Source organism: Streptomyces sp. URMC 124, assembly GCF_051386455.1.
Classification (GTDB): Bacteria; Actinomycetota; Actinomycetes; order Streptomycetales; family Streptomycetaceae; genus Streptomyces.
In genome coordinates this window covers 1-56,270 of the sequence record NZ_JBPQTS010000001.1, presented here as the reverse complement: position 1 = coordinate 56,270, position 56,270 = coordinate 1, and the positions used below count along the sequence as shown (strand labels likewise).

At 74.9% G+C, this 56,270-nt stretch carries 45 protein-coding genes, 1 tRNA gene and 1 pseudogene (1 of these 47 running past the window's edge); 28 read left to right on the top strand and 19 right to left on the bottom strand.

Annotation, left to right across the window (positions count from 1 at the left end; genetic code table 11):
* Together ACSNOG_RS00235 and ACSNOG_RS00230 are read right to left on the bottom strand one after the other, a co-directional pair.
* Positions 1 to 1,520, bottom strand: partial view of a helix-turn-helix transcriptional regulator gene (locus tag ACSNOG_RS00235; protein WP_436750416.1) — the 5' portion only. 1,333 nt of this gene lie to the left of the window's left edge; the window shows 1,520 of its 2,853 coding nt (coding positions 1-1,520); the start codon lies at positions 1,518 to 1,520; its stop codon lies off the left edge, out of view.
* Between the two features lie 64 nt (positions 1,521 to 1,584).
* Positions 1,585 to 2,259 carry a TetR/AcrR family transcriptional regulator gene (locus ACSNOG_RS00230; RefSeq protein WP_436750415.1) on the bottom strand — a complete coding sequence of 225 codons (675 nt, stop codon included), beginning with the start codon at positions 2,257 to 2,259 and terminating at the stop codon, positions 1,585 to 1,587.
* 70 nt (positions 2,260 to 2,329) lie between these two features.
* On the opposite strand from ACSNOG_RS00230, the gene ACSNOG_RS00225 reads away from it, so the two are divergent.
* Both ACSNOG_RS00225 and ACSNOG_RS00220 read left to right on the top strand, forming a co-directional pair.
* Positions 2,330 to 3,805, top strand: coding sequence for an MFS transporter (locus ACSNOG_RS00225; protein WP_436750414.1), 1,476 nt, complete (start codon positions 2,330 to 2,332; stop codon positions 3,803 to 3,805).
* Positions 3,806 to 3,917: 112 nt separating this feature from the next.
* The gene (locus ACSNOG_RS00220; RefSeq protein WP_436750413.1) at positions 3,918 to 4,520 is read left to right on the top strand and encodes an NAD(P)H-dependent oxidoreductase; all 603 of its coding nucleotides are present in this window, start codon (positions 3,918 to 3,920) and stop codon (positions 4,518 to 4,520) included.
* A 76-nt stretch (positions 4,521 to 4,596) separates the two neighbouring features.
* On the opposite strand, the gene ACSNOG_RS00215 is transcribed toward ACSNOG_RS00220, so the two are convergent.
* The 7 genes from ACSNOG_RS00215 to ACSNOG_RS00185 form a co-directional block, all read right to left on the bottom strand.
* A complete protein-coding gene (locus tag ACSNOG_RS00215) occupies positions 4,597 to 5,337 on the bottom strand; it encodes a class I SAM-dependent methyltransferase (protein WP_436750412.1) in 741 nt (246 codons plus the stop codon).
* Positions 5,334 to 6,596, bottom strand: coding sequence for a flavodoxin family protein (locus ACSNOG_RS00210; RefSeq protein WP_436750411.1), 1,263 nt, complete (start codon positions 6,594 to 6,596; stop codon positions 5,334 to 5,336). The genes ACSNOG_RS00215 and ACSNOG_RS00210 overlap by 4 nt, the downstream gene beginning before the upstream one ends.
* Complete coding sequence (ribD, locus tag ACSNOG_RS00205) at positions 6,593 to 7,681, bottom strand: bifunctional diaminohydroxyphosphoribosylaminopyrimidine deaminase/5-amino-6-(5-phosphoribosylamino)uracil reductase RibD (protein ID WP_436750480.1); 1,089 nt, start codon at positions 7,679 to 7,681, stop codon at positions 6,593 to 6,595. The genes ACSNOG_RS00210 and ribD overlap by 4 nt, the downstream gene beginning before the upstream one ends.
* Before the next feature lie 38 nt (positions 7,682 to 7,719).
* Positions 7,720 to 8,712 (bottom strand): formylglycine-generating enzyme family protein, encoded by a 993-nt coding sequence (locus tag ACSNOG_RS00200; protein ID WP_436750410.1) that lies wholly within the window; start codon positions 8,710 to 8,712, stop codon positions 7,720 to 7,722.
* The gene (locus ACSNOG_RS00195; protein WP_436750409.1) at positions 8,709 to 9,464 is read right to left on the bottom strand and encodes an SAM-dependent methyltransferase; all 756 of its coding nucleotides are present in this window, start codon (positions 9,462 to 9,464) and stop codon (positions 8,709 to 8,711) included. Before ACSNOG_RS00195 ends, ACSNOG_RS00200 begins: the two co-directional genes overlap by 4 nt.
* Before the next feature lie 179 nt (positions 9,465 to 9,643).
* On the bottom strand, positions 9,644 to 11,356 hold the full coding sequence (locus tag ACSNOG_RS00190) for a WD40 repeat domain-containing protein (protein WP_436750408.1): 1,713 nt from the start codon (positions 11,354 to 11,356) through the stop codon (positions 9,644 to 9,646).
* Positions 11,353 to 12,024: a GTP cyclohydrolase II gene (locus ACSNOG_RS00185; RefSeq protein WP_436750407.1), complete on the bottom strand. Its 672-nt coding sequence runs from the start codon at positions 12,022 to 12,024 to the stop codon at positions 11,353 to 11,355. Before ACSNOG_RS00185 ends, ACSNOG_RS00190 begins: the two co-directional genes overlap by 4 nt.
* A 465-nt stretch (positions 12,025 to 12,489) precedes the next feature.
* On the opposite strand from ACSNOG_RS00185, the gene ACSNOG_RS00180 reads away from it, so the two are divergent.
* The gene (locus ACSNOG_RS00180; RefSeq protein WP_436750406.1) at positions 12,490 to 12,882 is read left to right on the top strand and encodes a DUF6233 domain-containing protein; all 393 of its coding nucleotides are present in this window, start codon (positions 12,490 to 12,492) and stop codon (positions 12,880 to 12,882) included.
* 102 nt (positions 12,883 to 12,984) lie between these two features.
* Here ACSNOG_RS00180 and ACSNOG_RS00175 read toward each other — a convergent pair whose 3' ends face one another.
* Positions 12,985 to 16,884, bottom strand: a complete 3,900-nt coding sequence (locus tag ACSNOG_RS00175; protein WP_436750405.1) for a type I polyketide synthase — start codon at positions 16,882 to 16,884, stop codon at positions 12,985 to 12,987.
* A 659-nt stretch (positions 16,885 to 17,543) separates the two neighbouring features.
* Between ACSNOG_RS00175 and ACSNOG_RS00170 the strand changes: the two genes are divergently transcribed.
* From ACSNOG_RS00170 to ACSNOG_RS00150, 5 genes are read left to right on the top strand one after another with little or no spacing between them, the layout of a single operon-like run.
* On the top strand, positions 17,544 to 18,824 hold the full coding sequence (locus tag ACSNOG_RS00170) for a phenylacetate--CoA ligase family protein (protein ID WP_436750404.1): 1,281 nt from the start codon (positions 17,544 to 17,546) through the stop codon (positions 18,822 to 18,824).
* Entirely contained in the window at positions 18,821 to 20,125 is a 1,305-nt protein-coding gene (locus ACSNOG_RS00165) for an MFS transporter (protein WP_436750403.1), read from the top strand. The genes ACSNOG_RS00170 and ACSNOG_RS00165 overlap by 4 nt, the downstream gene beginning before the upstream one ends.
* Entirely contained in the window at positions 20,122 to 21,267 is a 1,146-nt protein-coding gene (locus ACSNOG_RS00160) for a GNAT family N-acetyltransferase (protein WP_436750402.1), read from the top strand. The genes ACSNOG_RS00165 and ACSNOG_RS00160 overlap by 4 nt, the downstream gene beginning before the upstream one ends.
* Positions 21,264 to 22,439, top strand: a complete 1,176-nt coding sequence (locus ACSNOG_RS00155; RefSeq protein ID WP_436750401.1) for an acyl-protein synthase — start codon at positions 21,264 to 21,266, stop codon at positions 22,437 to 22,439. The genes ACSNOG_RS00160 and ACSNOG_RS00155 overlap by 4 nt, the downstream gene beginning before the upstream one ends.
* Entirely contained in the window at positions 22,436 to 24,967 is a 2,532-nt protein-coding gene (locus tag ACSNOG_RS00150) for an acyl-CoA reductase (protein WP_436750400.1), read from the top strand. Before ACSNOG_RS00155 ends, ACSNOG_RS00150 begins: the two co-directional genes overlap by 4 nt.
* Before the next feature lie 22 nt (positions 24,968 to 24,989).
* Here the strand turns inward: ACSNOG_RS00150 and ACSNOG_RS00145 are convergent, their stop codons facing one another.
* Together ACSNOG_RS00145 and ACSNOG_RS00140 are read right to left on the bottom strand one after the other, a co-directional pair.
* Positions 24,990 to 25,313: a DUF6191 domain-containing protein gene (locus ACSNOG_RS00145; RefSeq protein WP_436750399.1), complete on the bottom strand. Its 324-nt coding sequence runs from the start codon at positions 25,311 to 25,313 to the stop codon at positions 24,990 to 24,992.
* A gap of 39 nt (positions 25,314 to 25,352) precedes the next feature.
* Entirely contained in the window at positions 25,353 to 26,264 is a 912-nt protein-coding gene (locus ACSNOG_RS00140; protein WP_436750398.1) for a phosphotriesterase family protein, read from the bottom strand.
* Between the two features lie 88 nt (positions 26,265 to 26,352).
* On the opposite strand from ACSNOG_RS00140, the gene ACSNOG_RS00135 reads away from it, so the two are divergent.
* Entirely contained in the window at positions 26,353 to 26,919 is a 567-nt protein-coding gene (locus ACSNOG_RS00135; protein WP_436750397.1) for a CGNR zinc finger domain-containing protein, read from the top strand.
* A 32-nt stretch (positions 26,920 to 26,951) separates the two neighbouring features.
* Here ACSNOG_RS00135 and ACSNOG_RS00130 read toward each other — a convergent pair whose 3' ends face one another.
* The gene (locus ACSNOG_RS00130; RefSeq protein ID WP_436750396.1) at positions 26,952 to 29,222 is read right to left on the bottom strand and encodes a terpene synthase family protein; all 2,271 of its coding nucleotides are present in this window, start codon (positions 29,220 to 29,222) and stop codon (positions 26,952 to 26,954) included.
* A gap of 215 nt (positions 29,223 to 29,437) precedes the next feature.
* Between ACSNOG_RS00130 and ACSNOG_RS00125 the strand changes: the two genes are divergently transcribed.
* From ACSNOG_RS00125 to ACSNOG_RS00115, 3 genes are all read left to right on the top strand, one after another.
* Positions 29,438 to 29,809 carry a DUF937 domain-containing protein gene (locus tag ACSNOG_RS00125; RefSeq protein ID WP_436750395.1) on the top strand — a complete coding sequence of 124 codons (372 nt, stop codon included), beginning with the start codon at positions 29,438 to 29,440 and terminating at the stop codon, positions 29,807 to 29,809.
* Positions 29,810 to 29,982: 173 nt separating this feature from the next.
* Positions 29,983 to 30,750 carry a hypothetical protein gene (locus ACSNOG_RS00120; protein ID WP_436750394.1) on the top strand — a complete coding sequence of 256 codons (768 nt, stop codon included), beginning with the start codon at positions 29,983 to 29,985 and terminating at the stop codon, positions 30,748 to 30,750.
* On the top strand, positions 30,747 to 32,063 hold the full coding sequence (locus ACSNOG_RS00115; RefSeq protein WP_436750393.1) for a sensor histidine kinase: 1,317 nt from the start codon (positions 30,747 to 30,749) through the stop codon (positions 32,061 to 32,063). Before ACSNOG_RS00120 ends, ACSNOG_RS00115 begins: the two co-directional genes overlap by 4 nt.
* A gap of 28 nt (positions 32,064 to 32,091) precedes the next feature.
* Here the strand turns inward: ACSNOG_RS00115 and ACSNOG_RS00110 are convergent, their stop codons facing one another.
* Positions 32,092 to 33,675 carry an FAD-dependent oxidoreductase gene (locus ACSNOG_RS00110; RefSeq protein WP_436750392.1) on the bottom strand — a complete coding sequence of 528 codons (1,584 nt, stop codon included), beginning with the start codon at positions 33,673 to 33,675 and terminating at the stop codon, positions 32,092 to 32,094.
* Between the two features lie 48 nt (positions 33,676 to 33,723).
* Here ACSNOG_RS00110 and ACSNOG_RS00105 point away from each other — a divergent pair, with 48 nt between their 5' ends.
* From ACSNOG_RS00105 to ACSNOG_RS00050, 12 genes are all read left to right on the top strand, one after another.
* Positions 33,724 to 34,407 (top strand): TetR/AcrR family transcriptional regulator, encoded by a 684-nt coding sequence (locus tag ACSNOG_RS00105; protein ID WP_436750391.1) that lies wholly within the window; start codon positions 33,724 to 33,726, stop codon positions 34,405 to 34,407.
* A 38-nt stretch (positions 34,408 to 34,445) separates the two neighbouring features.
* Positions 34,446 to 35,897, top strand: coding sequence for an MFS transporter (locus ACSNOG_RS00100; RefSeq protein WP_436750390.1), 1,452 nt, complete (start codon positions 34,446 to 34,448; stop codon positions 35,895 to 35,897).
* 22 nt (positions 35,898 to 35,919) lie between these two features.
* On the top strand, positions 35,920 to 37,503 hold the full coding sequence (locus ACSNOG_RS00095; protein WP_436750389.1) for an alpha/beta hydrolase: 1,584 nt from the start codon (positions 35,920 to 35,922) through the stop codon (positions 37,501 to 37,503).
* 174 nt (positions 37,504 to 37,677) lie between these two features.
* The gene (locus ACSNOG_RS00090) at positions 37,678 to 38,202 is read left to right on the top strand and encodes a DUF4142 domain-containing protein (RefSeq protein ID WP_436750388.1); all 525 of its coding nucleotides are present in this window, start codon (positions 37,678 to 37,680) and stop codon (positions 38,200 to 38,202) included.
* A 317-nt stretch (positions 38,203 to 38,519) separates the two neighbouring features.
* Positions 38,520 to 39,431: an ATP-grasp domain-containing protein gene (locus tag ACSNOG_RS00085; protein ID WP_436750387.1), complete on the top strand. Its 912-nt coding sequence runs from the start codon at positions 38,520 to 38,522 to the stop codon at positions 39,429 to 39,431.
* Positions 39,428 to 40,279 (top strand): ATP-grasp domain-containing protein, encoded by an 852-nt coding sequence (locus ACSNOG_RS00080; protein WP_436750386.1) that lies wholly within the window; start codon positions 39,428 to 39,430, stop codon positions 40,277 to 40,279. Before ACSNOG_RS00085 ends, ACSNOG_RS00080 begins: the two co-directional genes overlap by 4 nt.
* Positions 40,280 to 40,881: 602 nt before the next feature.
* The gene (locus ACSNOG_RS00075; protein WP_436750385.1) at positions 40,882 to 41,364 is read left to right on the top strand and encodes an NADH-quinone oxidoreductase subunit B family protein; all 483 of its coding nucleotides are present in this window, start codon (positions 40,882 to 40,884) and stop codon (positions 41,362 to 41,364) included.
* An 85-nt stretch (positions 41,365 to 41,449) separates the two neighbouring features.
* On the top strand, positions 41,450 to 43,483 hold the full coding sequence (locus ACSNOG_RS00070; protein WP_436750384.1) for a proton-conducting transporter transmembrane domain-containing protein: 2,034 nt from the start codon (positions 41,450 to 41,452) through the stop codon (positions 43,481 to 43,483).
* Positions 43,484 to 43,508: 25 nt separating this feature from the next.
* Complete coding sequence (locus ACSNOG_RS00065) at positions 43,509 to 44,474, top strand: respiratory chain complex I subunit 1 family protein (RefSeq protein WP_436750383.1); 966 nt, start codon at positions 43,509 to 43,511, stop codon at positions 44,472 to 44,474.
* A gap of 7 nt (positions 44,475 to 44,481) precedes the next feature.
* Complete coding sequence (locus ACSNOG_RS00060; RefSeq protein WP_436750382.1) at positions 44,482 to 45,180, top strand: hypothetical protein; 699 nt, start codon at positions 44,482 to 44,484, stop codon at positions 45,178 to 45,180.
* Complete coding sequence (locus tag ACSNOG_RS00055) at positions 45,180 to 47,324, top strand: proton-conducting transporter transmembrane domain-containing protein (protein ID WP_436750381.1); 2,145 nt, start codon at positions 45,180 to 45,182, stop codon at positions 47,322 to 47,324. Before ACSNOG_RS00060 ends, ACSNOG_RS00055 begins: the two co-directional genes overlap by 1 nt.
* A 2-nt stretch (positions 47,325 to 47,326) precedes the next feature.
* On the top strand, positions 47,327 to 48,856 hold the full coding sequence (locus ACSNOG_RS00050; protein ID WP_436750380.1) for an NADH-quinone oxidoreductase subunit C: 1,530 nt from the start codon (positions 47,327 to 47,329) through the stop codon (positions 48,854 to 48,856).
* 58 nt (positions 48,857 to 48,914) lie between these two features.
* Here the strand turns inward: ACSNOG_RS00050 and ACSNOG_RS00045 are convergent, their stop codons facing one another.
* Complete coding sequence (locus ACSNOG_RS00045; RefSeq protein ID WP_436750379.1) at positions 48,915 to 49,100, bottom strand: hypothetical protein; 186 nt, start codon at positions 49,098 to 49,100, stop codon at positions 48,915 to 48,917.
* A 195-nt stretch (positions 49,101 to 49,295) separates the two neighbouring features.
* On the opposite strand from ACSNOG_RS00045, the gene ACSNOG_RS00040 reads away from it, so the two are divergent.
* The 3 genes from ACSNOG_RS00040 to ACSNOG_RS00030 all read left to right on the top strand — a co-directional run bounded on the left by ACSNOG_RS00040 (position 49,296) and on the right by ACSNOG_RS00030 (position 51,546).
* Entirely contained in the window at positions 49,296 to 49,943 is a 648-nt protein-coding gene (locus tag ACSNOG_RS00040; RefSeq protein ID WP_436750378.1) for a DUF4937 domain-containing protein, read from the top strand.
* Positions 49,944 to 50,001: 58 nt separating this feature from the next.
* Positions 50,002 to 50,075, top strand: a tRNA-Ala gene (locus tag ACSNOG_RS00035).
* A 100-nt stretch (positions 50,076 to 50,175) separates the two neighbouring features.
* Entirely contained in the window at positions 50,176 to 51,546 is a 1,371-nt protein-coding gene (locus ACSNOG_RS00030) for an SDR family NAD(P)-dependent oxidoreductase (protein WP_436750479.1), read from the top strand.
* Positions 51,547 to 51,653: 107 nt separating this feature from the next.
* On the opposite strand, the gene ACSNOG_RS00025 is transcribed toward ACSNOG_RS00030, so the two are convergent.
* The 4 genes from ACSNOG_RS00025 to ACSNOG_RS00010 form a co-directional block, all read right to left on the bottom strand.
* Complete coding sequence (locus ACSNOG_RS00025) at positions 51,654 to 52,103, bottom strand: winged helix-turn-helix transcriptional regulator (RefSeq protein ID WP_436750377.1); 450 nt, start codon at positions 52,101 to 52,103, stop codon at positions 51,654 to 51,656.
* Positions 52,104 to 52,214: 111 nt separating this feature from the next.
* Positions 52,215 to 53,231 carry an SMP-30/gluconolactonase/LRE family protein gene (locus ACSNOG_RS00020; protein ID WP_436750376.1) on the bottom strand — a complete coding sequence of 339 codons (1,017 nt, stop codon included), beginning with the start codon at positions 53,229 to 53,231 and terminating at the stop codon, positions 52,215 to 52,217.
* Positions 53,228 to 53,872, bottom strand: a complete 645-nt coding sequence (locus tag ACSNOG_RS00015; protein WP_436750375.1) for a diguanylate cyclase — start codon at positions 53,870 to 53,872, stop codon at positions 53,228 to 53,230. Before ACSNOG_RS00015 ends, ACSNOG_RS00020 begins: the two co-directional genes overlap by 4 nt.
* 166 nt (positions 53,873 to 54,038) lie before the next feature.
* A complete protein-coding gene (locus ACSNOG_RS00010) occupies positions 54,039 to 55,805 on the bottom strand; it encodes an ABC transporter ATP-binding protein (protein WP_436750374.1) in 1,767 nt (588 codons plus the stop codon).
* Between the two features lie 175 nt (positions 55,806 to 55,980).
* Here ACSNOG_RS00010 and ACSNOG_RS00005 point away from each other — a divergent pair.
* Positions 55,981 to 56,270, top strand: a pseudogene (locus tag ACSNOG_RS00005) (TolB family protein); the annotation flags it as partial.

Genomic DNA, 56,270 nt, shown 5'->3' with positions numbered 1-56,270 from the left:
CCTTCGAGGAGCTCGAGCAGGCCGCGCACGGCCCGGAAGCCCGCCCGCAGCTCCTTGGGGGCGCCCGCGCGGTCCAGCTCGGCCGCCTCCTGTTCCACGATCCGCAGCGCCTCGGCCACGTCGCCGGTCATGGCGGCGGCCTGGGCCAGGTCGAGCAGGGCCATGGCGCGGTGCCCGGTGTCGCCCCGGATCAGGTCCACCGTGCGGCGCAGGCGGGCGACCGCGGGCTCGGGGCCGTCGGCCAGCTCGATGTGGCCGAGCCGGCGCAGCAGCCCCGGCTCCTCCTCCGGCCCGCACTCGGCGAGGCCGCGCTCCAGGCAGACCCGGGCCTCGGCGAGCGCGCCGCCCGCGAGGGCCGCGTCGGCCGCGTCCACGAGCAGCCGCAGCGCCCAGCGCTCGCCCACGGGGGCGCCGGGCAGCAGGTGCGCGGTGATGCGCTCGCGCGGAGCGCTGCCCGCGTAGAGGGCCTTGGCGGCCTCGGCGTGCAGGCGCGCCCGCTCGCTGGGCGGCATCCGGGCCCGGAAGGAGGCCATGACCAGCGGCTGGGCGAAGCCGATGCCGTCCCGGCCCTCCGTCAGGATGCCCCGGCGCACCAGCCGGTAGAGCGCGTCGGCCGCCTCGGCGGAGCCGATGCCGACGAGCCGGGAGACCAGCGGGCCGCTCGCCCCGGGCGCGACGATCGACACCGCGTCGAGCACGGCGCCGACCTCGGGGGAGCAGCCGCCGACCCGGGTCAGCAGGGTCTCGGCGACCTCCACCGGCCCCAGCCCGGCCACGCGGTCGGCGGTGAGCTCCGCGGGCGCGAGGCCCGTGCGGCGCAGTTCGCGCAGCAGTGCCTGGAGCAGCAGCGGATTGCCGCCGGTGGCCGTGCGGCAGGCGCGGGTGAGGTCCTCGCCCGCGGGCTCGCCCAGGAAGGAGGACAGCAGATAGCCGACGCTGTCGGCGTTGAGGCCCTGCAGCACCACACGGCGGTGGAAGAAGGAGGCGACGCCGGCCGCGGACTCCGCGCCCCGGTGGCCCGCCGCTTCCTCCGTCAGGTCGGGGCGGTCCGTGCCGAGCGTGGCCAGCAGGACGACGGGCAGGCCCTCCAGACGGGCCGTCAGGTAGCCGAGCCAGCGCAGCGACGGGGCGTCCGTCCACTGCAGGTCGTCGAGCGCGACGAGCAAGGGGGCTTCGGCCGCGGCGGCCGTGATCCGCCGGTGCACGGCGGCGGCCTCCTCGGCCCCGCCGGCGCCGGCCGTCCCGCGCGCCTCCCCGGCTTCCCCGGCTGCGCCCGGCGGGCCGGGAAGCTGGTCGAGGATCTGGTGCAGGACGCCGTGGGCGCGGTCGCGCTCACCGGGTCTGGCGCGCGCCGAGACCGTGCCGAAGCCCCTGCTCCGGGCGGTCCTCAGCGCGGTGCGCACCAGGTGCGACTTGCCGGCGCCGATACCGCCCTCCAGCAGCAGGCTGGCCCCCATGCCGGCCTCCGCGGCGGACAAGGCCCCGTCCAGGGCCGTCATTTCGCTGTCGCGGCTGAGCAACAGTCTCTCCCTCCCCTCGTACCTGCCGGGCCGTCACGGCGCCCGGCCTCCGCTGCCCCGCGCGTCAGAAGCCGTCGAACACCCCGTGGTTGTGGCGCCCGCGCCAGGCCTCGGTGGCGACGCCCTTGAGCACGACCTCGACCACGTCCTCCGCGAGTGTCGCGGTGACCGGCAGGTGCCCGAAGAGCACCCGGTAGTAGGTGGTGGAGGCCAGCATGTCGAGCAGCAGGTCGATGTCGGCGTCGGGGCGGAGGTCCCCGCGCCGGATGCCGCGGCGCAGCGCCTCGGCGGTGGAGGCCCGTCGCGTGTGGAAGAAGCGCTCCAGGAACAGGCTCTCCAGCTCGGGGTGGTCGGCCAGGTCGGCCACGAGGGCGGGCAGCACGCGCCGCCCCAGCGTGGTGCCGAAGGCCTGGCTGAGCGTGCCGATGCCGGCGATCAGGTCGCAGTGGGTGCAGCCGGTGTCGGGGGTCGGGGTGGCACCCACCGTGGTGACCAGCGCGTCCACGACGAGGTGCTGGCGGGACTGCCAGCGCCGGCGCAGGGCCGGCTTGCTCGTCCCCGCCCGGGCGGCCACCGCTTCGAGCGTCAGGTTCCCGTAGCCCGACTCGTTGAGGATCTCCATCACCGCGGCGGGCACGGCTGCGTCGATACGGCCGTCCCGTGGCCTGCCTGTGCGCTGCTGACCGCCTTCGCGCGACTCGCGCGCTTCGGCCACCGCGCCGTTCGGGGTGTTCACCATGCGGCCAGTATAGGTAAGCTGCAATTGGTTCCGTCCCGGAACGTAACGAAACGTTGTGCTGGAGGTCGTCGTGTCGCAGGAGGTGAACCAGGTGGTGGAGGGGTCCGGCGACCCGCTCGCGCCGCCCGGCGCGGACGGCCCCCCGCCGCCGGCGAAGGCGGGCGCGGGTCCCGCGGAGAGCGTGTTCTTTGGAGCCCGCCGGGCGCTGACCCTCGGCGTCGTCCTGTCCGTGAGCATGGTCGCGTTCGAATCCCTGGGCGTGGCCACGGTCCTGCCCGGCATCGCGGACGACCTGCACGGGCTCGGCGCCTACGGCTGGGGGCTGTCGGCCCTGATGCTCGCCAACATCGTCGGCACGGTGGTCGCCGGACGCGCGGCCGACCGGAGCGGTCCCGCGCGCTCCATGGCCGTCGGCGTGCTGGTCTTCGCCCTGGGCTGCGCGGTGGCGGGCGCGGCGGTCTCCTGGCCGCTGTTCCTGCTCGGCCGCGCGCTCCAGGGCCTGGGCGTCGGGGCTGTCATGAGCATGGTCTACACGGTGATCGGGCTCGCCTACCCCGAACACCTCAGGGCCCGCATGTTCGCCCTGCTCTCCTCCGCCTGGACCGTCCCCTCGCTCATCGGCCCCGTCGTCGCGGGCACCCTCGCCGGCCTCACCGGCTGGCGCGGCGTCTTCCTGCTCATGCTGCCGCTGATCGCCGTCGCCGCCGCCCTCACCCTGCCCCGCCTGCGCCGCCTCGACCGCCCCGCCGCGGCCCCCGCCGCCGGCTCCGCCGGACCCTGGTGGCGCGGCCCCCTCGCCGCGAGCGTCCTCCTCACCGCGGGCACCGCGCTCTTCCTCCAGGCGCTGCTCCTGAAGAACCTGCTCCTGCTGATCCCGCTCGCCCTCGTGGGCCTGGCCGTCGCCGTGCCCGCCCTGCGCCGGGTGACGCCCGCCGGCACCCTCGGCCTGCGCGCCGGGCTCGGCGCCGGCATCGGCATCCGCTTCCTGCTGTGCGGCGTCTACTTCGGCAGCGAGGCCTTCCTCCCGCTGGGCCTGCAGGAACTGCGCGGCGTGAACGCCTCCCTGGCCGGCCTCGGCCTGTCCGCCGGCGCCATCACCTGGGTGGCCGGCTCCGCCTGGCAGGCCCGCCGCGACGGCCGGGCGCAGGGCCGCACCGGCAGCGTCACCCTCGGCTTCGCCGTCCTGCTCGCCGGCCTCGCCGTCATGGCCTGCGCCGTCCTCGCCGAGGCCGTGCCCCCACTGCTCGCCGTCGCGGGCTGGGCCCTCGGCGGCGTCGGCATGGGCATCGCCTTCAACGCCGCCACCACCGACACCCTCGAACAGGCCCCCGCCGCACGGCAAGGGCTCGTCAGCGGCTCCCTGCAGCTCGCCCAGACCCTCGCCACGGCCCTCGTCTCCGGCATCGGCGGCGCCGCCGTCGCCATGGCCCACCGGCACGGCGCGACCACCCGGGCCGGGCTCGCCCTCACCTTCGCCCTCACCGCGGCGCTCGCCCTGGCGGGCGTCCTGCTCTCCCGGCGCCTGCGCCCCGCCCCGGCCGCCTGACGGCCGGCCCCCGCACCTCACCCCGCACTTCCGGGGGCCCTTCCGCCGGGGCGCCCGCTCCCGAGGCCTGCACACCCCAAGGCCCCCAGACATCAAGGTAAGGAGTCCGACCGTGGAGAACGTACTGCTGCTGGGGCTGAGCGCCCCGGCCGACGACGACCCCTACGGCGACCCGCTGCTGCGCGCACTCTCGGCCCCCGGTGCCTCCGGCACCCGGCTCGTCGTCAGCACGGCGCCGTCCGTACTGGCCCGGGCGGGCAGCGAGATCATCGCCCCCTCGCACCCCGTCGCCGACGCCCTGCGCCAGATGGCCTCGCTCGCCGACGGCATCGTCATCACCACCCCCGAGACGGACGACGCCCCGCCCACCTCCCTGCGCACGCTCCTCAACTGGCTGACGTGGCCCGTCGAAGGCTCCCCGCTCATCGGCAAGCCCGTCGCGGTCATCACCACCTCCACCGCCCCCGCGGCCGAGCCCGAGCCGTACTGCGAGACCGAGCGCATGCTCTTCTCCGCGGGCGCCACGATCATCGGCCCGCGCACCGTCGTCCCCCGCGTCGACCGCGCCCTGCGCGAGGAGGCCGACGGACAGGTCTCCTTCGGCGACCCCGGCGCGGCCGTGCGGCTGCTGTTCCACATCCACCGCACCGCCGCGGCGGCGCGTGAGCACTCCGGGCTGCCGCCCGCGGACGACTTCCGGCCGTGGCTGCTCTGACCGCGCACGCGCGAAGGCCCCGGCGGCGGGTGATCGCCGTCGGGGCCGTCGCAGGAGCGGTCGTCGCAGCCGGCCGTCAGCCGGCCGTGCAGCGCAGCATCGCCAGCGGCGGGTTGGCGAGGAAGTCCTCCCAGAACTCCGCGCCGTACTTCGCGACGCCGTCCTCGGGAACCTCCAGCGGCACCCACGTCACGTCCCGGAAGCCGGCCGCCCACAGCGCGCCCTCGCACACCTCGCGCCGCGGGTAGTTGGTCACGAACTCGACGGGGGAGTCCAGGAGCGCCGTGATCCGCACCCGCGGCCCCACCTCGCCCTCGCCCACCGGCTGGTAGCGGAAGCCGTACTTCTCCGTCGGCGGCCCGTCGAAGCGGAAGTCCGGCGCCTGGGTGAGGACGAAGAACTCCCCGCCCGGCCGCAGGCTGCGGTGCACGCCCCGGCACATCCACTCCATCGTGGCCGCGTCGTCGGCGTAGTTGAGGAGGTAGACGGCGGTCGCCACGTCGAAGCGCTGGTCGAACAGGGGCAGGTCGGCGCCGTCACCCACCAGGTACCGCACCCCCAGGGGGTTGCGCCGCTCGATGCCCCACGCGGCGGCCACCATCGTGTCGGAGACGTCGACGCCGAGGACCTCCGCGGCACCCAGCCGCTTGGCCTGCCGGCTGTAGAAGCCCGTGCCGCACGCCAGGTCCAGGACCGACTTGCCGCTCAGGTCCCCGAGCATCCGCAGGAAGCTGTCCGACTCCGGATAGCGGGCCATGGGCAGCGACTTGAAGCCTTCGTAGGTCTCTCCGATGTCGTCGTACTGCTGCACGGTCATGTGAGTTCCTTCTCCAGGGGGGTCTCGGAGGCGGCGCCGGCGCCGGGTGCGGGCCGGCGGCGCAGCCGGTCGCCCGCCAGGGCCATGCGCCGGCCCTGGTGCCGGGCGGCCGCCAGCGCCTGATCGGTCGGCAGGACCCCCGCCGACCGGGCGTGCGACGTGCCGTACGGATTGCCACCGGCCTCGAACACCACGGGATCGGTGTAGCCCGGCGGCACCACGACCGCACCGCAGTGGTGCAGCACGTGGTGGAGGGAGAGGAGCGCCGACTCGCTGCCCGCGTGCGGGCGGGCGGTGCAGACGAACCCGCTGGCCGGCTTGCCCGCGAGCGGCCCCGGCCCGGCCGGGGGCTCCAGCGTCTGAAGGAATCCGAGCAGCGGCGCGGCGACGGCGCCCGCACGCACCGGCGCGCCGAAGACCACCGAGTCCGCCCAGGCCACGTCGGCGGGGTCGACGGCGGCCGCCGCCGGGGCGCCGCCCGCACGCGCGGGCAGGCACGACTCCCGCCGCACGCCCGGCCCCGTCAGCCGGCGCAACCGCACCTCGGCACCCAGCTCCCGGGCCCCGGCCGCGCACTCCTGCGCCAGCAGCCGGACCGTCTCGTCCTCGGCGCAGTGGACGACCGTCACCCGGCTGCGGACCGCGCCGGCCGGGACGAGGGGGCCGCCGGAGCGCGCCCGGGCGGCCGCCTCGGCCAGCCGCCGGCCCAGCTCCCAGGCCGCGGCCCGGTCCTCCTGCGCGACGCCGCCGTCGCGCAGGGCGGTGACCGCCAGCCCGTACGGGTTGCCGCCCACGCCCTGCCGGGACGGACCGGCGGGATCAGCCGGGTGGTCCGGATCGCCCGGGAGGCCCGGACAGGCGCCGAGGGTCCAGGCCCCCCAGTGGTGCGCCGACTGATAAAGCGTCAGCAATGTGGCCTCGCGGCCGCCGTGCTCGCAGGTCGAGGCCGTCATCCCCGTCACCACCCGGTCGGTCAGCAGCCCGTCCCACCACAGCTTCGTCGTGCCGTCCAGGAACCGCTTGAACGGCGCGGAGACGTTGCCGAAGTACGTGGGCGAGGCCAGCACCAGGCCGTCGGCCCACAGCACGTCCTCCGCCCCCGCCTCCTCGTGGGGCGACGCGGGACCGGCGCCGTCGTCGGCGACGCGCAGCAGCCGCACCTCGGCGCCGTACGCCCGCGCCCCGGCGGCCGCCGCCTCGGCCAGCGACCGCATGGTGCCGCGCCTGCTGTGGTAGACGACCGCGACCCGCGGGGTCACGACACCCCCTCCGGCTCCGGCCCGCCGGGCAGGGGCCGGGTGCGCAGCACCATGCGGACGTCGTCGCCGAGCCGCGTCACCTCGTCCAGCCGCAGGCGCAGCGCCTCGCTCAGGGTGCCCGCGCCGAACCCGTCGAGCACCGCGCGCCCGTCCCCGCCGAGCAGCACGGGGGCGACGTAGGCCACGACGCGGTCGAGCATGCCCCGCGCCGCGAACTCCGCGGCCAGCCGGGCGCCGCCCTCCAGCAGCACCGAGCGCAGCCCCTGCTCGTACAGCGCCTTCGTCAGCGCCGTGAGGTCCAGCCGTCCGCCGGGCTCGGGCAGGGCCAGCACCGTGTGGCCGTGGGGGAGTACGGGAGCCGCCGCCGACTCGCCGACGACCACGAGGGTGGGCGCCGCGTCGTCCAGGACGCGCGCGTCCGGCCGGATGGCGCCGGTGCGGTCCAGCACCACCCGCAGCGGCGGCTCGCCCGCCACGCCGTGCCGCAGCCCGAGGTGCGGGTCGTCCGCCCGCAGCGTCCCCGAGCCGACGAGCACCGCGTCGTGCGTGGCCCGCAGCGTGTGCGCGTCGGCGCGCGCCTCGTGGCCGGTGATCCAGCGCGAGGTGCCGTCGGGCGCCGCCGAGCGGCCGTCGAGGCTCCCGCCGAACTTCCAGGTCACGCACGGCCGGCCGAGCCGGGTGGCGGTCAGCCACAGCTCGTTGGCCCGCTCCGCCTCCTCGCGCAGGACGCCGCCGACGACCTCGACCCCGGCGGCGCGCAGCCGCTCGGCGCCGCCCGCGTGGCCGGGCACGGGGTCCGGCACCGCGTACACCACGCGGGTGACCCCGGCCGCGAGCAGCGCGTCCGCGCAGGGCCCCGTGCGGCCCTGGTGCGCGCAGGGCTCCAGGGTGACCACGGCCGTCGCGCCCCGCGCCCGGTGCCCGGCCGCGGCCAGGGCCTCGACCTCGGCGTGCATGTGCCCCGCGCCGCGGTGGTAGCCCTCGGCCACGGCGGCGCCGGACGCGTCCAGCAGGACGCAGCCGACCACGGGGTTGGGGCTGGTGCGGCCCAGCGCGGTCACCGCGAGCGCCAGGGCCCGCCGCATCGCCTCCCGTTCGGCGGGCGAGGCGCCGTCCGCGGCCGTCACGGCGTCTCCGCGAGACGGAAGCCCATGGCGTAGATCTCGCGCTTGTACCAGCCGTGCCGGCGCCGGACGCGGGCGAGGTCGCCGAAGCGGGTGAAGCTGCCGCCGCGGGCGATCCGGTAGGCGCCCTGGGTGACGGCGAGGTCGTCGGCGATCTCCTGCCCGCCGGGGTAGGCGGCGTAGTCGTCGGCCACGTACTCCTCGACGTTGCCCGCGAGGTCGTGCACGCCGAACGGCGAGCGCCCGGCCGGGAAGATGCCGATCGGGGTGGTCGACAGGGGGCCCTCCTCGACGGTGTTGGCGGCCCCGGGCCGGAAGTCGTCGCCCCAGGGGAAGTCGCGGCCGTCCCCGCCGGAGGCGGCGTACTCCCACTCCGCCTCCGTCGGCAGCCGGAAGGCGCGCCCGGTGCGGGCCGCGAGCCAGGCCGCGTACGCGTCGGCGTCCTCGGGCGTCACGGTCCACACGGGGTGGTTGGCGAGCTGCTCCGGGTAGACGCCGAAGCGCCAGGTGGTCGGCAGCCCGGTGCGGCCGGTGTCCTCCAGGAACAGGCGGTACTCGGCGTTGGTGACGGGGTACAGGGCGATGCGGAAGGCCGCGAGGTCCGCCTCGTAGACGGGGCACTCCTTGGCGATCCACTCCTCCTCGACCCCGGCGTGGCGCCAGCGGTCCAGGACCGTTGCCACCTCGCCGGGTTCCAGGCCGAGGCGGACCCGGGCGGCCGGCACGTCGGCCATCGGCGGGTCCTCGGGGCGGATCCGCGGATCGCCGGTCAGCCCGAGGACGGTGCCGGCGGCGTGGCGGCGGGCGAACGGCTCGGCGGGGTCCTCCGCGATCGCGACGAGGGTGTCCGGCTCGGCGGCGAGCAGGTCGCGGTGGCCGGCCAGGAGGTACTGCGGGCCGCGCGGCACGAAGGCGTCGGGCAGGCCCATCGCGGCCCGGTCACTGAGGGTGTTGGGGTTGGCGAGGACCACCGGTGGCGTGCTGCTGGTCATGAATGGTCTCCCGTGGACGGTCGGAGGGGGCTGCCGGTCGGCCGCCCGCCGTCTCCGGCGCGGCGGAACGTGCTCACCAGGTAGGCGAGGCCCCCGATGGCGCGGGGCACCCGGTGGGTCGCCACGGGGGCGAACCCGTGGCCGGCGACCAGGGCGGTCAGCTCGTCCTCGGTGAACTCGCGGTAGAGGCGGCTGCCCTCGTTGGCGTAGAGGCCGCCCCTGCCGTCCGCCGCGTGGAAGACGGAGAGCGTGAGGAGGCCGCCGGGGCGGAGCAGTGCGTGGACGCGGCGCAGGTACGGGCCGTACGTGGCGGGGTGCTGGTGGTGGAAGCACCCGTTGTCCAGCACCGCGTCGTACAGCGCGGTGCCCGGCAGGTCGAGGGCGGCGGTGGCGAAGAACCGGACGCGGCCGGGGTGGAGGCGGGTGAGGGTCTCCCACTGGGGGGAGACGACGAGGTCGATGCCGGTCACGCGGTGTCCTGCGGCGAGCAGGAGGCCGGCGTCGCGGCCGTGGCCGGTGCCGATGTCGAGCACGTCGGCAGGGGCGCCGGTGCCGGCGCGGGTGCGGAGGGCGTCCATGAGCAGGCGCGGCGCCCGGCGCATCGCCTCCTCGCCGGTCCAGACGTCGCGGCCGCCCGCGTAGTGGTCGCGGAAGTCGCTGTGCAGGACGGCGGCGTAGAGGGCTTCGTCGAGCGGTACGGCGTCGGTGCGTTCGACCGTATACCGGTCGGCTATGGAGTGGCTTGCGCCCATCGGTGCACGGTCCTGTCGTGGTTCTGGTGCTTGGTGCTTGGTGCTTGGTGCTTGGTGCTTGCTGCTCGTGTGCTCGGGGGTCTGCTGTGCGTCCTTCGAGCGGGGCCGGGCATGGGGCGGTCGCGGGGAAGGCGGGCGAGCAGTCCTCGCCTTCCCCGCGACCGGTGCGGATGCCCGTCCTAGACGACGGGCGTGAAGTACACCTGGCCGTCGTAGGAGGACGCGGCGAAGGCCTTGCGCTCGGCGTCCCAGGTGAGGGACGAGATGCCCGCGGTGGTGGGGCGCACGACGGCGGTCCACTCGCCGGCGGTGCGGTCGTAGAGCGCGATGCGGCCGTTGTAGCTGCCGGAGGCGACCACGCGGCCGTCGCCGGAGGCGGCGACGCACTTGATGGAGTGGGTGTGCGGGGTGTCGAGGACCTCCGCGCGCTGCTGCGGGTCCCAGATGCGCAGCTTCAGGTCGCGGCTGACGCTGGCGAACCAGCCGTCGCCCAGGCCCGCGCAGCCGTTGGCGATGCGGTCGTGCGCGTCCTCGATCGTGGCGACCTTCGTGAGGTCGGAGATGCGGTACCAGGTCGCGGAGGCGTCGGCGGCCACGGAGAAGATGAGGTCGCCGGAGACCGCGACGCCCTTGACGGCGTTGGTGTGCAGCGGCAGGTCCTCGACGTGCTCGGCCTCGCCGGCGGCGGTCAGGCGCAGCAGCAGGCCCTCGCCGGTGTAGGCGCCGACGACCGCGTAGGAGGCGCCGTCGCGCTCGAAGGCCGCGCCGCAGTTGAGCGGGGAGCGGTGCTGGTGCAGCTCACGGCCGGTCAGGGCGTCGAAGACCTTGCCGAGCTGGCCGCCGGAGAGCACCAGGCCGCCCAGCGGGGTGAGGAAGTTGCACAGGCTGCCGGTGCGGGCCACGACCTCGCCCTCGTGGTGCACGACGCCGGTGTCGCCGCGGTGCACGATGCCCGCGTCGCCGATGGTCAGCGTGCCGGAGGCGGTGGGCAGCACGGCGTTGACGCCCTGGGTGGGCGCCACCTCGGCGGCGTCCCAGGCCTTGGCCTCGTAGTCGTAGCCGCGGTAGCCGGCGCCGAAGGTCGCGAAGACCAGGCGGGAGCCGCCGGCGAAGGCGCAGGAGCGGGGCCAGACGTCGTCGGGCAGGGCGGTGGTGTCGCGCCGCTCGGGCATGCCCGAGGCGACGTCCCACAGCTGCATGGTGCGGTCGTAGCTGAGGCTGACCAGCAGGTTGCGGGCGTCGTCGAGGACCAGGCGCTTGATGCCCGCCTCGTGGGCCGGCAGGACGGTGCGCTCGGTGGGGCCGACGACGATGATCTGCCCCTCGTCGTTGCCCGCGAAGATCGTGCCGCCGGAGGAGATGGCGATGGTGTCGGTCTCGATGCCGTCCATGTCGAGGTCGGCGATCAGCCCGCCGGTCTCCAGGGACCAGCGCTTGATGGTGCCGTCGTCGCTGGAGGAGATGAGCTCGTCGCTGTCGCGGGCCCACTCCACCGAGATGACGTCGGCGGTGTGGCCGGTGAAGCGGGCGACGAGCTTGCCCGTGAAGTCGTAGACCCGCACCCGGTGGTCGCGGGAGGCGGTGGCTATGAGCTCCTTGGACGGGTGGAAGACGGACATCTCCACGTCGTCCTCCTGGTCGGCCAGGACCGCGACCAGGCGCAGGTCCGGGACCGTCCACAGGCGGGCGGTGTAGTCGCTGGAGGAGGTCACCAGGTGGCGCCCGTCCGGCGAGAACGAGCACTGGTTGGCCAGGTGGTCGTGGAAGGAGCGGGAGATGGCCGTTCCGGTCCGCTGGTCCCAGCAGATGACCTGGTTGTCGTAGCCGGCGGTGGCGACGTAGGCGTCCTGCCATGCCGCGATGCCGCTGATGGGTCCCCGGTGCTGGATCACGCTGTTCCTTCCACGAGTTCGATCGAGTGGCCGCCGTACTCGGCCTTGGCGCGCAGGTAGTGGTCGTTGTTCTCGTTACGGAAGATTCCGGTACGGACCTGTTCGACGACCTCGATGCCGTACGAGGCGAGCTGGGCCGCCTTGTCGGGGTTGTTGGTGTGCAGTCTGATCCGCGTCACCCCGAGGGCCTGCAGCATCTGGGCCGCCGAGCGGTAGTCCCGCAGGTCGTCGGAGAAGTTCAGCTCGCGGTTGGCGGCGAACGTGTCCAGGCCCTGGTCCTGCAGGCGGTAGGCGTCGAGCTTGTTGTACAGCCCGATGCCCCGGCCCTCCTGGCGCAGGTAGAGCAGGACGCCGCCCGAGGCGGCGAGCAGCTGCATCGACTCGGTCAGCTGAGGGCCGCAGTCGCACCGCGCGGAGCCGAAGACGTCGCCGGTCAGGCACTCGGAGTGCAGCCGGACCAGCGGGACGTCCGCGATCGGTCCGAACTGCACGGCCACGTGCTCGAGGCCGTCGCCGAGCCCGGTGAACGTCACCATCTGGCCGGGCGTCCAGGCCCCGTCGGCCCGCTGCACCGGGATCTCGACGCGGGCCCTGATGCCCACGGCGCCCTCCGGTTCCACCGACGCCCCGTGCAACGGGGTGTCCTCCCCATTGAGTGTTTTGGGCACTGCTTCCTCCCGTAGAACGAGCACGCCCCGAACCCCAGGGCGCAGTCACAGCATGAGTGCGGAGGGCAGCGCGGACAGCACGGTCCGTACCGGTACGGGTACCGAGATCATTTGACAGCGGTACCGAACCATCCGGTCTGTTCGTTGGGAAGTCCGAAGCTTTTGGAACGTCAGTCCTCCCGTGCGATCCGGACTGTTCGGGATCTTCGGTCAGGCTTCCTTGATCGGAAACCGCTCATCCGGTTCTGTCTTGGTCCTATCGGAACCGGAGCCTAGGGGCCGTGGAGCCCGTCGGATACGCCGCGTCGCCTGCCGGTCGAGCCGCTGCCCGGCCTCACCCCTTCGGGCTAATCTCCGCGTCGTCGGGAACCGCTGCGGGGCACCGGGCGGGTACTCCGCGCACCGGTACTGCGACCTGCGCAACCACCCCCCGCCGGGGTCCCCGCGCTGCTACCGTCGCGCGGCATGGAGCAGCTCTTCAGCGACGACGAACTCGCCCTCATCGCGGCGGCCGCGCAGGAATCGGGGATGGACCCGCGCGACTGGGTCCGCGCCGTGGTCCTGCAACTCCTCACCGACGACGAGTACATGGAGGACGAACCGCCCGCCTCCGGCGGCCACCGGGCGGGGGACGGCCGCCCGCCGTACCGGGCCGACATGGAGCACGCCGTGTGGCCGGTCACCACGCACCGCGGGTCCGGCAGGAACATGCACGAGCTGCATCACGCCGGATGCTGGGTACCGAAGGGGGGCGAGAGGACCATGTCCACCGCGCAGGCCCGCGAAGAGCTCCTCACGCGCAACGCCCACCCCTGCGAGGCCTGTCAGCCGGAACGGTTCCTTACCCCGCTGGTCTAGCCGTCCGCCGCAAGTGCTGCCGACCCGCGCGGCGGCCCGCGCACGAGCCCTGGCGGGGCTCCGCGCACGGGCCGCCCGTGCGGTCCGTCCCTCCGCCGGCCGTTACGCGGCGGAGCCCTCCGCCGTCCCGTCCTGCGGGGTGAGGACGGAGGCGACGTAGCCCGCCAGCCCCTTGGCCGTCGGGTAGTTCCACAGCACCGTCACCGGCAGCCGCACACCGAGCAGCTTCTCCAGCTGGGCGCAGACCCGCATCGACATCACCGAGTCGAGCCCGAGGTCGGTCAGCGGCCGCTCCGGGTCCAGCTCACCGGCCGGCATCTTCATCTCCCGCGCGAGCCGGCCGACGATCTCCTCGCCGACGCGGGCGGCGAGCACGTCCGCCGGCAGCTCCCGCCACCGCGCCGGGTCCTCCCCGGCGGACGCCGGTGCGCCGTCCGCGCTCAGCGGCTCCTGGCCGGTCGCGGCCGTGTCGTCGCCCGCCGTCCCGTTCTCGTGCAGCGCCCCGAAGCGGGTGCCCGGCAGCCACGCGCGCAGCTGCCCGTGCTCGTCGCTGATGACGATGTCGACGGTGTCGGTCGCCGGGTCCACGAGCCGGATGTCGACCCAGCCGGTCTCGGGGGCTTCGCCCACCACCCGTACCTCACGGATGTGGGCAGGCATGCGCACCATGGGCGGGCCGCCGTAGATGACCGGGACGATGCCGAGGGCCGCGTCCAGCAGCGGCGCCCACGTGACCTGGTCGCCGGGCACGGCGGGCGCGTGCACCCGGGCGCGGATGACGCCCTCGCCGGTCAGCAGCTCCTCGACCGTCCACGGCCAGGCGATGCCCTCCACGCCGATCGCGTCCAGGCGCCCGATGACGACCGAGGGATCCGCCTCCTCCAGACCCCGGGGCACCGTCACGGAGACCATGCCGGCGGGGAACGGCGGGGCGTCCTCGGCCATCGTCGACGAGGTGGTGTGGGTCAGCCAGTTGCCCGGGCCGGAGGTACCGGAGGGGCCCGCCGGGCGGGTGCTCAGCCGCAGCGTCAGCCCCTCCTGCACGACCTGCACCTCGCGCGGGGTCGCGAGCGCGACCGGGAACTTCAGGGAGACGTCGAAGAGCGCCTTGCTGCCGCCCTGTCCGGGCGCGGCCTCCAGGAAGGTGTGGATGATCGAGGAGGCCGGGACGATCGAGGTGCCGTGCAGCGCGTGCCCGCCGGGGAACGGCCGCACGGCGTCGTCCAGATAGGTGTTCCAGATGCGCAGCGGCGTCGAGGCCGCCACGTCGACCGGCGGGCCGAGCAGCGTGTGCCCGGTGACGTCGTGCCCGTGGGCGACGACGGCGGCCGCGGGCAGCACGGCGTCGGTCCAGTAGCGGCGGTGCTGCCAGGCGATCGGGGGCAGCTCCGCGATCCGGCCCGCCGGGTACTGCGCGCTCCAGTCGACCTCGGCGCCGTGGCCGTGCAGCGAGGCGAGGTTCAGCAGCAGCGTGCGCAGCTCGGGCTTGTCGCGGCGCAGGGTGTGGGCGACGTGGCCGCCCGTGACGTCCATGTGGGCCAGGGTCTCGCCGATCGAGTGGGAGACGACCGGGTGGGGGGAGACCTCCAGGAAGCGGCGGTGGCCGTCCTCGACGGCGGCGGTGACGGCCTGGGCGAGGCGGACGGGGTTGCGCAGGTTGGCCACCCAGTAGCCCGCGTCGTGGGGCACCTGCGCCCGCGGGTCGTCGAGCGCGGTGCTGTAGAGGGGCACCTGCGGCGTACGGGGCCGGAGGTCCGCGAGGGCCTCGCGCAGGCCCTCCGTCAGCGGGTCCATGTGGGCGCTGTGGAAGGCGACGTCGGAGTTGACGGAGCGGACGGGCACGCCCTCGGCCCCCCAGTCCCGCACGAGCGCGGCGACGGCCTCCGCGTCGCCCGAGAGCACGGCCGAGCCGGGGGAGGAGGCGATGGCGGCGCAGACGGCGGTGTTCCCGGCGAGCTTGGCGGCCACCTCCTCGAAGGGCAGGCCGGCCATGGCCATCGCGCCCTTGCCGGCGACCCGGCGCAGCAGCGTGGACCTGCGCCCGCTGAGCCGGGCGCCGTCCTCCAAGGTCAGCGCCCCGGCGACGACGGCCGCGGCGATCTCGCCCACGGAGTGGCCGATGACGGCGGCGGGCCGGTGCCCGTACGAGCGCCACACCTCGGCGAGCGCGACCTGCACCGCGAAGATCATCGACTGGGCGCGGTCGACGGCCTCGAAGTCCCCGGAGACGATGGCCTGCCGCGGCGAGAAGCCCAGCTCGGTGCGGAAGACGGGCTCCAGGCGGTCGATGACGTCCGCGAACACGGCGTTGCCCGCGAGCAGTTCGCGGGCCATGCCGGACCAGTGCGAGCCGTGACCCGAGAAGACCCACACCGTTCCGTCGCCCGAGCCCGGGCGGACGGTGCCCTCGGCGACGTTCTCCAGGTCCCCTTCCCCGGCCTCCTCGGCCTCCTGGGCGGCGACGGCCCGCAGGGCGGCCACCAGTTCCGCGCGGCCGTCCGCCACCACGGTGACCCGGTGGCCGAGGTGGGAGCGCCGGGTGGCCAGGGTGTGGCCGACCGAGCTCAGCGGGGTGTCGGGGTGCCGCTCCAGCCAGTCGGCGAGGCGGCAGGCGTACTCGGCGACGCCCGCGCGGGAGCGGTAGGACAGCGGGAAGAGCTGCGGCAGCCCCGTCAGCGGCTCCTCCCCGCCCTCCTCGGCCGGTTCGGGCGCCTCCTCCAGGACGACGTGGCCGATCGTGCCGCCGTAGCCGTACCCCGAGACGCCCGCGCGCCGCGGGGTGTCGCCCTTGGGCCAGACCTGGTGCTCGGTCACCAGCCGCAGCCCCCACTCCTCCCACGGGATGTCCGGGCTGGGCTCGCTGGTGAGGACCGTCGCCGCCATCTCGGCGCGCTGCAGCATCAGCGTCGCCTTGATGATGCCCGCGACGCCCGAGGCGGGTTCGGCGTGCCCGATGTTGGACTTCACCGAGCCGATCCAGCACGGCTTGTCGGCGGGGCGGCCCGCGCCGAAGACCGCGTGCAGGCCCGAGGCCTCGACCGGGTCGCCGAGCCGGGTGCCGGTGCCGTGCGCCTCGATGTAGCCCGCCGTCGCCGGGTCCAGGCCCGCGGCCTTCTCCCAGGCCAGCCGGAGCAGATCGCGCTGCGCGTCGGGGTTGGGGGCCATGATGCCGCTGGTGCGGCCGTCCTGCGCCACGGCCGTCCCCTTGATCACGGCCAGCACGCGGTCGCCGTCGCGCGTCGCGTCCGACAGCCGCTTGAGGACCAGCACCCCGCAGCCCTCGGCCCGGCCGTAGCCGTCGCCCTCCGCGTCGAAGGGCTTGCTGCGCCCGTCGGGGGAGAGCGCGCCGGCCGCTTCGAGAGTGAGGGTGTAGGCGGGGGAGAGGATGATGTTCACGCCGCCCGCCAGCGCGAGCGAGGTCTCGCCCGCCAGCAGGGACTGGCAGGCCAGGTGCACGGCCACCAGCGAGGCGGAGCAGGCCGAGTCGAGGACGAAGCTCGGCCCGTGCAGGTCCAGCACGTGCGAGACCCGGTTGGCTATGCCGGTCAGCTGGGCGCCGATGCCGGTCCAGGGCTCGATCCGCGGCAGGTCCTCCAGCAGCCGGCGCCCGTAGTCGTCCGAGCAGGTGCCGATGTAGACGCCGGCGTCGGAGCCGGCCACCGAGCGGGGCGCCATGCCGGCGTGCTCCAGGGCTTCCCAGGCGACTTCGAGCACCAGCCGCTGCTGGGGGTCCATCAGCTCGACCTCGCGCGGTGCGATGCCGAAGAACTCGGCGTCGAAACCGTCGACGTCACCGATGAAGTTGCCCGGTCGTTCCGCCCTGCGCAACGCCTCGGTGAACTCCGGGCTAATCCTTGTGTAGGCCCGCCACCGGTCCTCCGGAGTGGATTCCACGGATACCTTGCCACCGGCCAGGAAGTCCCAGAAGGATTCCGGGGAGTCGATACCGCCGGGGAAGCGGCAGCCGATGCCGACCAGGGCTACTGATTCTTGAATACTCATGCGTTTCAATTCCGTTCGTCCGGGCGAGTGCGGATGCATGACGGAGCGGTGGAAGTCCGGGATCCGGGGCGCTTGCTTGCACAGAAGGCCGGGCACGGGGTGCGCGGCGTTCGTGGAGCTGCTGACTCTCCACGGAAAAAGGCTCGTTGACGAGTTCCTGCGGCTTCCTGATGAGATCCGCTGTCCTTGTGCAACGTTCACACAGCATGCGTGGTCGGTCCAAGCACCGCGGCGGAGGTTGTCAACTTGGTAAGGGGCGCACGCTCTTCGTGACGGCTCGGGCACGGCTCGGAGCTGGCCTGCACGCCGCTGTTACCTGCGGTCACCATGTGGGGTGCTCCGGCCAATCTCCTTCCGGCCGTTTGCCGAGCCGTCGCTCGGAGCGCAGCTGTTCGCGGTGGCGAACGGTGCCCGGGTGTGAGCCGCAACACCGTTATATCACCGCGCTTTCCAGCCATCCGAACCCGTCGGAAGGCGGTCGATTTTGCAGTACGTTCGGCCGTGACCCATCATTGTGACCGCGCGTCAGGCGGACAGCCGGCGCTTCACGAGTGCGTGGTGCACGCGTTCTCGTTGAACAGTCAACCGGAGGCGGCGAGCAAACCGGCCCCGCCCGGCCGGAACCCCGTCCCTCATTCCCTGAGCTAGGCAAAGGCAGCATGCCCGTCCATCAGCTATCGGACCTCATACGTTATGTCCGTCACCACTCCCCGTTCTATGCGGATCTCTACGCGGACCTGCCGCCGGATGTGGACTGCCTCACCGATCTGCCGGTGGTGGACCAGAGCGCTTTCTGGGCCGCCAACACCCTCGACGGCAATCGCGTCCTGACCGCCCCGCTCGACGAGGCCTCGGTCTTCAAGACCGGCGGCACGACCGGCGCACCCAAATTCTCCTGCTACACCCGAGAGGAATGGCGGGAGTTCGTCACCGCCTTCGGCCACGGCCTCGTCGACGCCGGGCTGCGCCCCGGCCACCGGGTCGCCGACCTCTTCTACGCGGGCGAGCTCTACGCGAGCTTCCTCTTCATCCTCGACTCCCTCTCCCACGCCCCCGTGAGCAGCGTGCGCCTGCCCATCGGCGGCGGCGCCCCGCTGGAGACGACCGTCCCCACGCTGCGCGACTTCGCCGCCCAGGTCGTGGCCGGCACGCCGACCACCCTGTGCCGCCTCGCCGAGCACCTGATCGCCGCGGGCGAGCAGCTCCCCTCCGTCGAACTGCTGTTCTTCGGCGGCGAGGCGCTCTTCGACGACCAGCGCCGCCTCCTCGCCGGCGCCTTCCCCAACGCCGAGCCCCGCTCCCTCGGCTACGCCAGCGTCGACGCCGGCCTGCTCGGCCGGCCCGTGCCCGGCCCCGACGCCCGCACCCACCGCACCTTCGCCCCGCACACCGTCGTCGAGATCCTCGACGACGCCACGGACGAGCCGATCCGCGAGGCGGGCCGCCCCGGCCGCGTGGTCGTCACCCAGCTCTTCCGCCGCCTCATGCCCGTCCTGCGCTACCCCGCGGGCGACCGCGCCGAGTGGGTCGACCCCGAGGCGGGCGTCTTCCGCATCCTCGGCCGCGCCGAGGAGGGCGTGCGCGTCGGCCCCGTCTCCCTGTACTCCCAGGACGCCCAGGACGCCGTCGCCGCGGCCGACACCGACGGCCGCGTCGTCGGCATGCAGCTCGTCGTCCGCCGCTGGGACGGCCGCGACGGCCTCGTGCTGCGCCTGGCCGTATCCCCTGACGACCCGGGCTCCGAGGACCCCGCCGGGCTGGAGACCCTCGCCAAGTCCGTCGTGACGGAGCTCGAAGAGGCCCGCCCCTTCTACCCCGACGCCGTCGAGACCGGCTTCGTCCACCCCCTCTCCGTCGAGTGGGTGCGCCACCGCGACCTCGCCGTCAACCCGCGCTCCGGCAAGCTCGTCCGCGTCATCGACGAAAGGCCCACGGCATGACCGCCGCCCCGACGGCCGGCACCGGCCGCCGGCTGCCGCTGGTCCTGCGCAACCGCGCCTTCGGCGCCGTGTGGCTCGGCCAGGTGCTCACCCAGGCGGCCGTCCGCATGTTCCAGGTCGGCGTGTCCTGGTGGCTCGTCGCCTACGCCGTCTCCGGCGGCAACGGGCTCGCCTCGGGCCTGTTCATGGCGGTCAGCACCGTCCCCGCCGTCGCCCTCGCCCCCGTCGTCGCCCGGGCCGTCGGCCGCTTCGCCCACCGCTCCGTGCTGCGCACCGCGGCCGGCGGCGCCGCCGTGGCGGCGACCGCCCTCGCCGTGTGGGCCTACGCGAGCGACCTGCCGATCGCGGCCGCCTACGCCGCGACCCTCGCGCTCGCCACCTGCCAGGCCTTCTTCGACCCCTGCCTGACCACCTCCGTCCCCGAACTCGTCGACGACGAGGACATCGAGGCCGCGACCGGCTTCGAACTGTCCACCCAGTCCCTCGCGAGCCTCGGCGGCGCCCTGCTCGGCGCCCTCATCGTCGACCGCGCCGGGATCCCCGGCCTCGCCGCCGGGTGCGCCGCGGCCTACGCGGCCGCCGCCGTGCTCATCGCGACCGTCCGCTTCCGCACCCCCGCCACGGGCGAGGGCGAGGGGGAGACGGGCGAGGAGGCCGGGCCGCGCACGCTGCGCCAGGTCCTGTCCGGCCTGCCGTTCGTCCGCGCCATCCTGGTCTGCTTCACCGCGGCCAACCTCTTCACCACGGCCGTGTTCATCGTGATGCCGCTCTACACCAAGTCGGTGCTGCACGGTGACGGAGCAACGGTCGCCCTGCTCGAAGCGGCCCTCGGCACCGGCACCCTCATCGGCTCCTTCACCGGCGCGCGCATCCCCGGACGGCCCACCGTCGTCGGCTCCGCCTGCCTCGGCACGATGGCCCTCGCCCTCGCCGTCCCCGGCGTCGTCGGCGAACGGCCCGTCATCGCGGGCAGCCTCGCCGTGACCGGCTGGTGCGTCGGCGTCATCGGCGTGCGCTTCGTGGCCCTCTTCCAGCGCCTCGTGCCCGCCGCCGACAAGCCCGCCTTCTTCGCGGTCATGCAGGCCGTGCTCGGCGCGACCTTCCCGCTGGCCTCGCTGCTGTTCGGCCTGCTGGGCGACCACCTCTCGCCGCAGACCCTGTGCCTGATCCAGGCCGTGGGTCTCGTCCCGGCCGCCTGCGCGCTGGCCCTGCTCAAGGAGTCCGCCCCGGCCGCGGAGACCGCCGCCCCCGAGGCGGAGACGCCGGTCCCGGCCGGCGCCGCCACGGGAGGCGCGCGGTGACGCTCCCCGCCCCATCCGTCGAGCAGGCCGCCCCCGGCGACATCGCCGACCTGCGGCAGCTCTACTACGCCGTCTACGGGCCGCACTACCCCACGGCGCTCGGCACCGACCCCGCCGTGATGGCCCGCCTCATCGAGGACCCGCACACCCTCTGGCTCGTCACCCGGTGCCCGCGCACCGGCGCCCTCACCGGCTCCGCCGCGGTCCACGGCGAGCCCGGCAGCCGCCTCGGCCGCCTCGAAGGGCTCGCCGTCCACCCCGGCCAGCGCGGCTCGGGGCTCGCGGGCCTGCTCACCGACGCCCTGTGCCGGCGCACGCTGGACTCCGGCCGGCTCGACTCCGTCTACGCCACGGTCCGCACCGTCAGCGCCGGGCCCCAGCGCGTCGTCACCCGCAACGGCTTCCGCCCCATGGGCGTCCTGCCCAACGCCGTCGACGTCGACAGCCGCGAGAGCCTCGCGCTCTACGCGCGTTACTCGCCCGGCGTGCTGGAGCGCCGCGCCCCCGTCGCCGAAGTGCCCGCCCCGCTCGTCCCCCTCCTGCGCACCGCGGAGCAGAGCCTGGGCATCAGCTACGCGGACACCCGGGCCACCGCACCGGCGCCGGCACCCGCCGGACCCGCCCGCGCGGACCTGGAGATGATCGAGGCGCCGGCGTTCGTCCGCCGCCGCTTCCGCGAGCGCTTCCCCGACGCCGGCCACTGGTTCTACCCCCTGCACACCCCCAACGTGCTGCTCGTCCCCGACGACGGGAGCTTCGAGGTCTACGCCTGCCTCAACCGGGCCGGCGGCTACTGCGCCCTCGTCGCCGCCCACCCCGGCCCGGCCGTCGCGGCCGCCCACCTCGAACCGATCACCCGCGCCCTGACCCGCGCCGGAGCCGGCTACGTCGAGGCGCTGCTCCCGCTGGACCGGCACGACCTGCTCTCCGCCGGCCTCGCCCAGGGCTTCATCCCCAGCGCCCTCTACCCGGCCATGCGCCGCGAGGGCGACGGCTTCCACGACTACGTCGTGATGTCCCGGACCACCGAGCAGATCGACTTCCGCGGCCTGGTCGCCGACGCGGCCCTGCAGCCCTTCCTCGATTCCTATGTGTCGGCCTGGGCGTCGACGTATCTGCCCTCACGTGAGGTTGCCTCGTGACACTCAAGACACCCCTCAACCCCCACCTCGCCCCGGTCACCGTCCCCGACCCGGCGGCCCTCGCACACGTCCAGCGCCTGTGCGACCTGACCGACCCCTACGCCTCCGGCCCCGCCGAGGAGGAGCTCTTCGCCGCCGCCATGGCCGAGAGCCACGCCTGGCACCGCGAGCGCTCCCCGTTCTTCCGCGACCTCCACGCGGCGACGGCCCCGGACGATTCCGCCGCGCCCTACGGCGCGCCCCTGGTCCACGCCAACTTCTTCAAGCGCCACGAAGTGCTGTCCATCCCGCGCGAGGACGTCCACCTGCACCTGACCTCGTCCGGCACCACCGGGCAGAAGTCGCAGATGTTCTTCGACGAGTGGACCATCCGCTCCGCCCAGCGCATGGTCGCCCGCATCTTCGAGCGCAACGGCTGGATCACCCCCGACCAGCCCGTCAACTACCTGCTCTACAGCTACGAGCCCGCCCGCGACCTCAAGCTCGGCACGTCCTTCACCGACAACTACCTGTGCGACTTCGCGCCGGCCCGCCAGGTCGAGTACGCCCTGCGCAACACCGGCGGCGGCCACGAGTTCGACCCCTTCGGCTGCATCGCCGCGCTGCGCCGCTTCGCCGAGGACGACGCCCCGGTCCGCATCCTGGGCTTCCCCGCCTTCCTCTGGTTCACCCTGGAGCGCATGCGCGCCATGGGCCTGCCGCCCCTGCAGCTGCCCGAGGGCTCGCTGATCATCCTGGGCGGCGGCTGGAAGGGCCACACCGACCAGCAGATCGGCAAGCACGAGCTCTACGCCCGCGTCACCGAGCAGCTCGGCGTCCCCTCCGAGCGCATCCGCGACACCTTCGGCTCCGTCGAGCACTGCATCCCCTACATCGAATGCTCGCACCACAACCTGCACGCGCCGGTGTGGTCCCGGGTGTTCATCCGCTCCACCCGCACCCTCGAACCACTGCCGTACGGAGAGAAGGGCTACCTGCACCTCGTCTCCCCGTACATCACCTCCGTGCCCGCCCAGAGCGTCGTCATGGGCGACCTCGCCTCCCTCCTTCCCGGCGAGGAGTGCGGCTGCGAGCTGGAGACGCCGTGGTTCACCATTCACGGCCGCGCCGGAGTGAGCCGCAACAAGAGCTGCGCGGTGGCCGCCGCCGAGCTGATGAAGGGAATGTCATGACCGAGAGCGAGATGCGGATGCCGTCGACGGCCCCCATGAACCACCACTACTGGCAGGGCACCTTCATCGGCGACGACGAGGCCGCCCGCCGCCTTGCGACCCTGCCCGCGGCCGTCGAGCAGGCGCTCGCCGCCCCGCTCGACACCGAGACCGTCCTGGCCGCCTGCGACGCCCTGGCCCACGCCCTGCGCGACCCGGCCCACCCCGTCCGCGCCCGCCTGGCGCCCCACCTGCCCGAGGGCGAGGACGCCGACGGCCTCCTCGGCGAGCTCGCCGCCTTCCTCGGCCGCGACGCGCTCAGCCGCAAGCTCCGCCGCGAACTGGGCGGCACCGCGCCGCAGCGCCTGAACCGCCCCGACGCCAAGGAGACCGTCTACGAGGCCTGGGCGCCCGTCGGCCTCGTCGCCCACATCGCCCCCGGCAACGCCGCGACCGTCGCCCCCCTCAGCCTGATCGAGGGCCTCCTGGCCGGCAACGTCAACGTCCTCAAGACGAGCAGCGCCGACACCCTCCTCGCCCAGCACCTCCTCGCCGAGCTCGCCGTCCTGGACCCCACGGGCGCCGTCGCCGAGCGCGTCATCGTGCTGCGCTTCTCGTCGAGCCGCCAGGACTGGCTGAAGCTCATGTGCGCCCCGGCCGACGCCGTCGCCGTCTGGGGCGGCGAAGCCGCCGTCGAGGGCGTCGCCGCGCACGTCCCGCCGGGCTGCCGGCTCGTCGAGTGGGGACACAAGATCTCCTTCGCCTACCTCACGCGCGACGCGTGGGCCGACGAGGAGACGCTCGCCGCCCTCGCCGCCGACGTGTGCCTCTTCGAGCAGCAGGCCTGCTCCAGCCCCCAGGTCGTCTACCTCGACACCGAGGACGCCGACGAGGTCTTCGCCTTCGCGGAGCGCTTCGCCGCCGTCCTCGCTGGGATGCCCCCGGCCGCCGCGGAGGACCTCGACCCGGCGGAGGAGGCCGAGCTCACCACCACCGAGCTCATCGCCCGTCTGGAGGAACACCTCGGCCTGACCCGGGTCATCGCCGCCCCCGACGGCTCCTGGCGCGTCATGGCCGACACCCGCCCCGCGCTGACCGCCTCTCCGCTGCACCGCAGCGTGTGGGTCAAGCCCCTGCCGCGCAAGGGCCTGATCGGCGCCCTGCGCCCCATGCGCCGCTACCTGCAGACCGCGGGCATCGCCGGCAGCCGCACCGACATCGCGGAGCTGTCCGCCACCGTCCTCGCCGCCGGCGCCACCCGCGTCACCCCCGTCGGCGCGATGACCGCCGGCTACTCCGGCGAGCCCCACGACGGCGTCTACGCCCTCCAGCGCTACAGCCGCCGCGTCGCCGTCCAGGCCGACGAGCGCTTCGCCGCCACCGCCTGCCTCGACGACCTGGCCCGCGCCGCGGACTTCCCCGCGCCCGCCGGCCCGCTGCTGGACAAGGCGGCCGTCCAGGAGCGCAACCGCGACGTCGCCCGCGGCGACGCCGAGCTGTACTTCCGCAGCGGCGGCAGCACCGGCGCCCCCGCCCTGTCCCTGTTCAGCTACGACGACTACGACACCCAGATGCACGCCGCCGCCCGCGGCCTGATCGCCGCCGGGTACGACCCGGCGCGCGACCGCACCGCCAACCTCTTCTACTGCGGCGGCATGTACGGCAGCTTCATCAGCTTCTTCTCCGTCCTGGAGCGGCTGGGCGGCGTCCAGATACCGATGGCCGCGGGCCCCGACCACCGGGCCACCGCCGAGGCGATCGTCGCCTACGAGGTCGACACCCTCTTCGGCATGCCCTCCTACCTGTGGCAGCTCCTGCACGAGCAGGAGGAGCTGCTGCGCTCCTACGGCGGCATCCGCAAGGTCTTCTACGGCGGCGAGCACTTCACCGACGAGCAGCGGCGCACCCTCGCCGAGACCTTCGGGATCGAGGTCGTCCACTCGATCACCTACGGCAGCACCGACCTCGGCCCGCTGGGCTACCAGTGCACCGAGAGCACCGGCAGCGTCCACCACCTCCACGCCGACCTGCACACCCTGGAGATCCTCGACGTGGCCGAGGACCGGCCGGTCCGGCCGGGGGAGACCGGGCGGCTGGTCTTCACCACCCGCGCCCGGCGCGGCCAGCACCTCGACCGCTACGTCATCGGCGACCTCGGCCGCGCCCTGCCCGGCCGCTGCCCCTGCGGCAGCCACGCTCCCCGCTTCGAACTGCTCGGGCGGCTGGGCGACGTGATGCGCGTCGCGACGTACTTCCTCAACTACCGCCGCTTCGTGACGATCGCGGAGGAGAGCCTGCGCTTCAGCGGCGAACTGCAGATCCTGCTCGCCAACGACGGCACCCGCGAGGCCCTCACCGTCCGCATGGAGCGCACGGCCTCGACGGACGAGGCCGCGGCACGGGAGGCCTTCCTGGCCGGCTACCCCGAACTGCGCACGGCCGTCGAGGAGAAGCTCCTCACCCTCACCGTCGAAGCGGTCGGCAGCGCGGCCCTCGACCGCACGCCGACCAGCGGCAAGCTGCGCACGGTGGTGGACGAGCGGAGGTGACCCCGGGGCGCCCCGCGGCGGGTCAGGGGCGCCCGGATATCCGGGCCGTGCCCGCGTCCAGGTCCACACCCGTCCGCCGCGGGGCGCCGTCCTGCTCGTCGTCGCGCAGGACCAGCTCGATCCGCCGCTGTTCGAGCTGGACCCGCTTGCTCGGGTAGATGAGGGCGTGCAGCTCCTCGGTCGCCGTGGCGCCCACCCCGCGGCCGCCGTGCGGCCGGTCGCCGAACCGGCCCGGCAGCCACCCCCGGCTCTGGGCGAGTTGCACGCTCTTGCGCCCCGCCGCCAGCAGGAACAGCGGAACGACGATGACCAGGACGAGGGCCGGCCCCGTCAGCAGACTCAGCATGATTGCTGAACGCGCCGACGGGGCCGGTCCGTTCCCGCGTCAGGCGCCGTCGCACCGCCAGTCGGCCGCGAAGGCACGCGCCGGGTTCGCGACGAAGACCTGCTGGGCGAAGTCCTCGCCGAGCTCCGCCGTCAGCGCGGGCCGCAGCCCGCGCAGCAGGTACGGCATGCCCGGGCCGTCCGCCGACGAGCGGGCCGCCGCCGTGGTGGTGTCGCCGCCCAGCAGGATCCGGTCGGCGTGGCCGGCCTCGGCGAGGGCCGTCAGCGCGTCGAACAGCCGCCAGTCGGTGGCGTGATGGGCGCGGGAGGGGCCGTCGTAGGCGAGGAAGGCCCCCTCCGCGGCCGCCCGGAGGTGCACCCGCAGATCGGGCGAGCGGTTGAGGTGGCCGAGGACGACCCGGCCCGGCGGGACGCCCAGCTCCCCGCACAGCAGGTCCAGCACGTCCAGGGCGCCCGTGCCGAGTTCGAGGTGGACGGCGACGGCCGCGCCCGTCGCGTGGTGCGCCTGCGCGGCGGCGGTCATGACATGGCGCGCGTGCCCGTCGAGGCCGTGGAAGCCCCCGGCGACCTTCACCAGCCCGGCCCGGACCGGTCCCTCCGTCAGGTCCCGGACGAACAGCTCCGCGAGCCGGTCCCGGTCGCGTTCCAGGTACTCCCGTGTGTAGTGCACCGCTTGGTGCAGCCCGGTCGCGGCGACCACGTGCGCCCCCGTCGCCGAGGCCAGCGCCGCGAGGTCGGCCCGCCGCCGCCCCATCCCGCGGGGCGTCCACTGCACCACCGCCCGCCCGCCGAGCCGGCAGAAGGCCCGCAGCTCCTCGGCCGCCGCCTCCACGTCGTCCAGCTCCTGTCCGGGCAGCCGGGGGCTGCGCAGGAAGAAGTGGTCGTGGGCGTCGCAGACTCCCAGCTCCGAAGCGGGGACGTCCCGCAGAACGGTCCGTACGACAGGCCCCATCGTGTCTCCTCCGGTCCAGGCGTGTAACGGCTCACCCGTTACATGATCCATGCGATCACTGTAACGGGTGAATCGTTACGATGCTCGTATGACCCACGAGGACGACCGCCTGGCCTTCCGCTTCGACTGCGGAGCCACCTGGCTCAACCTGCTCGCCACCAGCGGCCGGCACTTCAGCGCGCACCCGGTCGAGCGCATGGCCACGCCCGAGCGGCTGGGGGAGTGGCTCGACCGCAGCGAGCTGACGCCGGTCCGGCCGCCCGGCGCCGCGGACCTCCGGCGGGCCCACGCACTGCGCGAGACCCTGCGACCGCTCGCCCTGGCCGTCGCGGAGGGACAGCCGCCGCCGGCCGGAGCCGTCGGGGAACTCACCCGCTTCCTCGGCGAGGAGCGCGATCCCGTACGGCTCGTCGCGGGGGACCGGCTGCTGCGGGAGGCGCCCGCCACCACCGGCGCGGCCCTCGCCCGGATCGCCCGCCAGGCCGCCGACCAGCTCACCGGCCCCGAGCGGCACGCCTTGGCCGTCTGCCCCGAGCACGACTGCCGCGGCGTCTTCGCCAACCCCACCGGCCGCCGCCGCTGGTGCCCCTCACCGGCCTGCGCGAGCCGCGGCCGGGTCCGCGCCCTGCGCGAGCGGCGCCGTGCGGGGGAGTGACCGGAGCCTCCCCCGCACGGCCTGATGCCCCATCACCCCACCGGCTGGGCCCCGCCGGCGGGGGAGCGCAGCAGGGCGGACAGCCGCGCGGCCGAGGTGCCGAGGCCCGTCGGGACGCCCACGGGCGGTGCGACGGGCGCCGGGACGCTCTTGTGGCGCAGCAGGTCCTCCTCGCGGTAGCGGCGGCACCCCTGGTGCCAGTTGAGGATGCCCGCCATCCAGTCCTGCAGCTCCAGGGCGTACCCCCGCAGGGCGGCCCGGGCCTCCGCATCCAGCCCGAAGTCCTCGAAGAGGACCGGCAGCTGGTGGTCCACCGCGTGCTGGAACTCCCGCATCCGGGATGCGATCAGATCGCTGACGATGCCCAGCGCCTCCGTGCGCCCGCAGTCGAAGAAGTTCTCGACGACCAGGACGGAGTTGTGGATCTCGCCCTCGAACTGCACCTCCTTCTGGTACGAGAAGAGGTCGTTCATCAAGATGGCGTAGTCCATGGCCGCGTTCTCCATGGCCTGGACCGGCTGGGTGCGGTAGATCTCCGGCGGGACGGCCGCGCCGTGGCCGTTGCGGCAGAGCGTCAGGGTGAGGTCGGAGCCGAAGGTCTGGCGGCGCATCTCGATGTAGTCGACCGGGTCGGGGATGCGGTGCTGGTGCTGGTTCCACAGCTCCCACAGCCACGCGTCGAGCATGGCCTTGACGGCGGCGCGCAGACCGGCGCGCTCGTCGTCGGTCATCTCCGCGGTGGTGCGCGCCCACAGGTCGGCCAGGGCGTGCTCCAGGACGTGCTCTCCGGGCGGTGCGGCGGAGGTGTCCACCGGCATGAACAGCAGCAGCCGGTCGGTGCAGGCCTTCGCGGCGGCGAAGCCCGCCGGCCCGGTCTGCCGGCCGAAGACGGCGGGGTAGTAGTCGTCGCCGTAGGTGCCCCAGGCGAGCCAGTCCGTGGCCAGGGCGAGCTCCTCGGCGGACCCTTCGGGGTGCAGCCCCGCGGCGCACAGCGCGAAGTCGTAGTCCGCGAGCTTCTCCTCGGTCCACAGCCCGGAGCCCGGCACCGCCGCGTCGGGGGCGAGCATCCCCATGCGGTGTCCCCAGGCGATGCCGCTGCGCCGCGCGGTGTCCAGGTGGGGGTTGAGGCGCAGTGCGTACGGCATGGGGAAGTCCGGCAGCGGCAGGTGGCCCACCTCCTGGAACGGCACGTGGGCGTAGCGGCGCAGCCGCGCCGGTGCCGTGGCCGCGATGGAGGTGAACATCCGCGCGGCGGACGTGCCCAGCCCGAGGGGCCCGGCGAGCAGCGCCCCGGGGGTGTTGACCGCCCCGCCTGCGGCGTCGTTCATGTAGCGGCTGGAGCGCATGTGCCACTCGTGACCGCCGGACTGCCAGTCCTGGAGGCCCTTGGCGTAGGCGAAGGCGTCGAGGCGGGACTGCGGGTCCAGGCCGCGCTCCTCCAGGAGCAGGGGCACCTCGGTCAGGGCGGTGTGCTCGAACTGCTGGAGCCGGGAGGTGAGCCAGTCGTTGACGGTGTCGGCGGCCTGCTGGGTGTCGCACCCCAGGAAGCGCTCCAGCACGAGGACCGCATTGGCCAGCTCGCCCTCCGCCTCGGTCTCCCGCTCGTACGAGAAGAGGTCGTTGCGCAGGTGCACCGAGTCGGCGAACGTGTCCTTCAGCACGCGCATCGGCCGGCTCGCGGCAATGGCCTCGGGGACCTCGGCGCCCACCGCGAACTCGACCAGGTTGGCCGACCAGGGGGCGCCGCCCACCTTGCGGCGCATCTCGATGTATTCGATCGGGTTGGCGACCCGGCCCTCGTTGATGTTGGACAGTTCCCAGATGGACTCGTTGAGCAGGTGTCGCGTGCTCTCCGCGAAGCGCCGCCGCCAGCCCTCCGACATCGACGGGACCGTGCGGGCCCACAGGTCCGCGAGGCCCGCCTCCACCGGATTGGCGGGCTCGGGGGTCTCGCCCGCGTCCAGGGGCATGAAGGCCGCCAGCCGGTCGAGGTAGGCCTTCGCGCCCGCCATGTCACCGCTGCGCTTGAAGATGTCGAGGAAGTGGTCGTCGAAGAAGAACACCCAGACGTACCAGTCGGTGACGAGATCGAGCACCGGGCCGGACGCCTCCGGGTGGGTGTACGCGCACAGCAGGGCGTAGTCGTGCGCGTCCAGGTCCGCCTCGTCCCAGATGCCGGAGCCCTCCAGCATGTTCATCTCGCGGGCCCAGGCCCTGGAATGCGCGCGGGCGCCCTCCACGTGGGGATTGAGGCGCGCGGGATACGGCATGTAGAAGGAGGGGAGGGAGAAAGGGTGCGACATGGCCGCCCACGCTAGTTCGCGTGCCCCTGACAGGTAGATCGGAAGGTCATATTTCCCCTCAATGAGGTGAAAGCCCGGGCCGCACCGCTTAAGGATCTTGACCGCGGTCTCGCCGCCGCCGCGCGCCCCGGCGCGCAGGCGCGCGCCGTTCCGCACGGTGACCGCCGCACTACCTTGCGTACCGAGATCTGTTCGGCCCGCGTAATGTCGGGCCCATGGGCGATGAAGCGCTGCAGCAGGACGTACTGGACGAGCTGGGTGAGGACAGGATCCAGGAGCTCGCAGGAGAGCTGGGCACCGACGCCGACGGGGCGACGCGGATGGTGCGGGAGACCGTCACCGCCCTCCCCGACGAGCTCACCCGCGAGGCGAGCGCGGCCCCGGCCGGAGCCGCGGGCCTGGGCGGCCTCGGCGGCGGGCTGGGCGGCGGGCTGATGTCCGGCGTGCTCGGGAAGATCACCGGCCCCGTGGCCGAAGCCGTCGCCAAACGCACCGGCCTGCCGGTCGCCCAGGTCAGCAGGGCGCTCGAGCTGCTCCTGCCGGTCGTCATGACCACCATCGCCAAGCGCCGGGCAAGGAAGCGGTGAGCCGGGCCGCCGGGCCGAGGCCGCCCGCGGCACCCGCCGCGGGCCCCTCCCGCGGCGGGGCCCGCGGCCGTGGCCTGCGGCGGCCCGGAGGGCACGGCGTGCGGCTCGCATAACATCGTGGCGTATCCCGGCCCCGGACAGGGGCCGCCGCCGGCCGACGATGGAACCTCCGAGTGCCCCGATCCACCTGCCCCGCCACCGGGAGCGCCGCGCCGCGCGCCGCCTCCCGCAGACGCCCCCTGCGGGCGCTCGTGGCGCTGGCCGCGCTCGCGGCGGTGACCGGGGCGGCGGGCTGCTCGAGCGCGGGCGAGCCCGTCGGCGCCGGCCGGACGGCCCCCGCCTCGGCCCCCTCCCGGCTGTGGCCGCAGGCCACGCCCGCTCCCTCGCCCAGCGGCCCGCAGCACGACGGCGAGACGGCCACGAAGGTCCCCGGCGTCGCACCCGTCCCCTCCGGGGACATCCACGAGGTGGACGCCTACGCCGCGGTCCGGGCCGAGGTCAGGGCCGCCCGGAACAGCGTCACGGGGGCGGACGCCCTCGACGACGCCACCGCCGCGAAGGTCGCCTCGTCGTGCTCCGCCGGAGAGCAGCGGAACTGCCCCATCCGCAAGCCGGTCTACTGCGACCTCACCGGCGACGGCCACGAGGACCTGGTCGTCGGCATCGAAATGGAGGACCACTTCCTCTCGCTGCGCGCCTACACCCTCGTCAAGGGAGAGCTCACCCGCGTCCTGTCGACCGTCGCCCAGCCCTCGTCCATCGAGGTCGCCGGCCGCGACCTGATCGTCTGGGAGCCCTGGACGACGCCGCACTACGCCCTGCGCTCGGTCTACACCTGGAACGCCCAGAACCACTACATGGACTTCCGGCGCTACGAGATCCGCCGCGCCGAGTCCTCCGCCGCCCCGGCCGTGCCGCGCGACCGGGAGCGCCGCCGGTGACCGCCCGGCCGCAGGGCCTGCGGGCCCGTCTGCGCAGACTCTCCCGCTTCGGCTCGCTCTACGGCAAGTTCACGCTCTTCCTCGCCGTCGTGTGCTGCGTCGTCGCGACCGTGCTCGGCGTCCTCGTGCACGTCATCGTCACCCGGCAGACCGTCCACCAGGCCCGCTCCGAGGCCCTGTCCCGGCTCGACGCCGCCACCAAGGCCTACGCCTCCGGCGACCCCATGCACCGCCCCGCGGCGCTCAATCCGCCCGACCTGCCGCGGCGGCTGCAGGAGATGGCGCTGCGCGGGGAACGCGGCACGGCCCTCGGCGACTACGACGGTACCCCGACCATGTGGGCCGCCGGTCCCGCCGACGCCGGCGTGATCACCGCCCGGTTCGACTACCGGCACAGCAAGGACACCATCGACGGCCTCGACCGGGCCATCGCCGGCTCCGCCACGCTGGCCATCGGCGGCACCCTGCTCATCGGCGTCTTCGCCGTCTCGCGCGTCACCCGCCGGCTGCACCGCACCGCCGACGTGGCCCGCCGCATCAGCGCCGGCGACCTCGACGCCCGCGTCGCCGACCCGCGCACCACCCGCCCCGCCCGGGAGCAGGACGAGGTCGCCGCCGTCGCCGCCGCCCTCGACGCCATGGCGGGCACCCTGCAGGCCCGCCTGCAGAGCGAACAGCGCTTCACCGCCGACGTGGCCCACGAGCTGCGCACCCCCCTCGCGGGCCTGCAGGCGGCCGCGGAGCTGCTGCCGCCCGGCCGGCCCACCGAGCTCGTGCGCGACCGGGTGCAGACGCTGCGCCGCCTCACCGAGGACCTGCTGGAGATCTCCCGGCTGGACACCCTGACGGAGAAGGCCGACCTCGACGCGCACCTGCTGGGACAGCTGGCCGAACGGGCCGTGCGCGCCTCGGGCATGGAGGCCGAGGTGCGCGTCCTGCGGGACGCGTGCGTGGAGACCGACCGGCGCCGCCTGGAGCGGGTGCTGAGCAACCTGCTCGTCAACGCCCACCGGCACGGCCGTCCGCCCGTCGTCGTCACCGTCGACGGGCCCGTGGTCTCCATCCGCGACCACGGCGAGGGGTACCCGGACTACCTCCTCGAACACGGCCCCCAGCGCTTCCGCACCGAGCCCACGAGCAGCGGCGCCAAGGGCCACGGCCTGGGCCTGACCATCGCCATCGGCCAGGCCCGGACCATCCACGCGGAGCTGACGTTCGCCAACGCCCCCGACGGCGGGGCGCTCACCACCCTGCGCCTGCCCGAGTACGAGGAGCGGCCGGAGGAGCCGGAGCAGATCCGGCCACCCGGCTAGGGCGCCTGCGTCCCGGCCGCCCCGTGGGTCAGGCCGCGCGTGGCCCGGCGGGAAGGGCGGCCGGTGCGCCGAACCACCGGGCCAGCGCGCTGCCGAGAGCCTCGGTTGCCGTGGGCGGCGCAGCGGTGTCCGCCGCCCAGGCCGTGAAGCCGTCCGGGCGGACCAGGAGCCCCGCCAGCTCCGGGCGGGCCGGTGCGGCCGCGGTGAGGACGGACACCCGGTCGCCGAACCCTGCGGCGGCCGCCCGCACGTCCGGCGCGTCCGCGAGGTCGAGGAGGAGGGCCCGGCCGTCGTGGAGGTGGTCGGCGAGGCGGCTGCCGTCGGCGAGTTCGAGGTCCGGGGCGCTGGCGCCGACGAGCGGGTGGTCGCCGGGCCGGGCCATGGCGTCGTAGCGCTGCCACACGCCGGAGATCTTCTTGGCGAAGAAGGTGGTCCCGGCGACGGTGTCCGAGAACTCGGCCACCACCTCGCGCAGCGCCTGTGCGTGGGACTCGGGCCGCATCAGCGCCACTTGGGCCCGCGTCCACTCCAGCACCCACGCCCCGATGGGGTGCCGCTCGGCGGTGTAGGTGTCCAGCAGGCCCTCCGGCGCCCAGCCGCGCACGGTGGCGGCGAGCTTCCAGCCGAGGTTCATCGCGTCGCCGATGCCGAGGTTGAGCCCCTGGCCGCCGAACGGCGAGTGGACGTGGGCGGCGTCGCCGGCCAGCAGCACGCGTCCGCGGCGGTAGTCGGCCGCCTGGCGGGCGTTGTCGGTGAAGCGGGTGGCCGTGTGCACGGCGGTGACGGTGACATCGGTGCCGGAGACGTTGCGCAGGGAGGTCTGAATCTCCCGGGCGGTGACGGGGGCGTCGCGGTCGGCGGGCGGCCCGTCGAACTCGACGGTGAGGATGCGCCCGGGGAACGGCCCGTGCGCGTACGTGCCCGTCGGCGTCCGCGTCCAGCCCTTGCCGAGGGCCTCGGCGCCCTCCATGTCGACCATCGCCTGATGCCCCGTGATGGACGGGTCGGTGCCGGGGAAGGCGAAGCCGCCGAGCTTGCGGACCGTGCTGCGGCCGCCGTCGCAGCCCACCAGCCAGCCCGCGCGGATCGCGGAGCCGCCCGCGTGCACGGTGACGCCCTCGTCGTCCGCCTCGAAGCCCGTCAGCTCCACGCCGCGGCGCACTTCCGCGCCCAGCTCCGCGGCGCGCGCGCCGAGCAGCCGTTCCAGGGGCTCCTGGGGGATGAAACCTATGTCTCCGGCCGGGCCGGCGCCGGCGAAGTCGGGATCGGCGGCGTCCAGCAGGTGGCCCTTGAGCGGGATGCCCGCGAAGTGCCCGGCGAACTTCGGCGGCATCGCCACCGGCCCGCCTCCCTTGCCGCCCCGCTGCTGCGCCATGAAGCCGCTGATGCGCTCCAGGTTCTCCTGCTGGACGGCGGCCAGGGCGGGCAGCAGGCCGCGCCGGTAGAAGGCCTCCGCCGAGGGGGTGTTGATGGACCCCGCCTTGATGGTCGTGTCGATCCGGGTCAGCCGCTCGACGACGAGGACGCTGACCCCGGCCAGCCGCAACTCGCATGCCAGCGTCAGCCCGACCGGTCCCGCCCCTGCCACGACGACGTCGTAGTTCGTGTCCATGGCAGTGACTATAGCGACTAAAACTTTGTGTCGGATATAATTTCTGCCATGGCTCCTCACCCCACCAACGCGGCGGCAGCGGACGGGCTTTCCCTGCGCGAGCGCAAGAAGCGGCAGACCCGGCAGCGGATCTCCGACGTGGCCACCGGACTGTTCGCCGCCCGGGGCTTCGACAAGGTGACCGTCGCGGAGGTCGCCGAGGCCGCCGACGTCTCCACGATGACGGTCTTCAACCACTTCGCGCGCAAGGAGGACCTCTTTCTCGACCGCATCCCCGAGGCGCTCGACCTCTTCACCCGGGCCGTGCGGGAACGGCGCCCCGGGGAGAGCCCCGCCGCCCCCGTCCGCCGCCTGCTCCTCGAACTCGCCGACGCGCGCCACCCCCTGGGCGGCCTGGGCGACACCTTCTCGGCGTTCTGGCGCGTCGTGCTGGACTCGCCCGCCCTCCGGGCCCGCGTGCGCGAGGCCGTCGAGGAGCTGGAGGACGCGCTCACCGCCACCGTCGCGGAGAGCACCGGCGCGGCCCCCGGTGACCCGCGGCCCCGGTTGACCGCTGCCCTCGTCGTCACCGCCTACCGCACCGTCTGCGGCACCACCGTGGCCCGGCTGCTCGCGGGCGAGCGCGCCGACGACGTGGCCCCCGGTCACCGCGAGCTCGTCGAGTGCTCCTTCGCCGCCCTGGAGGAGGCCCTGCGCACGCTCGGCGAGCCGTACGGCGCAGCCCCGCGGTGAGCCCGGGAAGGACGGGGGAGCCGGTGTAGCCTCGCCGCATGCCACCGCACCCCCGCCGGCACCGGGCGTGGCCCGCGCCCCTCGTTAAGGAACGGGCCCGGCCCGAACGCATAAGGTCCCGCCCCGGGGGATGGCGCCTGGCGGTGGCCACGGTCTGCTTCGGCGCCTTCATGGGCCAGCTCGACGCGAGCATCGTCACGCTCGCCTACGGCGGGCTGCGCAGCGAGTTCGGCGCCTCGCTGGCCGCCGTCGAATGGGTCTCGCTGGCCTACCTCCTCACCCTCGTCGCACTGCTGGTGCCGGTCGGCCGGCTCGCGGACGCCCACGGCCGCAAGCTGTTCTACCTCTACGGGTTCCTCGTCTTCACCGCCGCCTCGGCCGCCTGCGCCCTCGCCCCGTCGCTGGCCGCCCTCGTGGCCTTCCGGGTGCTGCAGGCCGCGGGGGCGGCGATGCTGCAGGCCAACAGCGTGGCGCTGGTGACCACCAGCGCGCCGCGCGGAAAGATGCGCGCCGCCCTCGGCGTCCAGGCCGCGGCGCAGGCCCTCGGGCTCGCCCTCGGCCCGACGATCGGCGGCGCCCTCGTGGCCGGGCTCGGCTGGCGCTGGGTCTTCGCGGTCAACGTACCGGTCGGCGTCGTCGCCCTCGTGGCCGGCCAGTACCTGCTGCCCCGCACCCGTACGCGCAGCCCCGCGGCCGGCGCCGACCGCCTCGGGCCGGTGCTCCTGGCGGTCGCGACGACCGCGCTGCTGCTGGCCCTGTCCATGGTGTCGGGGCTGACCGTCCCCGCCTGGGCCGTCGCCTCGCTCTTCGCTCTCGCCGCGGCCGCCACCTGGGGCTTCGTCCTGCGCGAGCGCCGGGCCGCCCACCCCCTCGTCGACCCGGCCCTGCTGCGGCGCCGGGCCGTCTCCGCCGGCCTCGCGGCGGCCCTCGGCGCCTACCTCGTCCTCTTCGGCCCGCTCGTGCTCGTCCCCGTCGTGCTCACCGGCGCCGGGTCCTCCGAGCTGCACGCCGGCCTGGTCCTGACGGCCCTTCCGGCCGGCTTCGCCCTGGCCGCGACCTGTGCGGACCGCGTCCTGCCCAAGGCCCCGGGCGACCGGAGCCGCTGCCGGCTGGGCGCGGCCGCCGCGGTCGCCGCCCTGGCCGCCATGCTCGCCCTGCCGGTCACTGCGGGCGTCCTGGTCCCGCTGCTCGCCCTCCTCGGCCTCGGGCTCGGCACCTTCACGCCCGCCAACAACGCCCTGGTCATGGGGGCGATCCCGGCCGCGTCCTCCGGCACCGGGGGCGGGCTGGTCAACATGGCCCGGGGCCTGGGCACAGCCCTCGGCATCGCCCTGGTCACCCTCGCGCTCCACCACTCCGGCGCCGCCGGCCCGCACCGCGCCGTGGCCGTCCTCCTGTGCGCCGCGGTGCTCGTCGCGGTCGCCGCGCGGCTCGGGCCGACACGCCGGGCCCCGTCACCCGGACGAGCCGCCGGAGACGCAGGCGGCTAGCAGGCGAAGTACCGTCCGCGGCATGAGGCCCGTACTCGCACCCTCCCTCTCCCTGCCCCTCGCCGCCGCCCTGCTGGCCTGCAATCTGACCGCCTGTGCGAGCCGTGACGAGACGGCGGGCCGACCGGACCTGACCTCGTATTACGACCAGGAGCTCTCCTGGGAGCCCTGCTCCCGGGACCAGGACAAGACGATCAGGAACGAGACGCGGCACGCCCCCGGCGCCCCCGAATGCGCCCGGCTCACCGTGCCCTACACCTACGCGGACCCCGCCAAGGGCGAGCTGAAGCTCGCCCTCATGCGCTACCGCGCCAAAGAGCAGGACCGCCGCCTCGGCTCGCTCGTCCTGTCCTTCGGCGGGCCGGGCGAGTCCGGGCTCGTACGGCTCGGCGCCCGCGGCCCGGACGGCTTCAGCAAGGCCGGCGGGCGCTACGACCTCGTCACCTTCGACCCGCGCGGCACCGGTGCCAGCTCCCCGGTCCGCTGCGGCCCCCGCGGCGCCGCGCTGCGGGCGGCCGGCGACTATGACGAGGACGCGGGCGGCCGGTCCGGTCTCGCCGACCGCATCGGCGACCGGGCGGAGGACCTGGAGGAGTGCGGCAGGCGCTCCGGGCCCGTCCTGGCCCACGTCGGCACCGTCAACACCGCCCGCGACCTGGACGTCCTCCGCGCCGCCCTCGGCGAGGACAAGCTGCACTACCTCGGCTACTCCCACGGCACCCGGCTCGGCGCCGCCTACGCCCACCGCTTCCCGCAGAAGGTCGGCCGCATGGTCATGGACGGCGTCGACGACCCGGCTCCCGACGCGAAGCGGACCGCCCTCGCCCGGGCCGCCGCCTACCACAAGGCCCTGCGCCACGCGGTGGAGATCTGCACCCGGCGGGGCGACGAGGACTGCATCCTCGGCTCCGACACCGACCGGGCCATGGACAACGTCACCGCCGCCTTCGACCGCCTCGACGAACAGCCCCTGCCCTGGGTGAACGGACGCACGCTCGACCGCGAGACCGCCGTCACCCGGACCATGGGCCTGCTGCGCTCCCGCGGGGGCCTGCCCGAGGCCCCCAACCTCCTCGCCTCCCTCGTCTACCACCTGCCGCCGGGCGAGTCCGCGCACATGGCCGAGGAGGAGGCCTCCCGGGCCGAGGGCAGGAGCGCCGAGGGCACGGGCGAGGACGGCCGTGAGGGATCCGCCGCGGCACGGGCCGCCGTCAACTGCGCCGACTCCAAGGGCCGTTACACCGCCGGGCAGGTGGCGAACGCCTACGACGACTTCGTCGACGCCTCACCGGTCTTCGGCCCGGCCCTGGCCTCCGACATGGCCCTGTGCACCGGCTGGCCGCAGGCCGGCGACGACAGCTCCCACGACGTCGCCGCGCCCCGCGCACCCAAGATGCTCCTGCACACCTCCGAATTCGACCCCGCCACCCCCGTGCAGTGGCTGCACCGCATGGCCCGGGCCGTCGGCCCGTCGGCCGTCACCATGACGGACACCGGCGGGGGCCACAGCGTCTACGGCTCGCCGGACGCCGAGTGCGTCAACGACCGCATCGACTCCTTCCTCCTGGACGGGAAACTGCCGGCCGACCGCACCCGCTGCACCTGACGTCCCGGCAGCCGCCCGTGCTCCATTGGAGGGGACTGCGGGGGCGCGCTGATGCGGCGCGCCCCGGCCGCGGGCAGGGATCAGCTCCGTGGGGGCGTCGCCACGTACGTCCCACCCGATGCCGTCCCGTGCCGGGCGAACCGTCACGGGCCGATGACGAACGGAGCGTGCAGGATGCGTATGGGACACCGGATCACGGCCGTAGCGGCAGTCCTCGCCATGGCGGCGGCACCGGCGGGCGTCGCGCTCGCCCAGACGGACACGGAGGCCGAGAAGGACGGCTCCTTCCTGATGATGGCCCACCAGGGCGGCCTCGGCGAGATCGCCATGGGCAAGGACGTCAAGAAGAACGCCACCACCTCGTGTGTCAAGACGATCGGGGAGGTCCTCGTCAAGGACCACACCCGGCTGGACAAGAAGATCGTGGAACTGGCGAAGCGCCTGAGGGTGACCCTGCCCGACGGCGCCATGGCCGAGCAGCGCAAGGAACTGAGGAGCATCCAGAAGAAGGCGCACACGCGCGATTACGACAGGCTCTGGCTGAAGGCCGCGGCCACCGGGCACGTCCAGGCGCTCAAGATGATCGACGAGGAGATCTCCCACGGCAAGAACGCCGAGGTGCGCGAAGCCGCCCGGCTCGCGAGACCCGTCGTCGCCGACCACCTCAAGAGAGTGCAGGTGTGCCAGAGGCAACGCTGACCCACCGCGCGCCGCCCGGGCATCTCGGCCCGAACCGCGCCACGGCGACACCGCCGAGGCCGTTGTATCGGCCAAACAAGGCGGGGTCTGCGCAGCCCTGCCGCAGCGTCGGCGGTCCGTCGTCCTGCGGGGGGTCGGCCCGTAGGCGACGGGGAATCAGTCGGTCGGATACGGAGAAAAGCAGACGGCTGATGATCGATTTGCTACGGAATTGAGACAGCCCCGGGCATGTCCGCCCCGTCACGCATGACATCCTGAGCCGTCACAGTTCTGCCGGACGCACTCGGCGGATGTCCGGGGATTACGAGGATGCACCAATGAGACTCTGCTTCCTGGTGGAGGAGCAGTACCGGCACGACGGCATGCCGGTGGACGTCATCCGCCAACTCAGGTCCTGGGGACACCGCGTGGACGTGCTCAGGCCCGGGGGGTCCCTCCTCAGGCTCTCCGAGACCGTGCGCGCGGGCCACCACGACGCCTGGATCCTCAAGACGGTCTCCGGCGGCCCCGGGCTCACCCTCCTGGAAGCCGCGGCCGGCGCCGGACTCACCACCGTCAACGACGCCCGCGCCATCCGCGGCGTGCGCGACAAGGCCCTGGCCGCCGTGACCGCCGAGACCCACGGCCTGCCCGTCCCCGTCACCTACGCCGCCATGCGGATCGAGGACTTCGCGCAGGTGCCCGCCGCCGAGTACCCCCTCGTCGTCAAGCCCGCCGACGGGAGCTCCGGCCGGGCCGTGCGCCTCGTGCCCTCCCCGGACCGGCTCGCGCAGCAGGCGCCCCACGACGAACACGGCGGGCGCGGCGGCATGCTCATCGCCCAGCCCTACGTCCCCAACTCCGGCGTCGACCTCAAGGTCTACTGCGTCGACGGCGAGCTCTACGCCACCGAGCGCTGCTCCCCGCTCCACCCCGACCAGCCCGTCGGCGAACGGCAGGTGCCGCTGAGCGCCGAAGTCGCCGCCATCGCCGAACGCGTCGGAGAGGTCTACGGCCTCGACCTGTACGGCGTGGACGTCGTCCTCGGCCCCGACGGGCCCGTGGTCGTCGACGTCAACGACTTCCCCAGCTTCCGTCAGGTGCCCGACGCGGTCGCCCGCGTGGCCTGGGCGATCCTGCGGCTCGCCGACACGGGCGGGGCCCGCGCCCCGCGCGCCACCCCGGCCGCCGCCCTGTCGGCGCCGCGGCCCTCCGCGCCCGCCGGCAGCCCCGTGGGCGGCGACGCATGAGGATATGCCTGCTCACCCCGGCCCCCGACCACCCGCTGCTGGCGGCCGCCACCCGGCTGCTGACGCCCCGCCACCGCGTCGACGCACTGGACCCCGCCGACGCCCCCGACCCCGGGCCCGGCGACCTGGCCGACGTCTACCTCCTCAAGACGCGCACCCCGCGCGCCCTGGCCTTCGCCCGCCGCCTCGAAGAGCGCGGCGCGCCCGTGCTGAACTCGGCCGCCTCCACCGGGCAGTGCCAGGACCGCACCGCCATGGCGGAGGTCGCCCTGCGCGCCGGCCTGCCCTTCGTGGCCACCGCCACGGAGCCCTCCCTCGCCGGCCTGGCCGCCCGCGGCTACCTCTCCTACCCCGTCGTCATCAAGAGCCGTCACAGCCGGCGGCACGACCTGGTCGCCCGCGTCGACGACCCCGTACGGCTCGCCGTCCTCGCGGCCGAATGGGGTGACGAGCCCGTCGTGGTCCAGCGCTTCACCCCCAACGACGGCTGGGACCACAAACTGTGGGTCGTCGGCGACCACGTCTTCGCCGGGCTGCGCCGCTCGGAGCTCGCGACCCCCGTCCGCACCGGCACCGAACCGCTGCGCACCGACGACCTGCCCGCGGGCTGGCTCGACGTCGTCCGGCGCGTCGGCGAGGTCTTCGCCCTGGACGTCTACGGCGTCGACCTCCTCGACGTGGCCGGAAGCCCCCTCATCGTCGACGTCAACGCCTTCCCCGGCGTCCGGGGCCAGACGGGCGCCCCCGAGGCCTTGGCGGACCTGGCCCTGCGCACGGCGCGAGGCGCCCACATCGCGCGGACCGTGCCCCCGGCCCTGCACCCCCACCCGGCCGAGCCGGCCCTCTGAACGCCGCTCCCCGACGGGCTGCCCGGCGGTGGGGGCTGCTCGCCGCGGCGGCGGCCCTGGGGGGGCTGCCTGTTGCGCGGCCGGCCGGGGCTCATAGGACTCGGCACGCCCGGCGTTGTCCTCCCGCCGCGACGGCGCGCAACTCCCGACGGGCTGCCCGGCGGTGCCGGGCCGGTGCGGACCGGCCGTTTCCCGCCGGGCGCCGTGCCCCGTCGCCGGGGCGCGAACCCCCGGTCGTGCGCGATAAGGGGATTCGACTCATCCGTCCCAGGCGTCCGCATTGTCACCCTCAGGGGACGCACGGCCGACCCACCCGTGACCGCGGCCCCGTCCCGCCGTTGACCCGGCCAGATCAGTCCTCATGCAAGCAGGGCTGCCGAAGGCCGTACGACGATCCCACCCGGAGCGCCGGCGGGCTGCCCGGACCGGACGACGGCGGAATCCGCGGGGCGCCGGGGCGGGCTACCGACCGCCGTCCGCGCGGGCCGTCGCGGCCCTTCCGACCGGCGGCCGTCTCTCGGCGCGATCCCGCGCTGTGACGGCGGGAGACGGCCGCCACACCTTCGTGAGGGACACACCGACGCCGAGGTGAGGGAACCCGCATGAGCCTGCTGCGCAAGATCCGTGAGACCGGACGGGTGGCGGAGGACGCCCCGCCGCGCCCGGCGGGGAACCCGCCGCCCGGCGCCGCGGAGCTGGCCGGCTCGGCCCACGTGCGCTGCATCGACGCGGGTTCCTGCAACGGCTGCGAGATCGAGATCGGGGCGGCCTTCGGGCCGGTGTACGACGCCGAGCGCTACGGCGCCCGCCTGGTGGCCTCGCCCCGTCACGCCGACGTGGCCCTCGTGACGGGCCCGGTCACCCGCAACATGGCCGAGCCGCTGCGCCGCACCGTCGCCGCCATGTCCCGCCCCCGCCTGGTGGTCGCCGTCGGCAACTGCGCGATCGACTGCGGCGAGTTCGCGGGCGGCCACGGCGTGGAGGGCGCGGTGGCCGACGTCGTCCCCGTTGACCTGCGGATCCCGGGCTGCCCGCCGGAGCCGAAGCAGATCGTGGCGGCGCTGCGCGTCGTGACGGGCCGGTGAGCGCGTACGGCGCCGGGAGACCCGCGGCCGCCGGCGGGCCGATAGGCACCCGCGCCCGGGCCGGCGCCCTCGCGGGGCACGCCGCATGAGTCCAGCGGAGTCCGCGACCGTCGTGGCCACGGGCCTCGCCGGGGCCGGAGTGCTGGCCGGGATGCTCCTGCCCGTCCGGGCCCGCCTCGTGGCGGTGGGGTTGTGCACGGCGGGCCTGGGCGGCGCCGGACTGGCGGGCGGGACCGCGGCGCTGGGCGGCGCCCGCTGGTCCGCGCACGTGCCGGGCCTGCTGCCGCTGACGGGGCTGCACTTGGCGGTCGACGCCCTGTCGGGCCTGTTCATGGCCGTGGCGGGCGCCGTGGTCCTGGCGGTCTCCGTCTACGGGATCGGCTACGCCGCGGGGCGCGGCCCGCGGGGCACCGCTTCCCGCGGCGTGCAGACGTCCCTGCCGGTCTTCGCCCTGACCCTGGTCCTGGTCCCGGCGGCCGCGTCGGTGTCGTCGTTCCTGCTGCTGTGGGAGGGGATGGCGGTCACGTCGCTGGTCCTGGTCCTGGCCGAGCAGCGCGAGCGCGCGACCGTCCGTGAGGCGGGCGTGTGGTACGCGGTGATGACGCACGTCGGGCTCGTCCTGCTGCTGGCGGGGCTGGCGCTCTTCGCCGCGGGGGCGGGCGGCGAGACGTTCGCGCAGCTGCGCGCGGGGGCGGCCGGCATGTCGCCGGGCGCGCGCGGCGCGGTCTTCGTTCTGGTGGCCGCCGCGTTCGCGTCGAAGGCGGGCATGGTGCCCCTGCACCCGTGGCTGCCGCGCGCTCACCCGGAGGCGCCCAGCAACGTTTCGGCGCTGATGAGCACGGCGATGGTGAACCTGGGCGCGTACGGGATCATCCGCGTGAACTTCGAACTGCTGGGCGGCGGCCCGCGCTGGGGGTGGCTGCTGGTCCTCGCGACGGGCGCCCTCTCGGCCGTCTACGGGATCCTGCAGGCTGCCGTGGCCTCCGACCTCAAGCGCCTGCTCGCCTATTCGACGTCGGAGAACCTGGGCCTGGTCCTCATCGGGGTGGGCGCGGCGGGCCTGTTCGCCACGTCCGGCTACCCGGTCCCCGCCGCCCTCGCCCTGGCCGCGGCCCTGCTGCACGTCACCAACCACGCCGTCGTCAAGGCCTTGCTGTTCTGCGCGGCGGGCTCCGTCGTACGGGCGACGGGGCTGCGCGACCTCGACCGCATGGGCGGGCTGCGCGCCAGGATGCCGGCCACCGCGGGCTTCTTCGCGGTATCCTCCCTGGCCGCGGTGGCCCTCCCACCGGGCAACGGCTTCCTCAGCGAGTGGCTGCTGCTGCAGTCCCTCATCCACGGCATGGCCGTGCCCGGCGTGTCCACGGCCATCGTGCTGCCGCTGGCCGTCGCGGTCATCGCCCTGTCCGCGGGGCTGGCCGCCGCCGTGTTCGTCAAGGCCCTGGGCGTGGGCTTCTTCGCCCGGCCCCGCAGCGGAGGGGCCGCGGCGGCGCAGGAGAGCCCGCCGCTCATGCACGTGGGCATGGCCCTGCTCGCCATCGGCTGCACGGCCCTGGCCCTGGTCCCCGGCACGCTGGGCAGCAGCCTGTCGCGGGCCGTCGCCGCGGCCGGGCTCCGCGACGGCCGCCCCCTGGCGGGCGGCGGCCTGGAGCTGCGGCTGGACCGGGCCGCCGCCTCCCTGTCCCCGCTGTGGGTGGCCGCGGCCCTGCTCGCGGGCGTCGTCGCCGCGGCGGCCCTCATCCGCCTGACGGCCCGTCGCGGGCGCCGTACGAACGCGCGGCTGTGGGACTGCGGGGGCGGCGCGCCCACGCCGCGCATGTCGTACACCGCGACCTCCTTCGCCGAGCCCCTGCAGCGCGTCTTCGACGACGTCCTCGACCCCAAGCAGGACGTGAACGTCACCCCGGTGCGCGACTCCGCCTACCTCGTGGAACGCGTGCGCTTCCGGCGCCGCGTCCCCGACCGGATCGAACACCGCCTCTACCGCCCGGTCCTGGCCGCCGCCCTGGCCGTGGGCCGGGCCGCGCGCCGGCTGGCCCCCGGCAGCGTGCACCGCTACCTCGGCTACGGGTTCTTCGGTCTCGTCGCTCTCCTGCTGGCCCTGGCGGTCGGCTGGTGAGCGCCACCTCGCACGGGGAGACGCCGTGAACGCCACCATGACCGCCACCGGCACGGCCGCGGTGACCGCCCAGGTCGCCCTGGTCGTCGCCGGTGCACCCCTGCTCGCCGGGCTGATGCGGCAGGTACGGGCGCTGATGGAGGGGCGGGCGGGTCCCGGCGTCACCCAGCCCTGGCGCGACCTGCGCAAGCTGCTGCGCAAGGAGGCCGTCACGCCCGCGGGCACCGGCCCGGCCTTCCGCACGGCGCCCCTGCTGCTGGTCGCCACCACGGCCGTCGTCGCCGCGCTCGTCCCGCTGGCCTCGACCGTCACACCCGTCAGCGGCAGCGCCGACCTCATCCTCGTCGTGGCCCTGCTGGCCCTCGGCACGGTCACCCTGGCCCTCGCCGGCCTGGACACCGGCACCGCCTTCGGCGGCATGGGCGCCTCCCGCGAGATGACCGTGGCCGCCCTCGTCGAACCGACGATCCTGCTCTCGGTGTTCGCCCTGTCGATACCGACGGGGTCGACGAACCTTTCGGCCATCGTCTCCGGCGGCATCCACGACCCGGTCCGCCTCGCCTCACCGGCGGGCCTGCTCGCCACCGCGGCCCTGGCCGTCGCCGTCCTCGCCGAGACCGGCCGCCTCCCGGTGGACAACCCGGCCACCCACCTGGAACTGACGATGGTCCACGAGGCGACGGTGCTGGAGTACGCCGGACCCGACCTCGCCCTGGTCGAACTCGGCTCCCAGATGCGGCTGACCGTCCTGCTGGGCCTGCTCGCCTCGCTGTCCGCCCCCTGGGGCATCGCCACGACCGCCTCCCCGGCGGCCCTCGTCCTCGCCCTCGTCCTGCTCGTGCTGAAGGTCGCCCTGCTGGGCGCGGCACTCGCCGCGGCCGAGGTGTTCTGGGCCAAGCTGCGGCTCTTCCGCGTGCCCGAGCTGCTGGCCGGATCCTTCCTGCTGGCGCTCCTTGCGGTGACCGCCTCGTACTTCCTCACAGGAGAGTGAGGGACACATGTCCGACAGCGTCTACACCCAGCTGCTCGACCTGGCGTGCGGCGCGTTCCTGCTCGCGGCCGTCGTCGTCCTGTGGCTGCGGCAACTGTCCTCGATCGTCCGCGTCTTCGCCCTCCAGGGCGTGGCCCTGGCCGCCGTCGCCGCCCTGCTGGGCCTGCACGAGGGCCGCCCCGGCCTGCTCGCCGTCGCCGCCGGGATCGGGCTGCTGCGGGCCGGCGTCCTGCCCCGCCTGATGCTCCGCGCGCTGACCGCCGGCACGCGCCCGCGCCCCTACCCCCACTACCAGGAGGACGTCAGTGAGACGCGCGAGACGCGGCCCCTGGTCAGCGTCGCCGCCTCCCTGCTGAGCGCGGCCCTGCTCACCCTCCTCGCCTACGCCGTGTCCCGGCCGCTGGTCGAACTCCACCCGACGCCGGCGACGCGCGCCCTGCCCGTCGGGCTTGCCGTCGTCCTCATCGGCTTCTTCACCCTGGTCACCCGCCGCCGTGCACTGGCCCAGGTGGTCGGCTTCCTGCTGCTGGACAACGGCATCACCATCACCGCCTTCCTCGCCGCCTCCGGAGTCCCCCTGATCGTCGAACTCGGCGTGTCCTTCGACGTCCTCCTCGCCGTTCTCGTCCTGCAGATCCTCACCACCCGGATGCGGGCCGCCTTCGGCGGCACCGGCATCGACGACCTGCGGGAGCTACGCGACTGATGACGCACGCCACCACCGCCCTGCTGCTGACCGCCCCCATCGCGGTCCCGCTCGCCACCTCCGCCGCGTACGCCGCCTCCGGCCTGCGCGGCGCGAAGGCGCGCGCCGGGGTCGCCGCCCTCGCGCACCGGACGCCGCGTCAGCGCGGCGCCGCGGCGCCGGTGGCCACCCTCGTCCTCCGGCCGGGCGGCCCCGCCCACCGCGGCGCGGAGGACTCCGCCCACCTGCCCCCGGCGACCGCCGCGCCATCCGGGCCGGGCCGCCCGGCGGCACCTCCTGGCCCGGACGGGACCATCCGCCCGAAGCCGGGGCCGTCCGCCTGGCCGGGTACGGCACCGTCCCTGCCGGACGGCCCGGCCCGCCCCGGGCCGGGGTCCGCTGCGTCCGCATGGCGGAGTACGGGACCCGCCCTGCCTGCGGGCCCGGGCGCCGGCCCGGACGGGGCCACCGGATCCGCCTGGCCGGATGCAGGACCCGTCCTGCCCCCGGGCCTCGGCCCGGACGGTCCGGCCCGCTCCGGTGCGGGGCCCGCAGCGTCCACTTGGCCGGGTACGGGACCGGCCGTGCCTCCGACGCGGCCCGGAGCCGGCGGGGAGCGGGCCGCTCGCCGCGGCTCAGAGACCGCCGCGTCCGAGCGTCGCGCTACGGGGTCCGCCGCGCCGCCGCGGACCGGTGCGGGACGTGCCGGGGCCCCCGTGCCGCCGCGGTCCTGTGGTGCGCCCCGCGACGGGCGCGCCGGTGCCGTGCCGAGGCCGCTCACCGGGCGGCTGGGGCTCGTCTCGCCGGTCGCGATCCTCACCTGCGGAGCCGTCCTCGCCTGTACGGTCCCCGACGACGGTCCCGTCACCGCGTACGGGCGGCTGCTGCGCGCCGACGCGCTGACCGTATGGATGCTGCTCACCGTCGGCGCGGTCGCCTGCATCGCGTGTGCCGCCAACCCCGCCCACCTCGCCCACGAGCGCACCGACCTGCCCGCCGCCCGCCGCTACCACCTGCTGATCCACGCCTTCCTCGCCGCCATGAGCGCCGCCGTCCTCGCCGCCAACCTCGGGGTCCTGTGGGTGGCCATCGAGGCCACCACCATCGTCACCGCCTTCCTCGTCGGCCACCGGCGCACCCGCGCGTCGGTCGAAGCCGCCTGGAAGTACGTGGTGATCTGCTCGGCCGGCATCGCCCTGGCCTTCCTCGGCACCGTGCTCGTCTACTACGCGGCCCGCCAGGCCGGCATCCCCGAGGCGTACGCCCTGGACTGGCGGACCCTCGCCGCCCGCGCGGACCGCCTCGACCCGTCCGTCATGCGCCTGGCCACCGGCCTCGTCGTCCTCGGCTTCGGTGCGAAGGCGGGCCTGGCGCCGCTGCACGCCTGGCTGCCCGACGCCCACGGCCAGGCCCCCGCGCCCGTCTCCGCCCTGATGTCCGGCGTCCTGCTCTCCGTGGCCTTCGCGGGGCTCCTGCGCTACAAGGTCATCGCGGACGCGGCCCTCGGCGCCGGCTTCACCCGCGCCCTGCTCGCGGGCGCCGCTCTGGTCACCCTCGCGCTCGCGGCGGCCCTCCTGCTGGCCCAGCGCGACTGCAAGCGCATGCTGGCCTACTCCAGCATGGAGCACATGAGCCTGATCGCCCTCGGCACCGCCGTGGGCAGCCCGCTCGCCGTCTCGGCGGTCCTGCTGCACATGACCGGCCACGGGCTCGCCAAGTCCGTGGCGTTCTGCGCCTCCGGCCACATCGCGCGGCTGTGCGGAACCACGAGGATCGACAAGCTCCGCGGGCTGCTGGCGCACTCGCCCTGCCTGGGCACGGCCTTCGCCGCGGCCGTGGTCGCCCTGCTCGGGTTCCCGCCGTTCGGCCTGTTCGCCTCCGAACTGGGCATCGTCCGGGCCGGTTTCCTCTCCGGGCCCCGCTGGGCCGTCGCCGCGGCGCTCGTCCTGACGCTCGTCGCCTTCGCCGCCCTGGCCGCCCGCACCTCCCGCATGCTCCTGGGCCCGCCGCCGGGCGAGGACGCCGAGGGGGAGCCCGTACCGCTCGGCGCCGACGCCGCGGCACCCCTGGTCGCCGGGCTGGCGGCCTGCGCGGCCCTCGGCGTCACCACCGGCCCCCTCACCGCCCTGCTGACCGAGGCCGGCGAGATCATCGGAGGCCACTGACCATGCAACCGGGCACCGCACACCGCACCGTCACCGACATCGGCCCGGCCGAACTGCCCGGCAGAGCCGCCGACCTGCTCGGCGGCGGCCACCGCCTCGCCCTCGTCGCCGCCCACCACGACAGCGCCGACGAACCGGGCGGCCGGGCCGTGCGCGTGGTCTACCTCTTCGTGGCCGGCCCGCCCGACACCCGCACCGAGCTGCACGTCCGCCTCGACCCCAAGGCCCCCGAACTCCCCACCCTGGCCCACCTCTCCTTCCCCGCCGGCCGCTTCGAGCGCGAGATGCACGACCTGCACGGCATCGTGCCGCTGGACCACCCGCTGCCGCACCGCCTCGTGCGCCACTTCCACTGGCCGCGCGGCTGGTACCCGATGCACCCCGACGCCGGGCCGCCCCCGCCCTTCGCCGAACCCGAGGGCCCCTACCCCTTCGTGGAGGTCGAGGGCGAAGGCGTCTACGAGATCCCCGTCGGCCCCGTCCACGCCGGCATCATCGAACCCGGCCACTTCCGCTTCTCCGTCGTCGGCGAGACGATCATCAAGCTCAAGGCCCGCCTGTGGTTCGTCCACAAAGGCATCGAGAAGCTCTTCGAGGGCCGCACCCCCGAGCAGGGCGTGCCGCTCGCCGAGCGCATCAGCGGCGACACCGCCGTCGGCCACGCCCTCGCCTACTGCCTCGCCGTGGAGGAGGCCACCGGCGCACACGTCCCCGTGGACGCCCGCCGCGCCCGCGCGCTCCTCCTCGAACTCGAACGCCTCCACAACCACGTCGCCGACCTCGGGGCCCTGTGCAACGACGTCGGCCACGGCATCCTGAGCGCCCGCGCCCAGCACGTCCGCGAGCGCCTGCTGCGCCTCAACCACGAGGTGACCGGGCACCGGTTGCTGCGCGGCGGGGTCGTGCCCGGCGGCTCCGTCCTGAACTCCGTGCCCGGTCCGGCCCGGCTCGCGGAACTGGGCCGGGAGATCCGCGACATCGTCGACCTCGCCCTCGGCCACAGCACGGTGCGCGACCGCTTCACCGGCACCGCACGCCTCGGCGCCGCCGCGGCCCGCGACCTCGGCTGCCTCGGCTACGTCGCCCGGGCCAGCGGCCTGTCCGCCGACGCCCGCGTGGGCCACCCCTTCCACGACCACACGGGGGCGTTCACCGTCCCCGTCCACACCGCCGGCGACGTCCTGGCCCGCTTTCTCGTACGGGCCGAGGAGATCGAGTCCTCCCTCGCCCTGGCCGAGCGGCTCGTGGCCGGCCTGACGGCGGGGCGGACGACCGGGACCTCGCTGGCCTGGCCGCCGCTGTACGCCCGCAGCACCCGCCGGGCCGGCGTCGGCATCGTGGAGGGCTGGCGCGGCACGATCGCCACCCGGGTCGAACTCGGGGCCGCGGACGCGCTCACCCGCGTCAAGACCGTCGACCCGTCCTTCTTCAACTGGCCCGCCCTGCCCGTGGCGCTGGCGGACACGATCGTCCCCGACTTCCCCCTGGCCAACAAGAGCTTCAACCTCTCGTACGCGGGGAACGACCTCTAGCCTTCGGACCCTTGGCTCTTCGGCTCTTCCGGGGCCTTGGCCTTCGGACTTCGGCTCCTCAGCCGGTGTCCACGCCGTGCGCGCGGGCCAGCCGCAGGGCGTCCTCCAGCTCGTCGGCCGCCACGGCGATCTCGTAGAAGTCCCCGGTCGCCTCGGCCTCCGCGAGGGCCGCCCGGGCCTGCTGTACGCGCTGCTGCATGGCCTCGGCGAATTCGCTCACGGCGGCCCCCGGCGCAATGGGCATGAACAGGAGATCCCTTGAAGTCTAGAGCCGATCGGCCCCGGCTGCGCCCCGCGGAACGGCCCCGAGTTCGCCGGTCGTACGTCCCCGGTCCCACCTGGCCGGGGCTCGGGGCCGATTGACGCCCGCCGGGGTCCGCGGCCGATGATTCTCCACGTCAGCTCGTTGTGTGCCGTAGCGCTGGGAGGCCCGCCGCGCATGTGGGGCAAATGGATCGGCTGCAGCGTCCCACCGGACGCGCGGGGGCGGTTCTCCGCCGCCCAAGGCGCCTGGTCGGTCATCCGCGACCAGCCCGGGCTGGTCGGACAGGTGGGGGGCTGGGACCCCGCCACCGGCCGCGCTCACGTCCTGGGCCTGTGGGCCGGTCCGGCTGCCTACGGGAGGTTCATGCGCGAGCGGCACGACGCGGTGGTCGCCGGCAACCGGCAGGCGGACGGCTTCACGGCGATCGAGACGGCCGACGGGGAGGTCGTCCAAGAGATGGCCGGCGACACGACCCGCGGCGTGCACGGGCTGCCCGGTGCCCTGGAGAGCGCCGCCCTGCTGCGGGTCGCCGACTGCCTGCTGCTGCCCGGCCGCGAGGAGCACTTCCTGGAGGTGCAGCGCCGGGTGTGGGCCCCGGGCATGGCGGCGGCGGGCGGCATGCTCGCCGGCTGCGTCACCCGGCTCGGCCCGCACCGGTACCTGGTCACCACCCTGTGGTCCGGGCAGGCCGCCCACGAGCACTACGTCACCCGGCACCTGCCGTCCCTGCACGCCCGGGCCTCCGTCGGCGACGACGTCCGATCGGTCACCGGCCACCTGCTGCCCCTGGAGCAGGCCTGGCGCGTCCTGCCCACGGCGTGACCCGCTCCGATACCCGTTTTGCCGCCGCCCGAACGATGGGTAGTGTGCTGGCCAATGCTCGTGCGTAGCGCAGCGGCGGACGCGCCGACCTTGCAAGGTCGGAGGACGCCGGTTCGAATCCGGCCGTACGAGCAGGCTCAAGACGTGAACGAGACGGGGCCGTGGGGCCCCGTGACGGGGTGGGGACAGCGCGGACGTGAGCGGCAACACCGGCACGGCCGGAACCACCGGCATGGGTGACCTCACCGACGAGGAGCTCGCGGCCTTCGACCGCACCGTCGGCCTGCTGAGGCAACTGCCCCTCGACGACCCGGTGCGGCTGCGTGCCGAGCAGGTCGCCTCGTCCTTCGTGCGCGACGGCCGGCACCGCCGCCGCAAGGCCAGGCGCGAGGAACAGACCGAGGCGGACGCCCGCGTGGCAGCCGCCACCGCGACGGGCGCCCTCGCCCGCCGCGAGGACGCACCCCTGCACGCTCCCGGCACGGCGGGCACGTACAGCCGGCCGCGCCGCTGCTACGTCTGCAAGACCCCCTACCAGCAGGCCGACGCCTTCTACCACCTGCTCTGTCCCGCCTGCGCCGCCGACAACACCGAGCGGCGCGGCCTGCGCACCGACCTGACGGGCCGCCGGGTCCTGCTCACCGGCGGCCGGGTCAAGATCGGCTTCCAGCTCGCCCTGATGATGCTGCGCGACGGCGCGGAACTGCTGGTCACCAGCCGCTTCCCGCACGACACCGTCCGCCGCTTCCACGCGGCCGAGGGCAGCGAGGCGTGGCGCGACCGGCTCACCGTGATCGGCATCGACCTGCGCGACCCGCGCCAGGTGCTCGGCCTGTGCGCACGGCTGAGGGACGAGGGCCGGCCGCTGGACATCCTCGTCAACAACGCCGCGCAGACGATCCGCCGCCCGCCCGAGGCGTACGCGCCGCTGGCGGCGGGGGAGTCGCGGCCGCTGCCCGCCGGCGGCACCGCGGCGACGCAGCTGTGGCGGGCGCCCGGCTTCCGGACGCCGTACGCGCTGGAGGGCGCCGGCGACGGCGCGGGCGCGTCGGCGGCGATCGGTCTCGTCCTGCCGGCCGCCGCGGAGGTCGACGAGGCCGGGCTGGTGCCGGACCGGGCCGAGGCCAACTCCTGGTCCGTGCGCATCGGCGAGCTGGACCCGGCCGAGCTGCTGGAGACCCAGCTGGTCAACGCCCTCGCACCCACGCTCCTGTGCGACCGGCTGCTGCCGCTCCTGCTCGCCTCGCCCCACCCCCGGCGCTACGTGGTCAACGTGACCGCGGTCGAGGGCCGCTTCGCCGTCCGCAACAAGACCGCGGCCCACCCGCACACCAACATGGCCAAGGCCGCCCTGAACATGCTCACCCGCACCAGCGGCCGGGAACTGGCCGCCCGCGGCGTCCACATGTGCAGCGTCGACACCGGCTGGGTCACGGACGAGAACCCGGCGCCGAAGAAGGAGTGGATGGCCGCGCACGGCTTCCGCACCCCGCTGGACGTCGTGGACGGTGCGGCCCGGGTCTACGACCCGATCGTGCGCGGCGAGGCGGGAGACCCCCTCTCGGGCGTCCACCTCAAGGACTACCGGGTCGCCGACTGGTGACCGGGCGGCCCTGCGGAAGCGGGGCCGAGGGCCGGGGGCGCGGGACCCGGGGCGCGGGACCCGGGGCGCGTGGATCCGAGGCGTCTGGACCGGGGGCGCGGCGTGCGTCAGGCCGCGCCCTCGACGCCCCAGCCCGGCACCTGGAAGCGCGCGGTGATGGCCGAGCTGTCGACCTCCTCGCCGCAGCACCGGCAGACGACGGCCGGGTCGAGATCGGCGCCGCAGGAGTGCTCGAAGACGGTCGGCGGCACGTCCGCCAGGTGACGGTCGCCCCAGCTCATCAGCATGATGAGGACCGGCCGCAGATCGTGGCCGGCCTCCGTGGGGCAGTATTCGAAGCGCGCGGGCCGTTCGCTGTAGGGAACCTTTTCCAGCACCCCCGCCTCCACCAGGCGGCGCAGCCGGGAGGCCAGGATGTCGCGCGGGGCCCCGGTGTTGCGGGCGATCGCGTCGAAGCGCCGGACTCCGAAGAAGACCTCGCGCAGCACCAGCAGGGAGTACTTCTCTCCGACCACAGCGAGCGCGTCGGCGATCGAACAGGGGCGCGGCTTCGTCATGCGCTCCATCGTAGAGCAGCAAGATTTGCTTCCCCAACCCTTTGCGGAGACGTGCATCCGCTTTCCCAACCGACCCGGCGGCCTCAGGAGTGTGCCGCCACCGGCGCGCGGTCAGCGCGGGCCGCGCGGCCCGGGCGGGCCCGGTAGCCGGGGCGGCAGTTCGCACAGGGCGATGCCGGGCTCCGCCAGGCTGCCGAGCACGAGGGTGCCCCGGTGCTCGTACACGCTCGTGACCATGCGGTAGCCGGCGCCGCGCCGCCCCAGGTCGTGGGCGACCCGGCCGTCCGGGCCGATCCCCATCACGCGGGCGACCCGGCGCGGGGGCGGGCGCAGGCGGACCGCCGCGGCCGCCGCCCCGCGCCGCAATGCCGCGGGCGCACGGTGGAGCACGTCAAGGGCCGCCTCCCGCGGCGCGGCCAGGGCGGTCCAGAAGGTGCCGTCGGCGCTGCGGGAGAGGTTGTCGGGAAACCCCGGCAGGTCCTCGATCAACGTGTCGCTCAGCCCTGCCCGGGGGCCGGTGAGCCACAGCCGGACGAGGCGGTACGCGCCGGTCTCGGCCACGACGGCGAAGGACTCGTCGGCCGCCAGGGCGACGCCGTTGGCGAACTGCAGGCCGTCGAGGAGCACTTCGGGGGCGCCGCCCGGCCGCAGCCGCAGCAGCCGGCCGGTGCCGGAGTGCTCCACGATGTCGGCCCGCCAGTCGCGCAGCCCGTACCGGCGGCTGGAGGCCGTGAAGTAGACGGTGCCGTCCGCGGCGGCGGCCGCGTTGCTGCAGAAGCGCAGCGGTTCGCCGGCCACCGAGTCCGCCAGGACCTCGACGCCGCCTCCGGCCCCGGGGGCGACGCGCAGCAGCCCCCGTTCCGCGTCGCAGACGAGCAGCCGTCCGTCGGCGAGCACCTCCAGGCCGAGCGGGCGGCCGCCGGTGTCCGCCAGCTCCTCCACCCGGGCGCCGCCGCGCGGGCCGGGGAGGGTGATCCGCCGGATCCGGCCGTCGCCCGTGCCGGTCAGCACCCGCCCGGCGCCGTCGACGACGACGTCCTCCGGCCCCGGGCCCCCGACGCGGAGCATGCGCAGCGGCGGCAGCGGCCGGGGCGGTGCGGTGAGGACGGCAGCGGACGGCCGCCTCATGAGGCGGCCGCCGGGCGCCGGGCGCGCAGGCAGCGGGACAGCTCCTCGGCGTACGGAAGGATGACGCCGGCGCCGATCACCACGCCGAGCCCCGCGAGGTACTTCACGGGCAGCGGCCGCTCCTTGGGCAGCAGGAGCCAGTCGCCGCGGCCTCGCCCGCCGCGCAGCGTCGCACGGACCTCATCGGCGTGCAGGCACGCGGTGAACGCCATCGCCGACAGCGGCAGCACCTCCAGGAAGCTGTGGATGTGCTGCTCCACGGGGCGCACCTCCCGCTCCTTCGTGGCCAGGCTCACGTCGTACAGGGCCGTGGCGCCGTGAGCGAGTGCCGCTCCGCCCATCACGGAGAGGACGAGCGGGTTGATCCTCGCCAGCAGCCCCATCGCGACGGGCACGCCGGCTTCGGTCATCATCAGCGCGTGGACGGCGGACTCCTTCACCCCACTGGTGTGTTCGATGCGCGTCTTCTTGTGCATCCACCAGTCGGCGACCGCCGGCACCACCCACAGGGGGAGCACCCCGTAGAGCAGGAAGCGCCGGTTGGTGTCCTCGACGGCGGTGGACCGGAAGGGGACGGAGAGGTCGCGCCCGCGGCGCCAGTGCTGCCAGGAGCGGACGAGAGTCTTGCCGGAGAAAGCCATGGAGCCTCCGGGGGAGTGGGGCGGACGGTACCGGACTGCATCTTCCGTACACGTGTACCCCTTCCTCCTCCCTCATGCAGCCGGAACGCGGATCCGCCCCGGGCGGTACGCAGGGCACGCCGCCATCAGACGTCCCCCGGGACGCCTGCGGCGCGCCGCGTAGTCCTCAGGTGCCCACGTCCTGCGTCATCCCCAGGTGCGGGCCCCGCCGTCGCGCCCCCTCCGCGGCCAGTTCCACGACGCCCGTCGCCGTCTCCAGCAGCGCCGGCCGGTGCGTGACCATGACCACCGTCCGGTGCGCGACCAGCCGTCCCAGGGCGGCCACCACCAGCCGCTCCGCCCGGGCGTCGAGTCCCGACGTCGGCTCGTCCAGCAGCACGATCGGCGCGTCGGCGAGCAGGGCGCGGGCGATGCCCACCCGCTGGCGCTGCCCGCCCGACAGACCGGCGCCGCAGTCGCCGAGACGCGTGTCGAGCCCGTCGGGGAAGTCGTCGGTGAACGCCGTGACCAGCGCCGCCTCGGCGGCCGCGCGCACCTCGCGCGGAGCCGCGTCCGGCCGCGAGTAGCGGATGTTGTCGGCGACGGTCCCCGCGAACAGGAACGTCTCCTGGAGCACGGCCGTGACCTGCCGGCGCAGCCACTCCTCCGGCAGGTCGCCCGTCGCCGTCCCGTCGATGCGCACCGTGCCGCGCGTGGGCCGGTACAGGCCCGCGACCAGCGCGAGCGCGGTCGATTTGCCCGCGCCGTTGGGACCGGTCAGCGCGATCCGCTCGCCGGCGCCGATGCTGAGGTCGAGGCGGTGCAGCGCGGGGCGGTCCCCGTAGCGCATCGACACCCCCTCGAAGTCGATGCGGCCGCGTGCGCGGGCGGGCAGGCCCGCGGGGCCGGCGCGCGCCGGCCGCCGCAGCGGGCACGGCTCCCGCAGGATCTCGGCGATGCGCCCGGCCGACGCCCGGCCCTGCGCGAACGTCCCGGAGAGCTTGGACAGCGCCCGCAGCGGAGCCACCATCCCCGTCAGGTAGCTGAGCGCGACCACGAGATGGCCGGTGCTCCACCACCCGCGCAGCACCCCCACGCCGCCCACCCACAGCAGCGCCGCCGTGCCGACCGCCGTCGCCGACTCCAGCAGCGGTGCCCGGCGGGCCTGGACGTCCGCGGCCTCCAGTCCGGCGCTGAGCAGCCCGCGGCTGCGCGCCGCGAACTCCCGGTCGTGCGCCTGGTGGCGGCCGAAGGCGTGTACCGTCCGGATGCCCTGCAGCGCCTCGGTGACCAGCCCGGTCAGCTCGCCCTCGGCCTCTCTGCGCCGCCGGGCCACGCGCTGCCCGCGGCGGCGGTTGCGGACGCCGAGGAGCAGGACGAGAGGGACGGCCGCCACGCCGATCACGCCGAAGCGCCAGTCCAGCAGGAGCAGGGCGGCCGCGTAGCCCGTCACCGACAGGACGCCGGGGAAGAGCACCGAACAGAACGCGACGAGGCTGTCCTTGATGTTCCCGCAGTCGGTGATCACCCGGCTCGTGGACTCGCCCACGGTCTGCCGGTCGTGGTAGCTCAGCGGCAGGCGCTGCAGGTGGGCGAACGTCTCGCAGCGGATCGCCACGCTCATCCGCTCGCCCACGCCGTTCATCGTCCGGTCGCCCGCGTAGTCGAACGCCGCGGACACCAGGGCCACCAGCACCACGAGCCCGGCCGCCGTGGTGAGCATCGCCGTCCCGTCCCGCCCGAAGACGTCGAGCACGGACGTGAGGGGGTTGTCGGAGCCGTCCATGCCCAGCACGCGGTCCACGACGGCGGCGACCGGCCACGGCGTCACCAGGTCGGCGGCCGTCTCGCACAGCCGCATGCCGACGCCGAGGGCGAGCAGGCGCCGGTGGGGGGTGCCGAACCCGCGGAAGAACCACAGCACGTGCCCGTTCGCCGAGGACGGGTCCTTCATCAGCGCTCCCAGCGGACGGCGTCAGCCGCCCCATGGTCGCCGCAGCCCGCCGTGGCGGGCAATCCGGCGCGCTGCCGGGCGGTGAAGTGACCGCGGAATGCGTACGCGCGGGGGCCGTCCCCCGCTTGCGCCGTTCCGTCCTCCGCCGCGGAGCGGGTCCACTAACGTCGGCCGGGTGCGCATTCGCCTGTACGTCGCAGCGTTCGTGGCCGCCCTCGCCCTGACGGCCTGCAGCGGTTCGGAGGGCCCCGAGCCGCCCGGGCCGTCGGGCGGCCGGTCCGCCGCGCGGGCCGACGGCGCGCAGCTGCTCTACCGCGGCGAGGGGCGCACGAGCGCGCAGAACCCCGCCTTCTCCCCGGACGGCGGGTCCGTGCTCTTCACGCTCTTCGAAGGCGGGTACAACGAGGGCGCCGCGGCCCTGCGCGTGCTCTCCCTGCGCGGCGGGGAACCGCATGGCCACCCCGG

What these genes read in the sequence shown, in the direction of transcription:
- ACSNOG_RS00230 (WP_436750415.1), bottom strand. Translation starts at nt 2,259, where the DNA reads ATGGTGAACACCCCGAACGGCGCGGTGGCCGAAGCGCGCGAGTCGCGC.
- ACSNOG_RS00215 (WP_436750412.1), bottom strand. Translation starts at nt 5,337, where the DNA reads ATGACCGTGCAGCAGTACGACGACATCGGAGAGACCTACGAAGGCTTC.
- ribD (WP_436750480.1), bottom strand. Translation starts at nt 7,681, where the DNA reads ATGCGGCGGGCCCTGGCGCTCGCGGTGACCGCGCTGGGCCGCACCAGC.
- ACSNOG_RS00200 (WP_436750410.1), bottom strand. Translation starts at nt 8,712, where the DNA reads ATGACCAGCAGCACGCCACCGGTGGTCCTCGCCAACCCCAACACCCTC.
- ACSNOG_RS00195 (WP_436750409.1), bottom strand. Translation starts at nt 9,464, where the DNA reads ATGGGCGCAAGCCACTCCATAGCCGACCGGTATACGGTCGAACGCACC.
- ACSNOG_RS00180 (WP_436750406.1), top strand. Translation starts at nt 12,490, where the DNA reads ATGGAGCAGCTCTTCAGCGACGACGAACTCGCCCTCATCGCGGCGGCC.
- ACSNOG_RS00175 (WP_436750405.1), bottom strand. Translation starts at nt 16,884, where the DNA reads ATGAGTATTCAAGAATCAGTAGCCCTGGTCGGCATCGGCTGCCGCTTC.
- ACSNOG_RS00170 (WP_436750404.1), top strand. Translation starts at nt 17,544, where the DNA reads ATGCCCGTCCATCAGCTATCGGACCTCATACGTTATGTCCGTCACCAC.
- ACSNOG_RS00165 (WP_436750403.1), top strand. Translation starts at nt 18,821, where the DNA reads ATGACCGCCGCCCCGACGGCCGGCACCGGCCGCCGGCTGCCGCTGGTC.
- ACSNOG_RS00150 (WP_436750400.1), top strand. Translation starts at nt 22,436, where the DNA reads ATGACCGAGAGCGAGATGCGGATGCCGTCGACGGCCCCCATGAACCAC.
- ACSNOG_RS00145 (WP_436750399.1), bottom strand. Translation starts at nt 25,313, where the DNA reads ATGCTGAGTCTGCTGACGGGGCCGGCCCTCGTCCTGGTCATCGTCGTT.
- ACSNOG_RS00140 (WP_436750398.1), bottom strand. Translation starts at nt 26,264, where the DNA reads ATGGGGCCTGTCGTACGGACCGTTCTGCGGGACGTCCCCGCTTCGGAG.
- ACSNOG_RS00135 (WP_436750397.1), top strand. Translation starts at nt 26,353, where the DNA reads ATGACCCACGAGGACGACCGCCTGGCCTTCCGCTTCGACTGCGGAGCC.
- ACSNOG_RS00130 (WP_436750396.1), bottom strand. Translation starts at nt 29,222, where the DNA reads ATGTCGCACCCTTTCTCCCTCCCCTCCTTCTACATGCCGTATCCCGCG.
- ACSNOG_RS00125 (WP_436750395.1), top strand. Translation starts at nt 29,438, where the DNA reads ATGGGCGATGAAGCGCTGCAGCAGGACGTACTGGACGAGCTGGGTGAG.
- ACSNOG_RS00110 (WP_436750392.1), bottom strand. Translation starts at nt 33,675, where the DNA reads ATGGACACGAACTACGACGTCGTCGTGGCAGGGGCGGGACCGGTCGGG.
- ACSNOG_RS00105 (WP_436750391.1), top strand. Translation starts at nt 33,724, where the DNA reads ATGGCTCCTCACCCCACCAACGCGGCGGCAGCGGACGGGCTTTCCCTG.
- ACSNOG_RS00100 (WP_436750390.1), top strand. Translation starts at nt 34,446, where the DNA reads ATGCCACCGCACCCCCGCCGGCACCGGGCGTGGCCCGCGCCCCTCGTT.
- ACSNOG_RS00095 (WP_436750389.1), top strand. Translation starts at nt 35,920, where the DNA reads ATGAGGCCCGTACTCGCACCCTCCCTCTCCCTGCCCCTCGCCGCCGCC.
- ACSNOG_RS00090 (WP_436750388.1), top strand. Translation starts at nt 37,678, where the DNA reads ATGCGTATGGGACACCGGATCACGGCCGTAGCGGCAGTCCTCGCCATG.
- ACSNOG_RS00085 (WP_436750387.1), top strand. Translation starts at nt 38,520, where the DNA reads ATGAGACTCTGCTTCCTGGTGGAGGAGCAGTACCGGCACGACGGCATG.
- ACSNOG_RS00080 (WP_436750386.1), top strand. Translation starts at nt 39,428, where the DNA reads ATGAGGATATGCCTGCTCACCCCGGCCCCCGACCACCCGCTGCTGGCG.
- ACSNOG_RS00075 (WP_436750385.1), top strand. Translation starts at nt 40,882, where the DNA reads ATGAGCCTGCTGCGCAAGATCCGTGAGACCGGACGGGTGGCGGAGGAC.
- ACSNOG_RS00070 (WP_436750384.1), top strand. Translation starts at nt 41,450, where the DNA reads ATGAGTCCAGCGGAGTCCGCGACCGTCGTGGCCACGGGCCTCGCCGGG.
- ACSNOG_RS00060 (WP_436750382.1), top strand. Translation starts at nt 44,482, where the DNA reads ATGTCCGACAGCGTCTACACCCAGCTGCTCGACCTGGCGTGCGGCGCG.
- ACSNOG_RS00055 (WP_436750381.1), top strand. Translation starts at nt 45,180, where the DNA reads ATGACGCACGCCACCACCGCCCTGCTGCTGACCGCCCCCATCGCGGTC.
- ACSNOG_RS00050 (WP_436750380.1), top strand. Translation starts at nt 47,327, where the DNA reads ATGCAACCGGGCACCGCACACCGCACCGTCACCGACATCGGCCCGGCC.
- ACSNOG_RS00045 (WP_436750379.1), bottom strand. Translation starts at nt 49,100, where the DNA reads ATGCCCATTGCGCCGGGGGCCGCCGTGAGCGAATTCGCCGAGGCCATG.
- ACSNOG_RS00040 (WP_436750378.1), top strand. Translation starts at nt 49,296, where the DNA reads ATGTGGGGCAAATGGATCGGCTGCAGCGTCCCACCGGACGCGCGGGGG.
- ACSNOG_RS00030 (WP_436750479.1), top strand. Translation starts at nt 50,176, where the DNA reads ATGGGTGACCTCACCGACGAGGAGCTCGCGGCCTTCGACCGCACCGTC.
- ACSNOG_RS00025 (WP_436750377.1), bottom strand. Translation starts at nt 52,103, where the DNA reads ATGACGAAGCCGCGCCCCTGTTCGATCGCCGACGCGCTCGCTGTGGTC.
- ACSNOG_RS00020 (WP_436750376.1), bottom strand. Translation starts at nt 53,231, where the DNA reads ATGAGGCGGCCGTCCGCTGCCGTCCTCACCGCACCGCCCCGGCCGCTG.
- ACSNOG_RS00015 (WP_436750375.1), bottom strand. Translation starts at nt 53,872, where the DNA reads ATGGCTTTCTCCGGCAAGACTCTCGTCCGCTCCTGGCAGCACTGGCGC.
- ACSNOG_RS00010 (WP_436750374.1), bottom strand. Translation starts at nt 55,805, where the DNA reads ATGAAGGACCCGTCCTCGGCGAACGGGCACGTGCTGTGGTTCTTCCGC.